General features: G+C 51.8%; 45 protein-coding genes (1 of these 45 running past the window's edge). 16 read left to right on the forward strand and 29 right to left on the reverse strand.

Annotated features, from left to right (window positions below; all coding sequences use genetic code 11):
- The coding region (locus QUF18_RS17745) for an Ig-like domain-containing protein (protein ID WP_289388603.1) at positions 1-8,082 on the forward strand (8,082 nt) is incomplete at its 5' end.
- Between the two features lie 181 nt (positions 8,083-8,263).
- Here QUF18_RS17745 and QUF18_RS17750 read toward each other — a convergent pair.
- Entirely contained in the window at positions 8,264-9,274 is a 1,011-nt protein-coding gene (locus tag QUF18_RS17750) for an alpha/beta fold hydrolase (RefSeq protein WP_289388604.1), read from the reverse strand.
- Positions 9,271-10,479, reverse strand: a complete 1,209-nt coding sequence (locus tag QUF18_RS17755; RefSeq protein WP_289388605.1) for an MFS transporter — start codon at positions 10,477-10,479, stop codon at positions 9,271-9,273. Before QUF18_RS17755 ends, QUF18_RS17750 begins: the two co-directional genes overlap by 4 nt.
- 130 nt (positions 10,480-10,609) lie before the next feature.
- Between QUF18_RS17755 and QUF18_RS17760 the strand changes: the two genes are divergently transcribed.
- Positions 10,610-11,512: a LysR family transcriptional regulator gene (locus QUF18_RS17760; RefSeq protein ID WP_289388606.1), complete on the forward strand. Its 903-nt coding sequence runs from the start codon at positions 10,610-10,612 to the stop codon at positions 11,510-11,512.
- A 71-nt stretch (positions 11,513-11,583) separates the two neighbouring features.
- On the opposite strand, the gene QUF18_RS17765 is transcribed toward QUF18_RS17760, so the two are convergent.
- The 14 genes from QUF18_RS17765 to QUF18_RS17830 form a co-directional block, all read right to left on the reverse strand.
- Complete coding sequence (locus tag QUF18_RS17765; protein WP_289388607.1) at positions 11,584-12,792, reverse strand: lactate oxidase; 1,209 nt, start codon at positions 12,790-12,792, stop codon at positions 11,584-11,586.
- 38 nt (positions 12,793-12,830) lie between these two features.
- On the reverse strand, positions 12,831-13,397 hold the full coding sequence (locus QUF18_RS17770; protein WP_289388608.1) for a YceI family protein: 567 nt from the start codon (positions 13,395-13,397) through the stop codon (positions 12,831-12,833).
- A gap of 247 nt (positions 13,398-13,644) precedes the next feature.
- Positions 13,645-14,235 (reverse strand): nucleotidyltransferase family protein, encoded by a 591-nt coding sequence (locus tag QUF18_RS17775; RefSeq protein WP_289388609.1) that lies wholly within the window; start codon positions 14,233-14,235, stop codon positions 13,645-13,647.
- Positions 14,228-15,154, reverse strand: a complete 927-nt coding sequence (locus tag QUF18_RS17780) for an XdhC family protein (protein WP_289388610.1) — start codon at positions 15,152-15,154, stop codon at positions 14,228-14,230. Before QUF18_RS17780 ends, QUF18_RS17775 begins: the two co-directional genes overlap by 8 nt.
- Positions 15,155-15,231: 77 nt before the next feature.
- The gene (locus tag QUF18_RS17785) at positions 15,232-16,494 is read right to left on the reverse strand and encodes a c-type cytochrome (RefSeq protein WP_289388611.1); all 1,263 of its coding nucleotides are present in this window, start codon (positions 16,492-16,494) and stop codon (positions 15,232-15,234) included.
- A complete protein-coding gene (locus tag QUF18_RS17790; RefSeq protein ID WP_113944143.1) occupies positions 16,491-17,030 on the reverse strand; it encodes a (2Fe-2S)-binding protein in 540 nt (179 codons plus the stop codon). Before QUF18_RS17790 ends, QUF18_RS17785 begins: the two co-directional genes overlap by 4 nt.
- Positions 17,027-19,783: a xanthine dehydrogenase family protein molybdopterin-binding subunit gene (locus QUF18_RS17795; protein ID WP_289388612.1), complete on the reverse strand. Its 2,757-nt coding sequence runs from the start codon at positions 19,781-19,783 to the stop codon at positions 17,027-17,029. Before QUF18_RS17795 ends, QUF18_RS17790 begins: the two co-directional genes overlap by 4 nt.
- A gap of 577 nt (positions 19,784-20,360) precedes the next feature.
- On the reverse strand, positions 20,361-20,684 hold the full coding sequence (locus QUF18_RS17800; protein ID WP_289388613.1) for a GNAT family N-acetyltransferase: 324 nt from the start codon (positions 20,682-20,684) through the stop codon (positions 20,361-20,363).
- Positions 20,685-20,731: 47 nt separating this feature from the next.
- Entirely contained in the window at positions 20,732-21,382 is a 651-nt protein-coding gene (locus tag QUF18_RS17805; RefSeq protein WP_289388614.1) for an NADPH-dependent F420 reductase, read from the reverse strand.
- Positions 21,383-21,503: 121 nt separating this feature from the next.
- Positions 21,504-22,541: an LLM class flavin-dependent oxidoreductase gene (locus QUF18_RS17810; RefSeq protein ID WP_289388615.1), complete on the reverse strand. Its 1,038-nt coding sequence runs from the start codon at positions 22,539-22,541 to the stop codon at positions 21,504-21,506.
- A gap of 75 nt (positions 22,542-22,616) precedes the next feature.
- Positions 22,617-23,291 carry an FMN reductase gene (locus QUF18_RS17815; protein ID WP_289388616.1) on the reverse strand — a complete coding sequence of 225 codons (675 nt, stop codon included), beginning with the start codon at positions 23,289-23,291 and terminating at the stop codon, positions 22,617-22,619.
- A 63-nt stretch (positions 23,292-23,354) separates the two neighbouring features.
- Positions 23,355-24,482 carry an LLM class flavin-dependent oxidoreductase gene (locus tag QUF18_RS17820; RefSeq protein WP_289388618.1) on the reverse strand — a complete coding sequence of 376 codons (1,128 nt, stop codon included), beginning with the start codon at positions 24,480-24,482 and terminating at the stop codon, positions 23,355-23,357.
- A 133-nt stretch (positions 24,483-24,615) separates the two neighbouring features.
- A complete protein-coding gene (locus QUF18_RS17825; RefSeq protein WP_289388668.1) occupies positions 24,616-27,027 on the reverse strand; it encodes a PIG-L family deacetylase in 2,412 nt (803 codons plus the stop codon).
- A 41-nt stretch (positions 27,028-27,068) separates the two neighbouring features.
- Positions 27,069-28,283, reverse strand: a complete 1,215-nt coding sequence (locus tag QUF18_RS17830) for an ROK family protein (protein ID WP_289388621.1) — start codon at positions 28,281-28,283, stop codon at positions 27,069-27,071.
- 297 nt (positions 28,284-28,580) lie between these two features.
- Between QUF18_RS17830 and QUF18_RS17835 the strand changes: the two genes are divergently transcribed.
- The 6 genes from QUF18_RS17835 to QUF18_RS17860 all read left to right on the forward strand — a co-directional run bounded on the left by QUF18_RS17835 (position 28,581) and on the right by QUF18_RS17860 (position 35,299).
- On the forward strand, positions 28,581-29,828 hold the full coding sequence (locus tag QUF18_RS17835; protein WP_289388622.1) for a sugar ABC transporter substrate-binding protein: 1,248 nt from the start codon (positions 28,581-28,583) through the stop codon (positions 29,826-29,828).
- A 199-nt stretch (positions 29,829-30,027) separates the two neighbouring features.
- The gene (locus QUF18_RS17840; protein ID WP_289388623.1) at positions 30,028-30,951 is read left to right on the forward strand and encodes a carbohydrate ABC transporter permease; all 924 of its coding nucleotides are present in this window, start codon (positions 30,028-30,030) and stop codon (positions 30,949-30,951) included.
- Entirely contained in the window at positions 30,948-31,799 is an 852-nt protein-coding gene (locus QUF18_RS17845; protein ID WP_289388624.1) for a carbohydrate ABC transporter permease, read from the forward strand. Before QUF18_RS17840 ends, QUF18_RS17845 begins: the two co-directional genes overlap by 4 nt.
- Positions 31,800-31,824: 25 nt before the next feature.
- A complete protein-coding gene (argH, locus tag QUF18_RS17850) occupies positions 31,825-33,339 on the forward strand; it encodes an argininosuccinate lyase (protein ID WP_289388626.1) in 1,515 nt (504 codons plus the stop codon).
- Positions 33,339-34,400 carry an ABC transporter ATP-binding protein gene (locus QUF18_RS17855; RefSeq protein WP_289388627.1) on the forward strand — a complete coding sequence of 354 codons (1,062 nt, stop codon included), beginning with the start codon at positions 33,339-33,341 and terminating at the stop codon, positions 34,398-34,400. Before argH ends, QUF18_RS17855 begins: the two co-directional genes overlap by 1 nt.
- Positions 34,397-35,299 carry a carbohydrate kinase family protein gene (locus tag QUF18_RS17860; RefSeq protein WP_289388628.1) on the forward strand — a complete coding sequence of 301 codons (903 nt, stop codon included), beginning with the start codon at positions 34,397-34,399 and terminating at the stop codon, positions 35,297-35,299. Before QUF18_RS17855 ends, QUF18_RS17860 begins: the two co-directional genes overlap by 4 nt.
- Positions 35,300-35,392: 93 nt before the next feature.
- Here QUF18_RS17860 and QUF18_RS17865 read toward each other — a convergent pair whose 3' ends face one another.
- Positions 35,393-36,151, reverse strand: a complete 759-nt coding sequence (locus QUF18_RS17865) for a gamma-glutamyl-gamma-aminobutyrate hydrolase family protein (RefSeq protein WP_289388630.1) — start codon at positions 36,149-36,151, stop codon at positions 35,393-35,395.
- Between the two features lie 377 nt (positions 36,152-36,528).
- Here QUF18_RS17865 and QUF18_RS17870 point away from each other — a divergent pair, with 377 nt between their 5' ends.
- Positions 36,529-36,783, forward strand: coding sequence for a YjhX family toxin (locus QUF18_RS17870; protein ID WP_289388632.1), 255 nt, complete (start codon positions 36,529-36,531; stop codon positions 36,781-36,783).
- A gap of 39 nt (positions 36,784-36,822) precedes the next feature.
- Here QUF18_RS17870 and QUF18_RS17875 read toward each other — a convergent pair whose 3' ends face one another.
- From QUF18_RS17875 to lysA, 6 genes are all read right to left on the reverse strand, one after another.
- Entirely contained in the window at positions 36,823-37,512 is a 690-nt protein-coding gene (locus tag QUF18_RS17875; RefSeq protein ID WP_289388633.1) for an amino acid ABC transporter permease, read from the reverse strand.
- A 1-nt stretch (position 37,513) separates the two neighbouring features.
- Positions 37,514-38,212, reverse strand: coding sequence for an amino acid ABC transporter permease (locus tag QUF18_RS17880; RefSeq protein ID WP_289388634.1), 699 nt, complete (start codon positions 38,210-38,212; stop codon positions 37,514-37,516).
- Positions 38,213-38,352: 140 nt separating this feature from the next.
- Positions 38,353-39,162 (reverse strand): ABC transporter substrate-binding protein, encoded by an 810-nt coding sequence (locus tag QUF18_RS17885; protein ID WP_289388635.1) that lies wholly within the window; start codon positions 39,160-39,162, stop codon positions 38,353-38,355.
- Between the two features lie 96 nt (positions 39,163-39,258).
- Entirely contained in the window at positions 39,259-40,005 is a 747-nt protein-coding gene (locus tag QUF18_RS17890; protein ID WP_289388636.1) for an amino acid ABC transporter ATP-binding protein, read from the reverse strand.
- Positions 40,006-40,174: 169 nt separating this feature from the next.
- A complete protein-coding gene (gene dapF / locus QUF18_RS17895; RefSeq protein ID WP_289388637.1) occupies positions 40,175-41,062 on the reverse strand; it encodes a diaminopimelate epimerase in 888 nt (295 codons plus the stop codon).
- A gap of 189 nt (positions 41,063-41,251) precedes the next feature.
- A complete protein-coding gene (gene lysA, locus QUF18_RS17900) occupies positions 41,252-42,544 on the reverse strand; it encodes a diaminopimelate decarboxylase (RefSeq protein ID WP_289388638.1) in 1,293 nt (430 codons plus the stop codon).
- A 256-nt stretch (positions 42,545-42,800) separates the two neighbouring features.
- Here lysA and QUF18_RS17905 point away from each other — a divergent pair, with 256 nt between their 5' ends.
- Together QUF18_RS17905 and QUF18_RS17910 are read left to right on the forward strand one after the other, a co-directional pair.
- Complete coding sequence (locus QUF18_RS17905) at positions 42,801-43,724, forward strand: LysR substrate-binding domain-containing protein (protein WP_289388639.1); 924 nt, start codon at positions 42,801-42,803, stop codon at positions 43,722-43,724.
- Positions 43,725-43,921: 197 nt separating this feature from the next.
- Entirely contained in the window at positions 43,922-45,082 is a 1,161-nt protein-coding gene (locus QUF18_RS17910) for an aminotransferase (RefSeq protein ID WP_289388640.1), read from the forward strand.
- Between the two features lie 3 nt (positions 45,083-45,085).
- Here QUF18_RS17910 and QUF18_RS17915 read toward each other — a convergent pair whose 3' ends face one another.
- Positions 45,086-45,691 carry a CDP-alcohol phosphatidyltransferase family protein gene (locus QUF18_RS17915; RefSeq protein WP_289388642.1) on the reverse strand — a complete coding sequence of 202 codons (606 nt, stop codon included), beginning with the start codon at positions 45,689-45,691 and terminating at the stop codon, positions 45,086-45,088.
- Positions 45,692-45,803: 112 nt separating this feature from the next.
- Here QUF18_RS17915 and QUF18_RS17920 point away from each other — a divergent pair, with 112 nt between their 5' ends.
- From QUF18_RS17920 to QUF18_RS17935, 4 genes are all read left to right on the forward strand, one after another.
- Positions 45,804-47,579, forward strand: coding sequence for a bifunctional alpha/beta hydrolase/class I SAM-dependent methyltransferase (locus QUF18_RS17920; protein WP_289388643.1), 1,776 nt, complete (start codon positions 45,804-45,806; stop codon positions 47,577-47,579).
- Positions 47,579-48,871 carry a phosphatase PAP2/dual specificity phosphatase family protein gene (locus tag QUF18_RS17925; protein ID WP_289388645.1) on the forward strand — a complete coding sequence of 431 codons (1,293 nt, stop codon included), beginning with the start codon at positions 47,579-47,581 and terminating at the stop codon, positions 48,869-48,871. Before QUF18_RS17920 ends, QUF18_RS17925 begins: the two co-directional genes overlap by 1 nt.
- Before the next feature lie 100 nt (positions 48,872-48,971).
- On the forward strand, positions 48,972-49,625 hold the full coding sequence (locus QUF18_RS17930; protein WP_289388647.1) for a lysophospholipid acyltransferase family protein: 654 nt from the start codon (positions 48,972-48,974) through the stop codon (positions 49,623-49,625).
- 1 nt (position 49,626) lies between these two features.
- The gene (locus QUF18_RS17935; protein WP_289388648.1) at positions 49,627-50,559 is read left to right on the forward strand and encodes a phosphatidate cytidylyltransferase; all 933 of its coding nucleotides are present in this window, start codon (positions 49,627-49,629) and stop codon (positions 50,557-50,559) included.
- Between the two features lie 53 nt (positions 50,560-50,612).
- Here QUF18_RS17935 and QUF18_RS17940 read toward each other — a convergent pair whose 3' ends face one another.
- From QUF18_RS17940 to QUF18_RS17955, 4 genes are all read right to left on the reverse strand, one after another.
- Positions 50,613-51,437 (reverse strand): AraC family transcriptional regulator, encoded by an 825-nt coding sequence (locus tag QUF18_RS17940; protein ID WP_289388649.1) that lies wholly within the window; start codon positions 51,435-51,437, stop codon positions 50,613-50,615.
- A gap of 10 nt (positions 51,438-51,447) precedes the next feature.
- Positions 51,448-51,855 (reverse strand): hypothetical protein, encoded by a 408-nt coding sequence (locus QUF18_RS17945; RefSeq protein ID WP_289388650.1) that lies wholly within the window; start codon positions 51,853-51,855, stop codon positions 51,448-51,450.
- Positions 51,856-52,036: 181 nt separating this feature from the next.
- Positions 52,037-53,665, reverse strand: a complete 1,629-nt coding sequence (locus tag QUF18_RS17950; protein WP_289388669.1) for an MFS transporter — start codon at positions 53,663-53,665, stop codon at positions 52,037-52,039.
- A 245-nt stretch (positions 53,666-53,910) separates the two neighbouring features.
- A complete protein-coding gene (locus QUF18_RS17955) occupies positions 53,911-56,094 on the reverse strand; it encodes a TonB-dependent receptor domain-containing protein (protein WP_289388651.1) in 2,184 nt (727 codons plus the stop codon).
- Between the two features lie 199 nt (positions 56,095-56,293).
- Here QUF18_RS17955 and QUF18_RS17960 point away from each other — a divergent pair, with 199 nt between their 5' ends.
- On the forward strand, positions 56,294-57,403 hold the full coding sequence (locus QUF18_RS17960) for a GNAT family protein (protein ID WP_289388652.1): 1,110 nt from the start codon (positions 56,294-56,296) through the stop codon (positions 57,401-57,403).
- 87 nt (positions 57,404-57,490) lie between these two features.
- Here QUF18_RS17960 and nadE read toward each other — a convergent pair whose 3' ends face one another.
- Positions 57,491-57,671: the 3' end of an NAD(+) synthase gene (gene nadE / locus QUF18_RS17965; protein ID WP_289388653.1), read on the reverse strand. The gene runs 812 nt beyond the window's last position; 181 of the gene's 993 nt are visible here — the last part of the coding sequence; its start codon lies off the right edge, out of view; the stop codon is at positions 57,491-57,493.

Genomic DNA, 57,671 nt, shown 5'->3' on the forward strand with positions numbered 1-57,671 from the left:
CGCCTCAATGGGAATGGTGCGGAGCCAAACGGCTTTATCCGTATCTATTCCGGCGGCAAGCTGCTGGGTCAGGTACAGGCGGATGCTTCCGGCAACTGGGCCTTTGACGTTCCGACCCTGTCGGAAGGCAAACACGCATTCATTGCCACCACCGTTGATGCGGCCGGTAATGAGGGCTCCAGCTCTGAACCATTTACACTGACGGTTGATACCACAGCCCCAAGCAGCACGGATGCGGCGATTACATCCGTTCTCGATGCAGCAGAACCGATTGTCGGTGAAGTGACCAATGGCGGCATCACCAATGATCCGCGCCCTGTGATCTCCGGTACAGCCGCAGATGACATCAAACTGGTGCGTATCTATGACGGTACAACTCTGCTTGGTGAAGTTGAAGTCACAGACGGCAAGTGGTCCTTCGCACCGGACAGCGATCTGGCCAACGGTGCCCATTCATTCCGCGTTAAAGCGGTGGATGCGGCCGGCAATGAAGGCGCCTATTCAACCACATGGCGTATCAATGTTGACACATTGGCACCAAACGCGCCGTCGATCACATCGGTCTATGATGATGTTGGCGCTGTTCAGGGCAATGTTGCTGACGGCAAGTCCACAGACGATCTGCGCCCGACCATCTCCGGTGGCGGTGCAGAAGCCGGTTCCACTGTCAAAGTCTATGACAACGGTGTGCTGCTAGGTGAGACCAAAGCCAATGCCAATGGCACATGGAGCTTCACACCAGCGGCAGATCTGGCAACAGGTGCGCACAGCTTTACAGTGACGGCAACCGATACAGCGGGTAACGAAAGTGCCCAGTCCGGCAGCTGGCGGGTTACCATTGATCTGTCTGTGCCAAAAACACCGACGATCGATCAGATCTGGGATGATGCCCAGCCGGGTATCGGCGCCGTACCAAAAGGCGGCACCACCAATGATACCACCCCGACCCTGTCGGGTACGGCAGCACCGGGAACCATCCTCAAGATCTTCGTCAATGGCGAATATGTTGGTGAGACCACCGTACAGGCCACAGGTCAGTGGAACTATACCGGCTTTGTCAATGACGGCAGCCATACCTTCACGGTGCAGTCGGTCAATGAGGTTGGTACATCAAGTGCGATGTCCGATCCGTTCACGATCATCGTCTCGACCGCTGTGCCTGGCACACCGTCAATCACAGAAGTGATTGATGATGTCGGCTCCATCACCGGAACTGTCGGCAACGGCAAGCCAACCGATGATACCCGTCCTGAGATCAAGGGTAAGGCCGATGCCAATGCCAAGGTCAATATCTATGACAGTGGTACAATCATTGGACAGGCAACAGCTGATGCTGACGGCAACTGGAAATTCACACCTTCGACCGATCTGACAGAGGGTAATCACTCCTTCACCGCCAAGATCGTTGACGGTGCAGGCGTTGAGGGTCAGCCTTCAGCACCATACACCATCGTTGTTGATACCACCCCACCGGATGCCCCGCGCTTTACGATTGGCTATGACGGTGTTGGCCCTGTGATTGGTGAATTCGGAGACGGCGCGATTATCAATGATAATCGTCCGAAGCTATCGGGTGCCGGTGCTGAACCAAATACGAAAGTCGGCATCTACCAAAACGGTACTCTGGTTGCCACTGTCACCGCTGATGCCGGTGGCCAGTGGAGCTGGAAAGCTACAGACGCACTTGCTGACGGTACTTATACATTCACGGCAAAAACAACCGATATCGCAGGCAATGTGAGTGCGGTTTCCGAAGCCTTCACCATCACTGTGGATACGGTTGCACCGAATGCACCGAAGATCGACAGCATTACGGATGCTCAGGAACCGATTACCGGCAACGTCTCGAAAGACGGCTTTACCAATGACACCACACCAACTCTGAAGGGTTCGGGTGCGGAGGCCAACAGTATTGTCCGTATCTATGACGGTGCGACAATGATCGGTGAGGTCAATGCCGATGCGTCCGGTAACTGGAGTTATGTGCCTGTTAATCCGTTGAGCAATGGTCCTCACACCTTCACCGTTGTGAGTGTGGACGGTGCTGGCAACGTCTCCGCCAAGTCTGAAGCCTATAAGATCACTGTTGATACACTGGCTCCATCATCACCTTCTATCACCAACGTCTTGGACGATGTCGGTGCAGTTCTGGGTACGGTTGCCAACGGCAAAACCACTGATGATACCAAGCCACGCCTCTCCGGCTCCGGCGCGGAAAGCGGTTCCATTGTTAAAATCTACGACAATGGTACTTATATCGGTGAAACCATTGCGAATGCCAATGGCACATGGGCGTTCACACCGACCACAGATCTTAAAGAAGGTGCGCATAGCTTTACCGTGACAGCCACAGATAAGGCCGGCAACGAGAGCGGTGAATCCATCGCATGGGCTATCACTGTTGATCTGACACCACCGGTTAAACCGGAAATCACAGCCGTCTATGACGATGTGGCTCCGGGCATCGGGAATGTTCCGAATGGCACGCCGACCAATGACCCAACACCAACTTTGAACGGTAAGGGTGAAGTCGGTTCGACGATCCGCATCTATGAAGGAACAGTGCTGCTCGGTGAAACCACTGTGCGTGCGAATGGTACATGGTCATTTACCACGCCGTTGCAGGAAGACGGTTTGCGGGTCTTCACTGTGACCTCTGTGGATGAGGCAGGCAATGTGTCTGTGCCTTCCGACAGCTGGTCTGTAGTGATCTCGACCATTCCGCCGGAAATCCCGAAAATTGAAAACCTGTTCAATAACAATGGCTCCGAGAATGTCAGCGTTCCGAATACGAGTGTGACCAATGATCAGGATCCGTTGCTGACCGGTACGTCACAGCCAAACCTTGTCATTCGTATTTATGACAATGGTGCGCTTGTCGGCTCCACAACGGCGGGTGCTGATGGTAAGTGGTCGTTCAACTTCAAGGATGCCAATGTCAAGCTGAGCGAAGGCTATCACAGCCTGTCGGCAGCGGCCGTGAATGAACTGGGCTTTGAAGGTTCACAATCATTCCCGCGCATCGTGACGATCGACATCACACCTCCGCCTCCGCCGGTCATTGTCAGCGCAGCTGACGATGTGGGTACCATTATCAATCCGACCATGCCGAGCGGCTCTCTGACCGATGATACCTTGCCGTCGTTCCGTGGAACTACGGACGCGTATCATGTCATCAAGCTTTATCGTGACGGCGGTATTCTGGTTGGACAGGCCACCGCTGATGGTAGCGGTAACTGGCAAATTCAGCTGACAGAACCGCTCGACAGCAAAACGCATAATTTCTATGCGACTGCGACTGACCCTGCAGGCAACGTCAGCACCAGCAATTCGAGCATCTTTACGCTGACAGTGGATGCGATTGCACCGGATGCGCCGGTTATCACCCGTATTGTGGACAATGTTCCGGATCATACCGGCAATATTGACAAGGGCGGACTGACCAACGATCCGGCACCGCGTGTTGAAGGTACGAGCGAGGCAAATGCTACGATCAAAATCTATGCAGGTGGTTTGCTGGTCGGTACGGTCCGAGCCAATTCCAGCGGCGCATGGTCTCTGAAACTGCCGGAAGGTCTGCCGGATGGCAGCCATACGATTACCGCGACAGCAACGGATGCTGCCGGTAATACAGGTCCGGCATCGGAAGGCTATACAATTGTAGTCGACACGATTGCACCGAACGTACCAACAATCACCGGTGTGATTGATGATGTTCCGGGCAATGTTGGTGAGTTTGGTAATCGTGCAACGATTAACGACAATCTGCCGGAACTCGTCGGTCGTGGTGAAAAAGGCACCACAATCACTATCTACAACGGAAGCACTTATCTGGGTACGACTGTTGTCGGCGATGACGGAAAATGGAGTTTCCAGGTCACCCGCACACTGGGCGATGGTACGCATAAATTTACTGCAACAGCAACCGACCCTGCCGGTAACACCACAGTTGCGTCCAGCGTCTTCGAGGTTACCATTGATACGGTTGCGCCGAATGCGCCGACATTTGACACTGCTCGTGACAATGTGACCAACGCAGATTTGGCCAGCGGCGGTTACACCCGTGACACACGCCCAACCCTGAAAGGTAAGGCTGAACCAAACAGCACGATTGAGATTGTAGATGCCGTTTATGGTGTTGTCGGCACAGTCAAAACGGATACGTCCGGTAACTGGCAGTTCCGCGTACCGGTATTGCCGGATGGTGTGTATAATTTCAAAGCCAAAGCCACAGACGAAGCCGGTAATACCAGCGTCTCATCTTCGGGCTCCGGCTATCGCATCACGGTTGATACTGTTCCGCCGGTCAAGCCAACGATTGACGATGTTGCGGATGCAGTACCAGGCGGTATTGTCGGTACCATTCCGAGCAATGGTCTGACCAATGACGCCCGTCCGATGTTGAAAGGAACGGCGGAAGCCGGTACGACACTGACCTTCTATGGTGGCAGCAACGGTACAACCGTGCTTGGCACAATGGTGGTGCCAGCAAGCGGCAACTGGACATGGACTGTGCCAAATGCCCTGTCCAACGGCACTAACCAGCTGGTCGTCAAGTCGACAGACCTTGCAGGCAACGCAACTTCCTCAACCCCATGGGTTATTCTCGTGGATACAGTTGCGCCGAATGCGCCTTCAGTCACCACCGTCTACGATGCGACAGAACCGGCTGTTGGTAATATCTCCAATGGTGGCTACACCAATGAGACCAAACCGCTCTTCTCCGGCACGGCTGAAGCCAACAGCACGCTGACGGTGATGATGAATGGTCAGGAGGTGACCAAACTCACAGTTGGTGCTGACGGTAAATGGACATGGAAGCCGGATACTGCTCTGGTCGACGGTAAATACGACTTCACCTTCAAGGCGACGGATGCTGCGGGCAATACCAGCTCGAACAGCTCAACCTTCACCATGAATGTGGATACTGTTGCACCAACAAAACCGCTGATCACTTCGATCTATGATAGTACATCACCGGTAACAGGAGAACTGACGAATGGTGGCTATACCAATGATCCGAAGGCGCGCCTGACGATTACCGGTGAGCCGAATGCGACTGTGATCATTTATGATAATGGTCTGCAGGTAGGCACAGTCACGCTCAATTCAAGCGGGACAGCCACATGGACACCATCGGCGAATATTCCGGAAGGTAAACACACCTATACGGTGAAGCAGGTTGATCGTGCCGGTCTCGAGAGTGAAATCTCGGAACCATGGGATATCACTGTTATTCTCAACCCACCACCGGCACCAAAAATTACTCAAGTTGTTGACAATGTTGACATGTTCACTGGCCCGATAGCGAATGGTGGCCTGACCAATGATAAACGGCCTGTTGTATCTGGTGAGGGGGTTCCTGGCACAACTATTAATCTTTACACGTCGTACAATAACACCTTCCTTGGCAGCGCGGTTGTCGATGCAAACGGTAAGTGGACGATTACACCAACAAAAGATATTTCATATTACAGCGAAGTGGTTCAGCTGACTGCGAAAGCAACTGACCTTGCCGGTAATATCAGCCCGACATCAGCATCATGGCAGTTGTCTGTAGAGTCCAGTTCGCCAAATACAGGATCCATAATTCTCAGCCCGAACCCCTATTTTGATGATGCCACAGACTCATTGATTATTGAAGGTAACATCCCTGCAGGACAGCTCGGGGTTAAACTTGCGGTTTTCCGTAATGGCGTTCAGTTATCTGTGCAGGTTTTGGAGATCGAAGGTAAGTATAAAATTGTAATCCCTCGGGATCCTAACGGAGGATGGAGCGAGTATAAAATCTCGTTCTTTAACGAGGCCGGGAATATTGCTCCTGTTTATAATAGATATTACTACAACAGTATCAATGTGAACGGTGTGTCAAAATCGTTCCCTACTGACATGTACTCACTATTCCATTTCAACTCGGACAAGGGCTTAACTGCACCGAAATTGACCTATCTGATTGATGGTGTCGGCGCAGTGCAGGGAATGGATTTTAACAACGCCGTTACTGATGCGAAAACACTAACATTAGCCGGTCTTGCAAAATTTGTGCCTGGGGGAGTAAATACCATCACTATCTATCAGGATGGTGTTGTTATTGGAACAACAACAATAGGCACTGATGGCAAATGGCAATTGGTTGTGAATAATATTCCAGAAGGCCCTCACGTTTTCACTGCCACACTCACTGCAGGCGGAAAAACAAGCGCAGCTTCTGAGGCATTCAATGTCACAATTGACACGACACCGCCAGAAGCGCCAATTATTGATCAAGTGGTTGCTGATGAGGGTATTTATGCCGGTGTGATCGCGAAAAATGGCTTCACCAATGACAAAACATTGGAACTGAAAGGAACGACTGAGCCTTTTGCGACTGTCCGTATCTACAATGGTTCGACGCAGATTGGACAGGCCAAAGCTGACGCAAACGGTAACTGGACCTACACAACCGGTAACTTACCTGACGGTACGCATACATTCCGTACACTTGGTATTGACCAAGCCGGCAATATGGCAACACTGGATCTGACAAAACCGGGTTATGTCGTGACTGTCGATACAGCGCCACCTGCACCGCCTATTATCAATACGGCTACTGATGCGGTTGGCCCTTATAAAGGTGATATACCGAATAATAGTATTACCGATGACAAACAGCCAACCTTGAACGGTAAAGCAGAACCACTCAGCACGGTGCGAATCATGGCGCCGGATGGCAAAACCATTCTTGGTACTGCCGCCACCGATGCAAGTGGTAACTGGTCGTTTAAGCTTCCGACAGCTCTGGCGGATGGTAAATATACCTTCACGGCCATTGCAGTTGACCGTGCCGGTAACATTGGCAATGCCTCCACCGGTTTTGCCATTGAGATCGATACAACGCCACCTGTCGCACCGGTGATCAGCCGTGTGCAGGATACTGTGCCGCCGAAAGTCGGTGATCTCAACAGCGGTGATGCGACGAACGATACCCGTCCGTCCTTCTCCGGTACGGCTGAAGCCAATGGCAAGGTAAAGGTCTATCTCAATGGTGTTGAAATCGGCAGTGCCGACGTCAATGCTTCCGGGGCATGGACCTTCCGTCCGGCAGCAGACAAAGCCTTTGCTGAGGGAACCTATAACCTGACCTTTAAGGCGATGGATAAAGCGGGCAATCTCAGCACAACGGAAACAACCTTTAAAGTGGTTGTAGACGTTACACCGCCTGCCAAGCCGGAACTGGATCAGATCATTGACGCTGTTGGTGCTGAAACTGGTCCGGTCAGCAATAATGGTACAACAGATGACTCTCGCCCAACCTTTAAGGGTAAAGGTGAAGCGGGTGGTCTGGTGACCATTATGGATAATGGCAAGGTTCTGGGAACAACCACTGTCGGCGCCGATGGTACCTGGACCTTCAGACCAGACGCTGCCATGACCGCAGAGGCACACACGATTACCATCACAGTAGCTGATGCTGCCGGTAACGTGAGTGCGGCTTCTGACCCATGGAAGATCACTGTTGTCCGGCCAGCCGGTGGTGAGGTTAATCCGGACGGTGACGGTATGGATGCCTTCAGTGCAGGAGCAGATGCCGGTGATGCGCACAGCTTCGCAGCCCGCTCTGTCACGGATGAACCGCAGACAGAAGAACAGCATGAAACCGAAACTCATGTCGCTCCGATGTCTCTGGATATGTCTGGTGTTCTTGCAGAGCTCGACGTGCAGGATGGTCAGGGCTTCGACGATAGTAATTATGCTGCCAATGATTATGACGACCAGTCTATCTTGGCTGGCCTGATTAATCTGGCGGATGCAAGTTCGGATATGTCCGCTCAGGCTGAACAGTCTGATGACATGCCTGAGGAACTTGCCGGTCTTGATATGACTGCTCTTGCCAATGAGGTCTTTGAGCAGCCGGATCAGACAGAGGCAGAAGAGATTGATCTCTCTGCACTACCGGAAGCGCCTGCCGAGCCTGTTGCATCCTCTGCTGATGTAACTCCGGCAAGCGAAGTTCCGACCGTGGCGGGCGATGTTTACACACCGCCAAGCACAGCTGATCTTGAGCTGGAACGTCTGCTCCAGCAATCCGCAGCCCAGTTCTGATCTGACCGGATTTGAGCAAAATAATAAGGCGCCTCTGAAAAGAGGCGCCTTATGCATTTCAACAGCGGAAAACAGAGCATAATTCCTTAAACTTGGATCAGTTTAAGGAATTATGCTCTAATTTGAAAGTGTTAGAGCGACCTTTGTGTGCCAAGTCTGGCACACGGCGCTCTAATCGCACTCATCGCGCCAGCAGCTCCGTAATCGCCTGCTCGATGATTTGCGTATCCGCATCATTCAGCCCCTCACCGGCCACATGCCCCCAATGGGATTGCAGTACACGCAATTCCGCCCGCGGAATTTTTGCCGCTTCCGCAGCAGCATCTTCTACGGTGAAGTACAGATCCGTCGAAGACGGCATAATGATCGTATCTGCCTGAATGGCCGCCAGTGCTTTGTCCAGATCGCCCTGATATGTTGCATTAGCGCTGATATCGGCATGGCGTCCTGTCCAAAGCTGCGCAATCAGATTATTGGCATCACGTTTTAAGAACCAGCCTTCCCAAAAGTCGATGAGAAAATCCTCTAATGACGAATAGCCGAGTGCTGTTTCATCCAGACGCTCTCTGAAAAAGCTTTGCGAGAAACCCCATGCCGCATAGATACGGGCTGCAACCCGCAAACCCTGATGTGGCGGCTGCGTGTAAAAACCTTGTTTAAACGCCACATCCAGCTCAATCGCCGCCCGCACACTGTCGAAAAACAAGCTGAAATGACGAGATGTCCGCGCTGCACTCTGAAACGTAAATAAGCGTTCCACTTTATTGGGAAAAGCCGCAGCCCATTCAAACGCCTGCGCCCCGCCGAGTGACCAGCCAATGGCCAGCCGGATTTTCCCGATACCAAACTTTTCCGTCAACAGGCGAGATTGCTGCTGCACATTGTCATGCAGTGTAACTTGCGGAAAACGGCTGCCATTATTCGGCGCTGCACTATTGCTTGGCGAGCTGGACAAGCCGTTACCAAACGCATCAGGGATGATGATGAAGTATTTTTCAGGGTCTAGCGCTCTTCCCGCACCGATCAGCCATGCCGCATCCTCATGTGTGCCAGCAAAAGAGGTCGGATAGAGGATCACATTGTCTTTCGCGGCATTGAGGGCGCCATAGGTTTTATAGGCCAGTCTTGCCTGCCGGATACAGCGTTTTGACTGGAGCTGAATATCGCCGAGTTCAAAAACATCATAGGTCATGGCTTCACCTGTCCATGCCGAGCGGGTCTCATGAACACTGTAAGTAAGAGCGCGATTGCTGGTAATACTGAAGCAATCAGCAAGGTTGTATGCAGCCCGAAACCATCAACAACACGGCCTCCGGCAAAAGAACCAAGCGCAATGCCGATGTTGAAAACAGCAACAAAGAGCGAGGTGACGATTTCAATCGCGTTCGGTGCGGATTTCATCATCCACGTCTGCAAGGAAACAGAAACACCACCATAGGCAATCCCCCATAGCACCAGCATAATTGCACCGCTGATCTGATTGCCGCCAATGATGGCAAAACCGGCAATGGTGACAGCCAGCCCCACAGCTATAGCAAGCAATGTTTGGGTCGTTTTGCGTCCCGCAACCATGCCTGCAAGAAAATTACCGCTAATCCCTGCAATGCCGTAACCAAACAATAACAGCCCGATCCATTCAGAGCCAAAGCCGGACAGGTTTTGCAGTAAAGGATGCACGAAGGTATAGGCCATGAAATGACCGGCCACGAGCAGCAGGGTCAGAGCCAAACCCAGCTGTACCGGACGCCTGCCAAGCTGTGCGGTAAATTGCTGCCATCTCACGGAGGCATCGACCGGCAAAGCAGGCAAAGCAATCAGCTGTGTGAGTAAAACAATAAGACTAAACAATGCCATACCGGCAAACGCGATACGCCATCCGGCTAATTCACCGGCCAATGCGCCAAGCGGCACACCAAGAACGGATGCAACGGCAACCCCGCCGAAAATAAGTGCCGTTGCGGGTGCAACGGATTGTTCCGGTACCAATCGGCCAGCAAGCCCGCCAGCCACCGACCAGATACCCCCCATACAAAAACCAACAATCACGCGGGCGAACAACAGCCACTCAAAACTGGGTGCCAGTGCGGATATTGCATTGGCGCACATCAGCAAGATCATCAGGCCGCTGAGAATAATACGCCGGTCGATACGTCCCGCTGCCAGCACGACAATGGGTGCAAACAAAGCCGCGAGAATAGCCGGAACGGAAATCGTCAGCCCTGCGATACCGACCGAAATTTCATAAGCTTGTGCGATCGGTGTCATCAGTCCGACAGGCAGCATTTCGGTTGTGACAACCGCAAATGTCGACAGCGCAACTGCATAAACCGCTGGCCAGTTTCCCTTATCTGCCCTGCTGTCAGCTATCCGTTTTGATTGTTTGATCGCTTGTTCCACAACCCGTCCTTTCTTCAGAAATGCATTTTGCAATGCGGGTTGCATGCTTTACTGTATCTGGAAATAAGATAAACATAGCCACCGTGGAAACACTGGCGACAAATCGTGTTCAATGTGACGGATAATCATCATGATCAACCACTTCGGAGATCTGCTGGCTTTTGTAAAAGTCGCAGACAGCCAAAGCTTTACCCAAACGGCGGAACGGCTTGGTATGTCCCGTTCAGCCGTTGGAAAATGCATTGCGCGATTGGAGGAAAATCTGGCAACGCGTCTGGTGCATCGCACCACCCGTTCTGTGCGCCTGACCGAAGAAGGTAAATTATTTTACGATCATGCCATGCGCATTCTATGCGAGGTGGATGATGCGGAAGCCGCATTAGCGCAGCGCAATCAAACACCTAAGGGTCGTTTGCGTATTGATCTGCCCATCGCTTTCGGACGCTTGCACATCCTGCCTTTACTACAGAATTATCTCGCTCAATGGCCGGATCTGGAGGCCGACGTATCCTTTTCCGATCACTACCGCGATCTGGTAGCCGATGGCATTGATATAGCAATACGGATCGGCGGGCCGGCCGATAGCGGCCTGATCCGGCAGGTTCTGGCACCGCATCGTTTCATCACCTGCGCATCGCCTGCCTATCTGAAACAACACGACATGCCCACAACACCGGATGATCTTGCCAGGCATCAGACGATTATATTCACACATGCCAACAGCCCTGTTCCCTGGCAGTTCTGCATCGGAGATGTTGAGCGTCAGATAGATGTTCAGGGTAGTTTAAGACTGGGGAATACAGAAGCTATCCGCGATGCCGCCTTAGCCGGTACGGGACTGGTACAGCTCGGAGCGTTTCTTGTCGGTGAAGATATAAAACAGGGCAAACTTACAGCCGTTCTTGAAAATTACAGCCGCGAAGAGCCGCCCATCTGCGCCGTCTATCCGACACGGCGTCATGTTTCTCCGAAAGTGCGGATGTTTATCGAACATATCCGCAAACAATGGGCAAACCACTTGCCATGGAGCTAAGTACATCTTGATGCGCCACTAAAAAACGACCGGAGCTACCGGTCGTTTTCTTTCATTACCTGAGCGAAAAATTATTCGAAATCTTTATCGCTATAGAGCTTTGTTTTCTTCACAGCTTCGATGTTTTTCGCACCACCAAGCATCATATTGATAGTCAGTTCTTTATTCAGCTGCTGGATAACAGAGTTCACACCCTCCGCACCGCCAAGATTAAGACCATAGAGGATCGGGCGGCCGACAGCGACCACATCCGCACCGCTTGCCAGCACCTTAAAGACATGCGAGCCGCGACGCACACCACTATCAAAAACAATCGGAACACGCTTGTTGACGACCTTGGCAATTGACGGCAACACATCAAAGGATGCAGGGCCACTATCAAGCTGACGGCCACCGTGATTGGAAACCCAGATGCTGTCCGCACCGGCTTTAATCACCACATCAGCATCTTCCGGCGACTGGATACCCTTCACGATCACAGGCAGACCGGTCATATCTTTCACGTATTTAATATCAGATGGCGTGAAAGCCTGTTTAGCCTGCGCATAGATTTCGCTGATGCCTGCGCCCTTACCGGTTTTCGAACCGTCATCATTCTGCTTGGCAAACAGTTCCAGATTGGCAAAACCTAACGGAAACTGGAAATCATTCTTGATGTCATCTTCACGATAACCACCGACAGGAGAGTCAACCGTCAGAATAATTGCCTTGGCGCCGCTGTCTTTGGCACGCTTCAGGGTAAACTCATTGAACGCTTCATTCTTGCTCATATAGAGCTGGAAGAAGAACGGATTACCGTCAGAAACTGCAGCCACTTCTTCAATGGTTTTATTCCCATAGGTGCTCAGCGAGAAGATTGAACCTGCTTTTGCCATGCCTTTGGCGGTTGCGATTTCACCATCCTGATGTGCCAGCCCCTGCGCTGCCATAGGTGCCTGAATGACCGGCGTTTTCAGATCAATACCAAGATAGCTGGTCGTCAAATCAATATTGGACAGTTCGATGCCCTGCATAACGCGTGGCATAATATACTTCTTATCGAACACCGAGGTGTTGGAGCGCAGATTCTGCTCGTTTTCCGCACCGCCACGGATATAGCCGAAAGCGCCTTTATCCATATTGGCTTTAACCTGACCTTCCAGCTCGTTCAGATTGGTGATCTTAACGGGGCCTTCTGCGGTACTGGCTTTATAATCTGCCGCATGTGCAACACCGAGCGACAAAGCAAGCGCAATTGCACTCAGTGATACTACAGATTTTTTGCTCATAAATTTAGTCATAATACTAACTCCCGGCTTCGCGCCGATTAGCTATCAGCTTACTGCTTGACAGCTTCTGCATGAATTTTCAGAGTAACCATTTTTTCCATCCCTTCTTTGACAAGGAAATCGACGCCCCATTGGGTGCGGTCGATCGTGACTTCAAAATCACCGCCACACACTTCGGCATTGAACATCGGGTTCTGATAGCAGCTGAATTTTGTTGCTTTGAGCTGTACCGGATGGGTCTGACCTTTGATTGTCAGGTTACCGTCAACGGAAACGAGTTTGTTATCAGCCACATTCCATTTGGTTGAGGCGAAATCAATCGTCGGATATTTTGCGGCATCCAGCAAATCTGTGCTTTTCAAATGCGCATCAAAACCTTCGATACCTGTATTCAGAGTATCAACAGGAATAGAGACTTTGACAGAACCGGTCTGCGTTTCCGGTGAATAGCTGATATCGCCTTTAATGCCGTAGAAACCGCCACTATTTGTAGAGGTGTTAAAATGGTCAATATAGAACATTGCTTTTGTATGATCAGAATCAAGCTTGTAATCAGCTGCCTGAACCGCTGTTGCTGAAAGAAGTGAAGCGAGCAGAGGCAATATAATTTTCTTCATTGAAGAATTCCTATTCTGGGTATGCTTAACAGCATCAAGATGTTTTCTGCATGCAACAGAATTATCTTTTGGTTAGATACGAACAACACAAGAGACTGGAGGAATCTGTGCTGTTGTTATGACCAGAGAATAAGACAGGTTCCCGCTATCGGGTAGATCGGATTTTAATAAGCTCTGTTCCAAAAACAGGACAATTAAGTGAATTTAAAAAGAAAAAAGCAGTAGCGAAGGGCTAGGCGCACCAAAATCAGGCAGAGAACGCGTTAAAAAGCTTCCGGATAGTCTCAAAATCATTCACAGTATCAATATCTGCGAAGGCAGGAGCAGGCTGCTCCACAAAATCCGCCTGTGGCAGGAGGCTACGCGCCCCGCCCTCACCGGCAAGCGGCAAAGCCCTCAGATATTCTGTACGACATAAGGCAGGCGGGCCGCGATAGTCGCCGGAAGCAGATGCGATGACCGGCGCGGCACAAAACTGAGCCGATTGCAGTAATTGCTCAATATGCAAGCGCGGCACCAACGGCATATCCGCAAGGCAAATCAAAACCCATTCCTGGCTGATTGCGCGCAAGCCCCTATGCAAGGAACCGAGCATACCGGTCTCCACATCTTCTGTCAGCGCCAGTGTAAAACCGGCATCCGCATAGCCTTGCGTCCATGGCGCATAATCGCGGCAGGTGACAATGCGTTGCGCCCACGGAAAACCATCCACAACCTGCAAAATATGATGTGCAACAGGCTTCCCGCCTAGCATGGCGCTCAGTTTGTCGCCATCGGCATAACGTGAACCGGCACCAGCGCCCAGCACCAGAACAGCAGTGGCAGATGCATCAGGCATGAACCGCACTCCGCGCAGTATCTGCTTTCAATTTGCAGGACATAATCTCTGCCAGCACAGAAACGGCCAGTGAGCGCGCATCCCGCACAGGGCCAAACAGGCCAACCGGCGCTGAAAGACGCGCAATCTGTGCTTCAGTGAAACCGTCTTGCAGAAGCTGGCTACGTCGCGCCTCATGCGTGCGTCTGCTGCCGAGGCAACCAATATAAAAAGCAGCGCTGTTCAGCGCCTGCTTCAATAAGGGCAGTTCTTTATCGAGATCATGCTGAAGAAACACCACAGCCGTTGCCTCATCAATATCCGCAGGCAATGCATCGCGCATGGTCTCGATATTCAGTGCAGAAGCCGCCCGTTGCAGGACTTCACTTTCCAAACCCCGCCCTAGCAGCACAATGCGTAAAACAGGTGGCAGCACGACAGCAAAGACACCAGCCTGCCAGCCGGTTTTCAGCGCTTCAGAACAGCTCAGCATCTGTTTTTCGGGATGATATGTCAGCGCAATTGTGCGGCGTTGAGCATGGGCTTTAAGCGCAGCATCCAGTGCATCAGCATTTTTCAGCACATGAACAACCAGTGCAATGCCACCGCCACAAGGCAAAACCACGTCAAAATAGGACGATCCTTTGCCGAGCTTCACTGTTCTGTCGCGGTTTTCTGCCAGCGCCTGCACAGCCTCATGCGCAACAACACCCTCAACACAGCCGCCGGAAACCATGCCGCAATAACCGCCTGTCGCCGTTACGGCCATCATCGAGCCTAATGCACGGGACGAGCCGCCATTGATTTCAACCAGCGTGACCAATGCGCAAGCCTCCCCCTGCCGGAGCGTATCATGGGCAAAGCGCAGGACATCAAGTGTCTGATCTGTATGAAATAAGCGATGCACATCGACTGTTTCAGGCGCGATATCATCGGTCATCGGGAATGTGCCTTATTCAAATTATCTCAAAAACATACCGGCGGATTTTCACCCGCCGGTATCGGTAGCACGCAGAATTAACTACCTGCTTTTTCAATATCTTTCACTGTGATATTGGCAGGCTGACCGCCCCATTCGGCACGCATGTAATTGACCAGATCAGCAATCTGCTCATTGGTCAGCGCACCTTTAAAGCCAGGCATCGCCTGCATCACTTCGCCATTGGCAAGACGCTGCTCGGCAATACCATCCTGAATGACATGGATCAGATTGCTCGGATCCGCCAGCATTGCACTGGTATTGGTGGTCATTGCCGGTGCAATATGCGGCTTACCTTCACCATCCACGCCATGACAACCAGCACAGACAGCCATATAGGCATCACGGCCACTCTGACGTACAGCCGCATCAATCGCCACCGGCGTTTGCTGTGGTGCTTCCGGCAGTTTATCACCGGTCAGATAGGTCTGAATTGCTGCAATATCCTCATCCGTCATATATTGGGACGAATGCAGCAACACCGGATACATTTCCAGTGTCATTGTGCCCTGAGGCGACATACCGGTCTTGAGGAATTTGCGCATATCCTCAGCCGTCCAGCCACGCGATGCCAGCGCTTCAGGCTTCAGACTTGGTGCGGTGATCTTGCCGAGAATGCCGCCCTCATAGGCTGAAGCCATCTGCAAACCGCCAATCGCATTACGCGGCGTATGACATTCCTGACAATGGCCGAGAACATCCGTCAGATAAGCACCATTCGCCACCTGTGCAGATGCATTGGCAGGCATTTGCAGTTTCGGATTGACCAAATTCCAGTAAGACAATGCCCAGCGCTGATTAAACGGGAATGGCAGCCCCACTTCCGGATTAGCGCGTTTGACCGGTTGCTGCTCCATCAAATAGGCATAAATCGCATCAGAATCTTCCGGACGGATTGTATGATACGACACATAAGGCATGGCCGGATAAAGCCATTTGCCGTCAGCGCGAACACCATCCGCTACCGCATGATAAAATTCAGCCGATGTATAATTACCGATACCAGTTTCTTTATCCGGTGTAATATTGGTGCCATAGAGCACACCAAACGGCGTATCAATCGCCAGACCACCCGCATAAGGCGCACCATCCGGCGATTGGTGACAGGCCGCGCAATCGGCTACAGCCGCGAGGTATTTACCGCGCGTAACCAGCTTGGTTTTTTCCTCGCCGGTCGCAGCCAGACGCTGCGCGGATGCTTTATCATCATAGGCTGATTTAACAGGCCAGAACGGTACAGAAGCTGCAACGACAGCACCCAAAACACCAAGCCTGAGAATCCATTTTACTGCTGGTTTCATTTAACAAGCCCCGGCGTATTCATGACAACATCATGCACCGCACTGTAATAACGCACATAACCGGTGCAGCGGCAGATATGGTCATTGAGTGAATCTTCAATCACCTGCTTCACATCTTCTTTTGCCACTGGCTCTTTCTGCAAACGCTCGACCAGTACAGTCGCTGCATTCACAAAACCCGGTGCGCAATAAGAGCACTGGAAGGAGAAATGGTCGAGGAAAGCTTCCTGAATGGCAGAGAGCTTTAACTGTCCGTCTTCACCTTTGGTGGCGTGGCCTTCAATGGTACGGATAGAGCGGCCATTGAAATAATGAGCACCGGTAATACAGGTGCGCATTTCACGGCTGGTGCCATCCGCCTCATCGATAATCACGGTACAAGCGCGGCAAAGTCCCTGTCCGCAGCCAAAACGGCTGCCGGTCAGGTCTGCATATTCGTGCAGAAAATCCACCATCGACAATTCTTCAGGAACCGTCATCGGCCCTACCTGCTGGCCGTTGATGTTCAATGTAATTTCGCGTGTCGGGATACTCATGACAATGCCTCTTTAATCTTTTCTTCCGTCAGCGGGAGTTCGCGCAGATATTTGCCAACGGCATGCGCTACCGCATTGGCAACCGCAGGAATGGTCGGAATCTGTACGACCTCCGCAATGCCTTTCGGATGATCTTCCTGTGCTGTAACCGGCAGGATATTTGCCGTCTGCTCCCAGACAGCCACATCTTTACCGCGTGGCAGACGATAGCGGTTGAAATTCCAGTCGCCGCTGCCCGGACCATCTTCATAAAGCGGCATGCCTTCATACAGCGCATGACCGATCGACATACCGATACCGCCCTGCAACTGACCGGACACAAATTCCGGTACCAGTACACGACCGCAATCAAGCGATGAATGATGCGACAGGATTTTCACCTCACCGGTGCCGCGATTGACGCTCACTTCAATCAGTGCCGATGCCGGTGCAAAACGTGACCAGCTGGCATTATCAACCTGCGGGTCCATATAATGCACATTGCTGCGCTCAATGCGCTGCCATTGCTCAGAACCGGTTTGGATAGCCAGACCATCAATCGGACGACGGGTGGTTTCGCCAAGAATATCGTAATCGGCTTCACCCCAGCCCCAGCGATCAAAGGCATGAACCATTGCGCCGGTAATGCCCTTAAGCTCATGCGCTTTGGCCGCCAGTTCTGCGAGGCTCAGTGAACGACCATCGGAAAGGACAAATTTCTCGTCTTTCCATGATGCACCGGCAGCAACTTCAACGCTCACATTCCACAGAGCCGCAGCCGCAGGAATGATACCGCGTTCATAAATGAGACGACCGGCTTCATGTGTGCCATGGGTAAAGTAGAATGCACTGTTCGTTGCACTCGATGCCGAAGCCATTGCCGGTGTCCAACGTGAATCCGGTGACATCTCATCCTGATGGGCTTTATCCATCACAAACGGGCTGAGTGTGGCAAACATTTCCAGCGGCGACCAGTTAAGGGCAGCACTTTCAATCTCGTCAGCAGGTTTACCCAACCAACGGGAGCACATCAAAGCCTGTGTGCTGACCGCACCAGTGCCGATTTCTACCGCAATATGATGCAACCGGATTTTGCCTTCCGGTGTCAGTGTAATCGCCGCTGCAACAGCTTCATTGGAGTTACCAAAGCCTTTTTTGGCAATCGCATAGCCAACACCGTATTTCAGCGCAGGGTTTTCTGCTTCGAACTCGGCTTTACGCTTCGTGCGGTTTGCCCAGACCGGATGCGCACGGTCAGCTTCGATCATCTCGCGCATACGGCACAAGCTCAGCGGGAATGCACCGGCAGAACTGCGTTCACCGTCCTGCAGAGCATTGATCAGACGCAGCTCCATAACGTCCACGCCGAGCTCTTCAGCCAGTTCTTCAACCAGCATTTCCGTGCCGATCTGTGCTTCCAGCGAACCGAAACCACGAACAGAACCGGACATTGGTGCGCGGGAAGACTGCGCAACAGCGGCAATATCATTCTTAGGGAAGTAATAAATCCCCTGCGCAGCACCGGCAGCAACCTGTGTCACTGGTGTAGTATAATTCTGACGGCCACCGCCATCCAACTCCAGATCAGCCACCAGAGACTGCATTTTCAGCGTCTTACGGTTGATACCGAGACGATATTTCATACGGATCGGGTGACGCTTGATTGCAGTCTGGAAATGTTCTTCACGATCAAGCGCCAAGCGCACAGGGCGACCTTCCGCAAAGAGTGCAGCTACGATACCGTAATACGGGAACGGGCTATGTTCTTTGGTGCCGTAGCCAACCGTATAGGCCGGATGGCCCTTCATCTCACGCACATCAAATGTGCTTTTCTTGAGCATCGCCGCAGTGCCGGTCATCACCTCATGCGGGCTCTGGCTCGCCATGATGACTTCCAGCTTACCAGATTTTGCATCATACCAGCAGTTGCAATTGTCAGGCTCAAGCGCTGCCGCATCAATGAACGGCGAATAATATTCGCGCTCAATCACATGCCAGTCTTCCGGCGGTGTATTCAGCTCTGCGCGAATGCCTTCGGCATAGGCCATGCCGCGTTCCATCACTGCACCGGCAGCATCTGCTTTCGGCCAGTTGACATCATTCTTGTCATAACTTGCGAGAACATAACCATCATCGACCGGATTAAACAGGTCTTTTTCGGCTTTCGCGCCGCCTTCACCCTCTACACGCACGAATCGGAAATTGGCGAGGGGTCCCTGCTCTACCGGCGCAGTCGTTTCACCATAGCGGATGATTTCATCACGCTTGGTTTTATAAATGCGCTTGGCAACGGAGAAACGGGCAAAATCACGATAAATCAGGATTGCCAGCGGGTGACCGAGAAACAGCGGCACTTCCCCTTTAGGCAACAACATTTTCTGGCCATAAGTATACGGATCATAGAAGTCGAGACCAGCTTTAACCGTATCTTCGGCTGTAACCAGATAATCCGGCTGCAAATCCTCACCCAGCAAGGACAAATCCAGATCCAGAAACGGCGCATCCGCGCGCATCGACCAGACGACAAAAGCATGTGCCTGCTCCTTCGGCCAGTCCGGCATATCCTTAGCACGGATATCACGGGCGAAAACCTTGGAACCTGTTACCTTAGCCACGCCGTCAATCCGGCGCTTCAACTGCGTTGTACCTTGCGGGAGCGGCAAGTCGAGAATTTTGTTTTCAAACAATGCCGCGCGTGCTGCGCGGATCGGAAGAATAGTGACCGCTATTCCGGACGCTGTAAACTTGAGAAAGTCCCTGCGTGTCGGTGTCATATGAGTACTCCCAGAGTTACCGGAGCGCATTTCAAAAACAAGGTAATATTTACCGGTTAAAATGCGCATTTATTCTGATTGTCAGGACATTGCCCTGATATTGACTACAAGTAAGCCATCAAACGAACTGATCTTTTATAAAGACACGACGAAATCAGGTTTGTAATTGACTGAAACTACTCAAAAATATGCAGTATATAATATCCAAAATTATGACACGGATAGAATAAATCAATATCGGGACATATTTTCTTACGGATATAGGTTTGGTATATTGCCATTCATCTTAATCCATTCTGCGTTTCAGGAAAATACCATCGACGAAAACGAGTAAAATCTGCGCAACTCCGACCAATATTCAGCTAATAGAATAGGGCTAACACATTTTAGAACAGTTTCAAGATCACGAAAATGAGAACCATTAACATATTGATTTTCAATATTTTTTTATAAAAAAATAACCTTATATTTTGCAAAATATAAGGCCATTTCTGACATTCGAATCTCAAATCAATAAAAAAGCAGGCACTTAAAAGCGCCTGCTCAATATACTTGATTAAAACTATCATGTATTATTTTAAACAGCAGGTTCTTCGCCCGGTGCCAAGGTCATAACATCAGCCCAATCCGGATGGCGGCGATATTGCGCCCGCACATAAGGACAAAGCGGCAGGATACGAAAAGCGTTTTTACGCGCATCTTCAACCATATAGGTCACCAATGACAGCCCCGCGCCTGTGCTGCGCATGCTATCTGGTACACCGGTATGATCGGCACTGATAACCCCGTGAGCACGGCGCGTAAACGTAATTTCCGCTTCACCCTCGATACCATCTGCACGCGCAACATAACGCCCGTGACGGGCATCAATTTCCTCAATGCTAATTTTAAGATCAGTCATTCAGATGTCTCCTTATGCATTTACCTCAACCAGTAACCTTATAAAAATCAGACTGCTTGTTTCAGGGCAAACAATTCAACCATATCATCGCGGGTCAAGGATGCGCCAAAGACCGGCGTTCCGGTAGTGAATAACCGGCTCGATGCCAATGGCCCTGCATCCACAGGATCAAAACCGATCCGGTCGATAAATTGCGCGACACTCTGCCGTGCACCCATGTCATTACCGGCAATCGCCAATGCCCGTCGTTCAGAATCTCCTTTCGGGCGAGCCTCTTCATCAATCTCATGATAGCCCATGTGATTGAAACTACGCACCAGCCGCGACTGTGACAAGAAGTTCTGCACCACTTCACTGCTTGAAGTTTCAGTTTCAAACTCAGCAATCGTACCGTCTGTCGGCGCCCAGTAATTCATCGCATCAATAACAATTTTACTCGCCAGTAGTTCCGGTTGTAATTCGCGATATTTGGATAAAGGCAGCGCGAGGATCATGATATCACTTTCCGCAATCACCTCCTGTGCACTTGCAGCCATTGCACCCGGCACCATAATTTCAAGCAACAGAGCTATCTCTGCCGGTGCTTTGGATGTCGCAATTTTTACTGCATAACCCGCCGCAATTGCGCGACGGGCTATAGCGGTGCCGACACGGCCGGCACCCAGAATACCAATTGTTTTCACTTCGGTGATTTGCATCTCAGCAATCTCCTGCTACTTGAAAGCGTATCCCGAAAAGTGGGAACCCGTTTTCGGATAAGATACGCGCAGAAACAAATGGATGGAGTATTTTCAACAATTCGGTTCAAACCGAAAATACTCAATCCACGCCAAGTTCCGCATCAACCAGAGGCTTCACTTTGGTTCCCAGCAATTCAATCGAACGCAGAAAATCCTTATGCGGCATCTGCCCCACATCCATCTGGAAAAACTGGCGCATATGACCGAGCTGTTTTTGCAGTGTGATAATCCGCTCCGCAATTTCCTCCGGCTCACCGGCAAAGATTGCGCCACCTCCGCTGGCTTCACTGTCATAATGCGAACGTGGCGGTGGTGCGAAACCGCGGATTTTACCCAACTGTTCCGTCACCGCATGCCAGTGCGTCCAAAAGAAATCTTTGGCCTGCTTAGCATTTTCACCAATATAGCCTGGCACGGCGACCGAGACTTTCAGCTTTTCCGGTGTAATTTCAGCCTGTGCGCCTGCACGGCGATACAACTCAGCCAGAGGCGCGAAACGCGCAGCCTGCCCGCCGATAATCGCATAGGAAATCGGCAATCCGAGAATACCGGCGCGTAACGATGAATGCGGATTACCGCCGGTTGCCAGCCAGATTGGCAGCGAGCCACGATCAGGACGCGGCACAACCAGCGCTTCATTCAGAGATGGGCGGAATTTACCCTGCCATGTCACGCTTTCGCTCTCATTAATCTGCAACAGCAAGTCAAGCTTCTCGGCATAAAGCTCATCGTAATCATTCAGACTTTGACCAAAGAGCGGAAAAGACTCTGTTGATGAACCACGACCGGCAGTGATTTCCGCACGACCATTCGACACTGCATCAAGTGTTGCAAATTGCTGATAAACACGCACCGGATCGTCTGTACTCAACACTGTTACCGCACTGCCCAGCTTGATGTTTTTTGTGCTGGCAGCTGCAGCACCGAGAATAACGGTTGCAGCAGAGGCTGGCATTTCCCGCGTATGGTGTTCACCAATCCCGAAATAATCCAGACCGACTTCATCGGCCAATTGAATGGCTTCCAGCAAATTGCGTGTTGCATCTGCGGTTGAGCCTAACTCACCGGTCTGCGTATTTTTCTGTACGTCGCCGAAACTATAAACGCCAAGTTCCATGATACTGGCTCCTTTCAGTGCAGGTTCTTTCACGCCGCACTTTTAAATTCTTAAATAGGTGGCAATCTCTGTGCATCAACCGGCAGAACCAGTACGCCCCTTGAGCAATTGCGCGAAAGGCGTAACGGACTGGCTGAGCTGCACACCGGAATCCCGTTTGCGCTGATCATTGATATTCGGCACAAAACCACCGACACCGGATTTTTCAGCCACCACAAGAGCTGCAAACTCGGTGGCTGCACGCTGAACACGTGACGTGAGATCGTGTCCGGCTTCACTGCTGCCAAAATCTTCTGTTGCAGCAAAAACGCCGGTTGGAACCACAGTTGCCCGCAGGTAAGAAAACAGTGGCCTTAAGGCATGGTCCAGCACCAGAGAATGTCTGGCGCTTCCGGCTGTTGCCGCAATAATCACCGGCATACCGTTCAATGCATTGGTGTCCAGACTATCGAACAGCATTTTGAACAACCCGCTATAGCTGGCTGTAAAAACCGGTGTCACGGCAATCAACCCATCGGCAGCAGAAATCTTCTCCTTCACCTCAGAGAGGCGCGGGGTCGGAATGCCGCCGGTTGCCATGGTTGTTGCCAGTTCCACAGCCAGTTCACGCAGTTCGATTACCTCAATCTGCGCGTCTTCACCACGCGCACCGATTTGTGCGGCTGTTGCCTGCGCAATCTGATCGGCCAGCATACGGGTTGATGATGGCTGCGACAGACCTGCAGTCAAAACAAGAATATGACGTGTCATGAATATCTCCTTTGCCAAGCGGACTTGGATCAAGGGCGGAGAGTTCCCCGCCCTTTACGCAATTCAGGCTGGCTGCTCTGCGCTCTCGACCGGAATAACCTTACGGTGTTTACCATCCGGCCCCTGTGCCCGCAGGTTTGCGTGACTTGGCGGATCACTCGGAATATGCGACGGGCGACGCGCTTCAAACTCTTTGCGTAGCACCGGTACCACTTCCGTGCCTAACAATTCAATCTGCTCCAGCACCACCTCTTCCGGCAGACCGGCGTGATCGACGAGGAACAACTGGCGCTGATAATGACCGGCATAATCAGCAAAGCTCAGTGTTTTCTCGATCACCTGCTCCGGCGAACCAACAGTCAGCGGGGTCATTTCCATAAAGTCTTCCATTGACGGTCCGTGACCATATACAGGCGCATTATTGAAATATGGCCGGAAATCACGAATGGCATCCTGACTGTTTTTGCGCATGAAAATATGTCCGCCGAGACCGACAATCGCCTGATCCGCACTGCCGTGACCGTAATGTTCAAAGCGTGAGCGATACAGATTAATCATCTGCTGGGTATGCTCCTTGTTCCAGAAGATATGGTTCGCGAAGAAACCATCCCCATAGAACGCAGCCTGTTCCGCAATTTCTGTACTGCGAATGGAACCGTGCCATACGAATGGCGGCGTATCATCCAGCGGTGCCGGTGCCAGTGTAAAACCACGCAGAGGCGTACGGAACTGACCTTGCCAGTCCACGGTCTTTTCACGCCACAAACGGCGCAGCAGATGGTAATTCTCAATCGCCAGCGGAATACCCTCACGGATATCCTTGCCGAACCACGGATAAACCGGTCCTGTATTGCCACGTCCCATCATCAGATCAACACGACCATCAGCCAGATGCTGCAGGATCGAAAAATCCTCAGCAATCTTCACCGGATCATTGGTGGTGATCAGGGTTGTCGAGGTTGTCAGCTGAATTTTGCTGGTTTTGGCAGCAATCCAGCCAAGCATGGTCGTCGGTGAAGACGGCACAAAAGGCGGATTATGATGTTCGCCGGTAGCAAAAACGTCGAGACCGACTTCTTCCGCCTTCAGAGCATATTTCATCATCGACTTCAGCCGCTGATGTTCGCTCGGGGTTTTGCCGGTTGTCGGATCAGTTGTTACGTCACCGACGGTAAAAATTCCAAATTGCATGAGTACACCTGTCCGTTAATTGTCTGTTGTGAGATTCTCAACAACAACTTCGTTGACAGAAACATAATCATAGAATGGTTTTATTGTAGTCACCGGATTTGCACTAGACTGTCCTAAATATCAGACCAATGCTTTATTTAGCTTCCCCGCTCACCAGATTGGCCATCAGGCGGAATGCGCCTGCAACAAGCTTGTCCATCTGGTGATGCAACACAAGACTGGTATGCGTGTGCCGTCCTTTACCGATACGGGCAGAAAGCAAAGCTCCTGTTAAAGGCTGTTCATTGGCATCATGCATGGATAACAGCGGTTGATAGGCTTCATCCCATTGGGAAGCAAAATACAATCCGCGCTCTTTATTCCAGCCTTCCCAATCCTGAGCCGTGATCCGGTTCGGCCAATTGAGCAATTTATGTTCCGGCTCCAGCACAGTCACTGGCGCTGCGGGATCGGTCACCCGCCAGCGCAAAGACGGCGAGCCAATCTTTATATGCCGTGGCGGAGTAGCAGCGGATTTCCAGCCATCCATCGGGCGGTGATAAAGCGTCACCAGATGCCCGCCGTTTTCGACATAGTCATGCAGACGCGCTGTTGCCGCTGCCAGATCTGGCCTTAAACCGAAGGCAAAAATTCCGACAACAATGGTGGTGAAGTGCTGCAAGTCACCGGCCAGATGTTTCAGCTCCAGCTCAGTTACATCAAGCCCCATACGGCTCAGCCACAGGCCCACACGATCAGCCCCGCCGCCGATATAACCAATCCGCGCGCCTCGCGGCCGCTTCAGATCCAGCGCCAGAATATTGAGCACTTCCGGCTCGCGATAGATCACCTGCCCGATATGCGGATAGATGATCGGGGTCAGCCGCACAGCATCGCGACCGGCAATTTGCGCTTTCAACTGAAACAACCCTGCCGCCGGTTTTTCCGGTGCCTGAAGTTTTGCCGTGCCTTCATCCTGCACGACTGACCAACCACCATCGCTGATAAACCGCACAGGTTGCTGATCCCCGCTCACTGTCACATGCACCGGCCACTGCATTTGTGCAGCCTGATCCAGCGGCACAACCACCGCTTCCGGTTCGATTCGCACAGACTGGGCAGGCACCAGCGCAAAGTGTTCAGCGAGATCGAAATCTGCCTGAGCCTGATAGCCGGAGAATCGTGCCGTCACACGCACATAAAAATCACCATTACCGCCGAGCGCAGACCAAAATGGCCGGTAGAGCGGACTGAAAGCCGCATCTGCACCTGCCTTGACATCAAATGTTTGCCCTGAGGCGGACGGAACACCCATATAGGCCGTACAATGCTCCGGTAAAACCGGCTCAGCCTTTGCCTGATAGTGTGAACTCTGTTGTGAAAAACCAACCTTCAGCAAGGCCTCGCTGGCCGGTGATAAAACAGGCGGTATCAGTTCAGCCCCGTCAAAAATCGCTACGGCTTCAATCAGAGCATAATCAATTTCTGCTTTTTTGCGCTTTAAGCGATGCGCATGTCTTTCCAGAAACTCAACCGCTGAACTTGCAAGAACATCATCAATCTTTTGCGCAGCTGTCACCAAATGAGTAATAATTGCTTCCCTTGCAGGGTAAGCATCAAGAGCTGCATCAATAGCTTTTTGAGCATTCTGCAAAGCCTGCGCTATAGCGGCAGGCAAATCTGCTTCCGCAGCCAGATCACTTAAATTGACAGGCAGGTTCTCAAAAATGGAATTCTCTTCGCCTGCCTGTGCAGCCAGTAACAAATGCAGCGGCCATTCGGTTTTTGGCTGCTCCCTCCAATACCCCATCCCCTGAGATGCATGATAATAGCGCGACCATTCACCGATCCGGTCATAATCCGCACCCGTTGCAGGTTCACGCCCTTCAGCCCGCACAGTCAATGTTGTTTCCGGCGGCGGCACCTCATCATCATAGGTATCACCGCCCCCCGACCACGCAGGAAGATAATATTTTGCAACCTGCCAAGTTTTAAGCCCTTGCGCGAAATGCTCAGGAAAAGCCTGACTATCAGCAGCCAGCGTAATCGCTCGTTCCGCCGCCCGCGTCATCGCACGGTGATGACCGTGCTGCCCCGGAACATCCAGAAAAGTCGGAATAACAATATCAGGCCGCTCACTGCGATAAGCACGCACCAGACGCTCGACAATATGCTCCTCGCCCCAACGATCAAAAGTACGGTCACCGTCTTTGGAGAAGCCGAAATCATGCACCGCATCATCAGGCCCGTGACCAAGCCAGACAATGTCGCAGTCCAGTTCCCGTGCAGCTTCTTCCATTTCCCGCGAGCGCATCAGCCCCAGTGCACCACCGCGCTCCGGCCCCAAAGCATTCTGTCCGCCCTCGCCACGGGTAGAACAGCCAACAATCACCCGCATACCGGCACCGAACCGGAAGAAGGCCAGTAATCCGCTTTGTTCATCATCGGGATGCGCGCCGGTATTCATCATTGTCACAACCGAGCGTAACCGGCTTAATGCATGATGCAGACGGATCAGAGCCGGTGCTGATTTTTGCTTTTCTATTCTTTGACGGTCAGTTAGCATGGCAGTCAGCACGGTTCCTCCTCCCCTGCCTTCGCAGGTGATCAATCAGTCAGTGTATCCAGTTTCGGTGTCATTGCCTCAAACAAAGGCAGAGCGGCTGCGCCCAGCGCCGCTGTGTATTGGCCAGTCGCGCCGCGCACCACCCGCGGCAAAGCACGGCTGCGGCGACTGGCGACAGATATCGGCAATTGCCCCATACGGGCAATTAATCCGTCGATAAGTGCATCGGGCAGCATGCCGCTCAGAATAACGGTTTCCGGATCGAGAATATTTTCAATCATGGCAATCATCGGCGCGAGGTAGAGTGCAGCCTCATCCATCCACTCGATCAGAACCGGATGACGACTATCGTGCAACATCTGAAGGTCATCGAAATCCGTATGCATAACACCGGCTAAAACCAGCTTCTCACGCAGAACATGCAAGGAAGCATAGCGCTCCAGACAACCGCTTTGTCCGCAAGCACAGGCTTTGCCATTCGGCGCTACTACAATATGCCCGATTTCACCGGCATTGCCGAAAGCACCGCGAAACGGCACGCCATCCTGTATCAGCCCCAGACCAACACCGGCACCAAAATAGATCATCGCGAAAGACGAAATCGCATGGCCTGCACCGAACAAGCGCTCGCCAACGGCTGCAGCATTGGCATCATTTTCAACGGTAACGGTCTCACCGCAGGCTTCACTTAAAAGCGCTGCCGCATCCACATCTGACCAGCCGGGCAAAGTGGTCGGGCCAACAGAGGTCATGCCCTCAATATCAAACGGCCCCGGCATCACCACGCCGACACCCAACAGCGGTGCGGAAAACTTTGCTTTGACCGTATCCACCTCTATGCGCAGTAAATTGGATAGCGCAGCGGGGCTGGTATCCTGCACCGGCATGGTATGGCGGGAGCGGGGTTGCCCCGTCAGATCAAGCACGGTTGTCACCATATGATCCGATGCCATTTCGACGCCCATCGTCACCGCACCATCAGGATTAACCGCGAATTGTTTTGGCGGCTGACCACGTCTGGATTTGAGTCGTCCGGTCTCCATCAACAGGTTTTCGCAGACCAGTTCATCGACAATATTGGCAATCGCCTGAGCGGTCAGATGGGTCAGACGCGCAAGTTGCATACGCCCCAAAGAGCCATGCTGGCGCACACTATCCAACACCACGCGACGGTTATGATCGCGGATTCGCTCGGGGTTTTTGCCCAAAGTAATCAGTTGTGTGCCTGATTCTGTGCGTGTCGGCTGTTCGCCCATGCTGTTTTATCCTGCCCGTCTCAAAAAATGATAAGCTAGAGCTTTCATAACCGCAATATATTAACTCAAGTAAATTATCTTATTGACAAAACCCCACAAAATAGTGACCGTAAACAACAGATCTGCGGAGGAAAACGCAGCCGGAACTGCAACGGCTTTCAGACGAACGATAAACTCTGAAAGCCAAGGAGAACGGCATGCCCCAAAAAACCGGCACCGGTTTTGGATAAAGGTATGGATCATCAATGTTTTTTGCCTGACACCGGTAAAAGCCGGAGGCCTTAAGGGGAGGTTCACATGCGTAAATTGATATTGGCAGGTTTGGTTGCAGGTTTCAGCACCATGGCGTTTAACGCCGCACAGGCTGTTGAAATTGAATATTGGCAATATGTTTTTGAGTCCCGCGTTAAAGCGATGGATAAGCTGATCGAGAATTTCGAGAAAGCCAATCCGGACATCAAGGTCAAGCACACCACATTCCCTTATGATGACTATCAGACCCGCGTGATTGCGGCCAAAATGGCCGGCAACAGCCCTGATGTGATGCAACTTTTCTACGGCTGGCTCGACAAGTTCGTTGCCGGTGGCATTTTGCAGCCGCTGCCAACCGATACATTCCCGCATGATAAGATCGAGAGCGATTTCTTCCCGATCTCCAGCGCGATGAAGCGCGGCGATGATTATTATGGCCTGCCGACCGCTGTGCGTTCGCTGGCACTGTTCTACAACAAGAAGCTCTTTGAAGAAGCCGGTCTTGATCCGAAAAACCCGCCTAAAACACTGGATGAACTGGTTGCTGCTGCGGAAAAAACCGCAAAACGCGATGCAAACGGCAATCTGACCATTGCTGGTATCACTATGGATATGGCCGGTCAGGATCATCATTGGTGGCGTGAAGTTCTGATCCGTCAATATGGTGGCGTGCCTTACACTGACAATGACCGCAAAGTCGCTTATGATTCCGAAGCCGGTGAAAAGGCGCTGAAATTCTACACCGATCTGCAGACGGAAAAGAAAGTCGGCGAGCCGAAATTCATGGATGAAGGTCAGGCTGCTTTCCGCGCAGGCATGGCTGCTATGACTGTGGACGGTACATTCCGTCTTGGCGCATTCCGCACCATTAAAGACTTTGAATGGGGCGTCACCGAACTGCCTGCCAATGCCGACGGTGTGCGTTCAAACTATGCCAGCTACTTTGCTAACGGTATCGGCGCCAATGCTAAGGGCGAAAAGCTCGAAGCCGCCAAAAAATTCCTGAACTATATTTCCTCGCCGGAAGCGATGGAAATCTGGCTCAAGGAAGTTGGCGAACTGCCTGCCCGCCGCGCCGTTGCCCAGACCGAAGCTAATCTGTCTGACCCGATCTACGGCCCGTTCCTGAAAGGTCTGGATTATGCTCATACCACCATGTTTGTGGATGAGGCCGCCCAGCGCCAGACAGCTATGGATATGGTGAACCGCGTCATTCTGGAAAAACAGCCTGTGAAAGAGTCGCTGGCTGAAGCTGCCAAGGCTGAACAGACCATTATCGACGACGCTCAGTAAAATCTGATTATCCGCTGTACTACAATTCAATAGCAGTACAGCGGATTTTTGTTTCATCGCTAAGTCATGAAACTGCGGATGGCCGCCGCATAAAGCCGGAACCGGCTACGGCCTTTGATATTTGTTGATGCATATTTCCGGACAGAGCTGCAAATCAGTTTTGCCGGATATGCTCCCGTACCATAAGGTATTTCGCACCATGACTGTGACGGCTGCCCGCTCCGGTGAACCTTTCTGGAACCGCCTGCCCATGCGCACAAGGCGGCTCGTCTGGATATGGAGCTTTCTTGCCCTGCCAATTCTGTTTTATACGGTCATCCGCTTTTACCCCACGGTTGAAGCCTTCTGGCTGTCGCTAACCAATTGGGATCTGATGAAGCCGCCGAAATTTATCGGCCTTGCAAATTATCAGAAGCTCTTTGCCGATCCGCAGTTCTGGAAAATCTTCAAAAACACCTTCACCTATCTGATAATCGGCACACCGGTCAGCCTGTTTCTGGCTTTTGTGATTGCCTATTATCTCGATCGGGTGCGCTTCATGCACGGGCTGATCCGCGGATTGTATTTCCTGCCGTTTCTCACGACTGCTGCTGCAATGGGTTGGGTCTGGCGCTGGTTCTATCAGCCCGCGCCCATCGGCGTTATCAATAATATGCTCAGCAGCCTCGGCCTGCCACAGCAGACATTTCTGCGGTCTGTCGATCAGGCGCTCTATTCGATTATGGCGACATCCATCTGGGCGGGTCTTGGCTTCCAGATCATCATTTTCATGGCTGGTCTGCGCGCTATTCCCAACACCTATTATGAAGCCGCACGCATTGACGGCTTGGGTGACTGGGCGATCTTACGCAAAATCACCATACCATTGCTGAAACCGACAACCGTGTTTTTGGTCGTCTTCTCGTCTATCGGCTTCCTGCGCATTTTCGATCAGGTCTATAACATGACCACCTATGATCCGGGCGGCCCGCTTGGCTCCACCAAACCATTGGTGATGATGATCTATCAAACCGCCTTCTCGTCTTATGCCATGGGCTATGCCGCCGCACAGACTGTTGTGCTGTTCTCCATTCTGCTGGTTGTCTCACTGTTGCAACTGTGGGTTTTGAGGGAAAAGAAATGACCGCTGAAACCAAAACACCGGCACTCCCGTTTGCAAATATCCGGCCAGGCCGTGTCCTCACATGGACGCTGCTGTTTATCGGCGGCATCATCATGGTCACGCCGCTGGCCTATATGTTCTCGACCTCGTTCAAAACCGCCAGCCAAGTCTATGATCTGCGCCTGATACCGGCTGAACCGACAGTACAGAACTATGTGACCATTCTGGCGGATGGCCGCTTCCTGCGCTGGTTCTTCAACTCGATGTTCGTCGCAATTGTCGTCACATTATCCAATGTGTTTTTCGACAGTCTGGTCGGCTACACGCTGGCAAAGTTCCGGTTCCGTGGCCGTCATTTCATCTTCCTCGCCATTCTCTCAACCCTGATGATCCCGACCGAAATGCTGGTGATCCCATGGTATTTGATGTCGAGCAAACTCGGCTGGCTCGACAGCTATTGGGGCATCATGTTCCCGGGTATGATGACAGCGTTTGGTACCTTCCTGATGAAACAATTCTTTGAAGGCGTGCCAAATGACTTCCTCGAAGCTGCCCGTGTCGATGGTCTGAATGAATTCCAGATCTGGTGGAAAGTGGCTATGCCATTGGTCACTCCGGCATTGTCGGCTCTGGCAATTTTCACCTTCCTCGGCAACTGGACTGCCTTCTTCTGGCCGCTGATCGTCACCACCAGCAAGGAACTCTACACATTGCCTGTCGGGCTATCGAGTTTTGCGGTCGAGCAATCGATCCAGTGGGAAATGATTATGACCGGCGCCGCTATCGCCACCTTGCCAACCCTGCTCGTGTTCCTCGTGTTGCAGCGCTATATCGTGCGCGGCGTCATGCTGGCCGGACTTAAAGGGTAAGCCCCAAGGGATAAGGATTATTATAATGTCTGCAAACGATCCGCGCCTTGCCGATAAAAGCGTTTTCCCTGATCCGGTCTACAAAGAGACCGTGCTGAAACCGCTTTTTGACGGTGCTAAAACCCACCATGTAGAAAGCGTCCGCCGTATTGACCGCGCACATCTGGTTATGCTGACGGAAACCGGCATTCTCGACGAAAAACAGGCATCCGCAATCGCCGGTGCGCTGGAACAGATCGACCGTGATATTGATCCGGCATCGCTCACCTATACCGGTGAAGTCGAGGACTTCTTCTTCCTGATCGAGAAGGAATTGAAGTCCCGCCTCGGCGCAGATATTGCCGGTCGCCTGCACACCGCGCGTTCACGCAACGATATCGACCATACGCTGTTCAAACTCGGCCTCAAAGAGCATATTGATGTGCTGCTGGCCAAGTCCCGTCATCTGCTCAACGCCATGATCGAAACCGCAGACCGCGAACAGGCGACGCTGATCGTTGCCTATACACATGGTCAGCCTGCACAGCCTTCAACTTTCGGGCACTATCTGTCCGCAGCGATTGAAGTGCTGATCCGCGATATGCAGCGTTTTGCAACAGCGCGTGAAATCGTCAACCTGTCACCTATGGGCGCGGCAGCCATCACCACCTCAGGTTTTCCCATCGACCGCGCACGCGTAGCCGACCTGTTGGGCTTTGCCGCGCCTTTACGCAATTCTTACAGCTGTATCGCTGCATCGGATTACATCACCTCAACCTATTCCGCGATTGAGCTAATGTTTATCCATCTCGGCCGTCTCATTCAGGACTTTCAGTTCTGGACGAGCTTCGAGGTCGGTCAGATTTATGTGCCGAATGCCTTTGTGCAGATCTCCTCGATCATGCCGCAGAAACGCAATCCGGTGCCGATTGAGCATATGCGCCATCTGGCAAGCCAGACTATGGGTCGTGCCCGCACGGTGCTGGATGTGATCCATAATACGCCTTTCACCGATATGAATGACAGTGAAGGCGAAACGCAACAAATGGGTTATGAGGCCTTTGCTTCTGCCGGTCGTGTGCTTGATCTGCTGGCCGCCTTTGTGCAGGCCATCCGCATTGATCCCGCACGTGTTGCCGATAATATACGCCGCTCCTGCATCACTATTACCGAGCTGGCGGACTCGCTGGTGCGTATTGAAGACCTGTCCTTCCGTCAGGCGCATGAGATCGCTGCAACAGTGGCCAAAGCTGTTGTCGCGAAAGGTGGCGGTCTGGCACAAGACGGCTATGAGCCGTTTCTCGAAGCCTTCAAACATGCGGCAGGCAGAGACCCGTCTTTCAACCGCACAAAGTTTGAAGAGCTGGTTTCGCCGGAGCATTTTATCGCCGTGCGGGATCGTTTCGGCGGCCCTGCCCCTGAGCCAATGGCACAGGCACTGACAGCCTACCGCGATCAGGCCAATGCTTTTGCAAGCCTTGCAGACACACAAGCCGCAACTGAGGCCAAAGCCGCGCGCGCGCTCAATGATAAATTTCAGGCCTTAGTGGAGAAACGCTGATGGCAACAATCGAACTGAACAAGCTGGTCAAACGTTACGGCAAGGTTGAAGCCGTGCGCGGTATTGACCTGCAAATTGCCGATGGCGAATTCGTTGTATTTGTCGGCCCTTCCGGCTGCGGAAAATCCACGACGCTACGCATGATTGCCGGTCTGGAAGATATTTCCGGCGGCGAGCTGAAAATCGGCAATGAGGTCGTCAATGAGCGCGACCCGAAACAGCGCAATATCGCAATGGTGTTCCAGAATTATGCAATCTATCCGCATATGACTGTGCGCCAGAATATCGGCTTCGGCCTCTACACCTCCAAAACCTCCAATGCGGATAAGAATGCCCGCATTGAAGAAACTGCAAAAATTCTCGGCCTTGAGCCATATCTGGATCGCCGCCCTGCCGCACTTTCCGGCGGTCAGCGTCAGCGTGTTGCCATTGGCCGCGCGATGGTGCGCAATCCTTCTGCATTCCTGTTTGATGAGCCTCTGTCCAATCTTGACGCGCAATTACGCGCCCAGATGCGCATTGAGATCAAACGTTTGCATCAGCGCCTTAAAACCACAACCGTTTATGTGACCCACGATCAGGTCGAAGCCATGACCATGGCAGACCGTATTGTAGTGATGCGCGACGGACATATTCTGCAGACCGGCACGCCAACCGAGCTTTATGAAAAGCCGGTGGATGTCTTCACCGCCCGCTTTATCGGCAGTCCGTCGATGAATTTAGTATCGGGGAATTTGATTGCTGTGCACAATAACGGCAATAAGGTCGAATTGTCAGCGGAAGGCAATATTCTGGTCGGCATCCGTCCGCATGATCTCGTTGTTGTCACCAATGGTTCTGACAACGCAGCGGCTGGTGTTGAACTGACGGGGATTGTCACCGCAGCGGAACCGCTCGGGCCTGAAACGCTGGTGCATATTGATGTGCAAGGTACTTCTGTCATTGCAACAGCATCGGGCAAATTCATACCGGCTATCGGCAGCACACTAACCGCACGCGCAGGTACGGGCAGCCTCTATCTGTTTGACAAGACAACAGAGAAAAGTCTGGGTCGTTTATGAGTTTGAATGATGCTCAGCGTCCGGCTGTCCTCAGCATCGGGCGGATTTATTGTGATCTGATTTTTACCGGTCTGGCAGCTTTGCCGGAACCGGGACGTGAAGTCTTTGCTGATGATATGAAAATGGCTGCCGGTGGTGGTGCCTATATCACCGCCGCGCATCTGGCGCATACCGGTCGCGCAACGGCACTTGTTGCACGGCTCGGGCTGGATGCACTATCGGCAGGTCTGGCACCGGAGCTGGAAGCAACTGGCATTGATCTGCAATTTCTCGAGCGTTCAAAAGATGCGGGGCCGCAGGTGACTGTTGCCAGCGTGATCGGCAATGATCGTGCCTTCCTGTCGCGCCGTGCAGGCACAGCACTTCCTGCCACGCTTGACGCGGCCCTCAACTGGGCACAGGCAGGCCATCTGCATATTGCGGAATATGCAACACTGCATGAAATTCCCGATCTTGTGCGCCGTGCCAAGACACAAGGTCTGACGGTATCGCTCGATCCGAGCTGGGATGAAACCCTGATCTATGATCCGGCACTTCTCAAAGCTTGCGCGGGAGTTGATATTTTCCTGCCCAATAAAGAAGAAGCACTGGCCATTACCGGCTTTGAAGACCCGCAAACCGCTCTCGATAAGCTCGTGGAAACCTTTCCTGTCACAGTGCTGAAAGGTGGCGCAGAAGGTGCATGGTTGCGCTCAAAAGAGCATAACCTCCATGCCAAAGCCGAGAATGTACCGGTTATTGATACCACAGGCGCAGGTGATGCGTTTAATGCCGGTTTCATTAATGCATGGCTATCAGGTGCAGATGCACAAGCCGCTCTCAATGCCGGTATTCAGGCCGGCAGTCTCACTGTGCAAGCGGCTGGCGGCACATCAATCCTCTTGAAAAACAAGAGTTAAAGCGCCCGCATCAAAAGGCAAAGATACGTCGAAACAGTAAACGCCCCGTATGACACACATACGGGGCGTTTATTTTAACAGAGCAAACTATAATCACCGATTATGATAGGCTTCGGCGGCAGCACAGAAAGCTGTTAGCAGATGCACATCGCCTTCCATCTGCTTATATTCCGGATGCCACTGCACGCCGATAGCAAAGCTCTTACCGGTATGCTCAATCGCTTCGATCACGCCGTCTTCAGCCGTTGCTGTCACACGCATCGGTGCTTTAACCGTGCGCACGGACTGGTGATGCGAGCTGTTCACATGCTGAGCGGTTGTGCCAACCAGTTTGGCAAGCAGGCTGTCTTGTTCAATCGCGATACTGTGTCCTGCACGTTCCTTGCCATCGGCGTTCTCTGTATCTTTGGAAACCGAATGTTCCATTGCACCCAAGACTTCATCCGGAATATGTTGCACCAGCGTACCACCAGCGATAACAGCCAATAGCTGATGCCCGCCGCAAATCCCCAGCACCGGCATGTCACGCTCAAGTGCACCGCGCAGAACAGCAGCCTCAAATTTTGTCCGCGCTGGTTTCAGACGAATGGTATCGGTGCGGGCTTCCTCGCCAAACATGGCAGGCGGCACATCAAAGGCACCGCCGGTTACAACCAGCCCGTCAATCATATTCAGATAGTTCTCTGCCAATTCTGCCAGATGCGGCAGAGCAATCGGCACAGCTCCCGCCTCTTCAAGGCAGGACAAATAATTCTGACGGATGGCATACCAAGGGGAATCCGAAAAGCCACCGCCTTCCTCACTGTCGAGTGTCACACCGATGATCGGACGAAAGAGTTTATGCTGTGTCATTGTGCTGTGCTTTTGCTCTGAAACAATAAATATTAGGGCTGAATGAATAGGGTCTCTCGTTGAAAAACAAGCGCTATTATCATCTGGGATGATGCAATTTTTCGATCACTATTTGCCTGCTTACAGCAGATAACATCCTTGTTTTTACCACATTGCATGCGTATATCTTTAAGAGTTGTTCAAAGGAGATTTATGCGCAGCATTCTTTATCGTTGATCCTCTGCTGAGGCAGAGCGGCCTGTAACAAAACAGGCACCAACGGCTTGCGCCAAAATTTATCTCCTTTTCAGGACAATTCCCATGACTATCCAAAGCATGCTGCCACGCAGACGTGGCTGCTACACGCTGTTTTTCCGTTTCAAACGACGGAGACAGCCATGAATATTTCCCGTTTTGAACGCCGCATCCTCGACATGCTTGCCAAAGGCGGCAGGATTGAACCGGAGAAAGATGACAAGGGCAAAATCATTGATGTCGATTTCATCTCCCGCGAAGGCTGGTTTCTTGATGGTACGGACTTGCAGACCTTCAAAAGACTACGCACCAAAAAGCTGATTGCTTCATTTAACGGCAGCGCTTACCGCATTTCTAAACACGGCATTGCGAGCCTGCAAATAGCCCGCAATGCATAAGCTAAAAGCGCAGCATCTTCCGATGCTGCGCTTTTGTTTTTAGTCTAACGACAGGCGCTGCGAGCCGCTGATCTTGTTCTCCGCCCATTTTGAAAATTTGAGGATCGGGTAACAATAGATAAAGTAGACCAGTGCAATCAGCCCGTAGATGAACAATACATCACGCGGGAAGCGCAGCATCGACACCTCTCCTTGGCGGGTCAGTTCTGCTATACCGATCACCGAGAGAATGGCGGTGCTTTTGATGATAATCACGTAGACGCTGCTCATCGGCGCGATTGTCAGCTTCAGTGCCTGAGGCAAAATCACATGCCACAATTTCTGCAACTGGCTCATGCCGACCGCTGTTGCGGCTTCCCACTGGCCACGCGGCACCGCATCAATCGCGCTGCTGACAATCTCCGACACATAGCAGGATGTATAAAGCGACAGCGCTACGAAAGCGGCAGTGCTGGAATCCCAGCTCAGCCATTCAATACCGGTATTCGGCAGCACGAAGTAAAACACATAGAGCTGCACCAAAAACGGAGTGCCACGCAAGATATGCACATAACCGCCAAAGATTTGCGTCAATATGGGAATACGATAACTGCGGATAATACCAATGACCGTGCCGATCAGCGAGCCCGCGATAATTGCGACCAATGAGACTGTGAAAGTCTCTTTAAACCCCTGCCAGAGAAACGGCATCACCGAGACTGTAAGCTTCCAATAATATTCAAACATCATTTTAGCCTTTCGCCGCCCAGGCAGGACCTGCCAGCTTTTTCTTCACATGATGTGAGAGGAACAGCATTACACAATAGATGGCGAGATATCCGGCAGCGATTGTCAGAAAGCTCTCATTCGGGCGCACACGCTCGCTATTGAGCAGCAAACCGGCACTGGTAAATTCAAAGACAGTAATCAGTGACAGCAGCGAGGTATCTTTAATCAGCACCGCCGTTTGTCCCAGCACCGGCGGGATCACATTGGCGAAAGCCTGCGGCAGCACAATATGGATCAAACGCTGCCCGTAACTCATCCCGACAGCTTTGGCAGCTTCAACTTGACCACGCGGAACAGAACCGATGCCGGTACGAATGATCTCGGACATATAGGGTGTGCAGTTAATCACCAATGCCGCAATGCCAAGCCACATCTCCGGCCATTTGGCGGTGAAAGGCAGCAAGACCGGCAGACCGAAATAAACCAGATAAATCTGCACCAGCAGTGGCGTTGAGCGGATGAATGTCACATAGGCCTGAATCAAGTTCCGCAGCACTTTCCACTGCGTGAACATAATAATCGCCATGATCGTGCCAAGCACAAAAGACAGCACAAAACTCACGCCCGTTGCAATCAGCGTATTGCCCAAACCTTCGGCAAAACGATCCAGATATTGCGCAACAATGCGGTAATTAAAATAGTCGAGAATAAATGATGACATTATGCGATCCCGAATATTTTGCGGTCACATCTGTTCAGTGCAGTGCCGCAAAATAGTTTCAAGTCATGCTGAAAACATAAACCGTGTCTCAGACAAAAACTCTCCGCCTGCAAATTCAGCAGGCAGAGAATATTGCATTGTTATTTATGGTCTTTTTCCCAGTCAGTGGTATTCCACCAATAATTGACCATCTGATCGAGACGCTTGTCAGAGGTAATCAGCTCCACATAATTGTCGAGCCAGAGTTTCAAATGCACTTCGTCCGGACGCACGGCAAAAGCCAGCGGGTTCTTGACGATAATACCGTCCAGAATTTTCAGATTGCCGAATTCATTAACGAAATTGGTGACATTACCAAGATCGGAAACTGTTGCATCAATACGACCGGCAGAGAGCGCCTGCGCAACCGCAGCGGTCCCGCCGGTAAACTCTTTCAGGGTTGCTTTCGGCATAAATTTCTTGATGGCTTCACTATAGGAACTGGCCTGTGTGGAGCCGATATTCAGACCTTCCTGATTGAGGTCCTCCCATTTAGCCAGCGGTGAATCATTCTTCACCACCGCAACGGTTTCCTCGTAGAACATCGGACGGGAGAACAGCAACTGCGCTGCGCGCTGCGGGGTCGGCGTCATATCCGCGGCAATCATATCCACTTTGCCTGCCAGCAATGCCGGAATAAGCCCCTTCCAGTCATAATCCTGAAACACAACTTTAACGCCGAGGTCTTCACCCATCATACGGGCAAGTTCCACAGCCAGACCAGTCTGTTTGCCGTCTTTATTGATAAAGCTAACCGGCGCACCCTGTGTCTGCACAGCCACACGCAGCTCACCGCGCTTCAGAATTTCTTCCATGGCGCCTGCTTTGGCAGTGTTTGCAGTACCCGCAGACAAAGCTGCAACGCCTGCCAGCATTCCGATGGATAATGCAATTTTCTTCAAAAACTTCATAATGTTCTCCTCGTTATTATATGAATTTACCCTTGTTTATCAGGCATTTATTTCCGGTGTATTCCAACAGGCATCCCCCATGCCTGTATCTCTTTTTTACAGAACCTGTTCGAGAAAATGCCGTGTGCGTTGATGCTCGGGCTTTGAAAACAACACATCTGGCGTGCCGGTCTCGACAATCTGCCCCTCATCCATGAAAATCACACGGTCGGCCACTTCACGGGCGAAACCCATTTCATGGGTTACCACAACCATAGTCATGCCGGATTTTGCCAGCTCTTTCATCAGATCGAGAATACCGCCAACCATTTCAGGATCGAGCGCTGATGTTGCTTCATCAAACAACATGACTTTCGGGTTCATCGCCAGCGCACGGGCAATTGCCACACGCTGCTGCTGGCCACCGGAAAGCTGGCTCGGATAGTGGCCTGCTCGCTCGGCAATGCCAACACGCGCCAGCATATCCTGTGCAATTTTTACAGCTTCCGCTTTGGAGCGTTTCAGCACCACGGTCTGCGGCAGAACCACATTTTCCAATGCGGTTTTATGCTGAAACAGATTGAAATGCTGAAACACCATGCCAATCTCAGAGCGGGCATGATTGAGATCGGTTTTAGGATCAGAGATCGTCAGATTATTGACGCTGATTGTTCCGCTATCAATTGCTTCCAATGCATTGAGCGTCCGCAGCAAAGTGCTTTTTCCGGAACCCGACGGGCCGATAATGACCAGAACCTCGCCTTTTTCTACAGAGAAAGACACATCACCGAGCGCACGATGCGCTTTGCCATTGCCGGTCGCAGGATAGGTTTTGCTAACATGCTCAACGGATATAAAAGTCATTATTCCCCCCCTCTCAAGCAGTTTCAAGAAAAATGGATACCGCCTTCGCGGGGAAATCAATTCACCGAATTGATTTCTAATCCCGCTTCGATCCGTCCGAAACTGCGTAATAATCAGACCTTAACGCTGTCTCTTGCGGACAGTTCTCGTTAAAACTTATAAAATTGCTCTATCTTCCGTCTGGCAAAAATCCGTAAAATGCGACAGCGACATCCCCCGTCAGAATGATCCTATCATCCGCACATAATGCAACCTGTAAAGCCCCGCCCGGCATGAACACACGGAAATTTTTCTGATTTGTCCGCCCGCTGCGCACAGCCGCAACAGCTGCTGCACAGGCACCGCTGCCACAGGCTTGCGTGAGAATCCCCGGGCGTTCATAAACGACCAGTTTCAACTGTGTTTCATTCTCGTCAGTTGACAGAAGCTGTGCCACCCCAATATTCGCCTGCTCTGGCAAATAGGTGCTGTTTTGCACAATAGCGGCCTCACGAGGCACATCCACCGCATCATAATCCGGCACAAAATAGACCAGATGCGGATTGCCCATATTCACGGCAAAAGGCTCAGATAACAGGCCATGATTGAGACTGCCCGCATGGCTTTTCAGCGGCCCCGCCAAAGGAATAGCCTGCCAGTCAGTGACAGCAGGTTCCAGATACAGGCTGACGCGTGGTGTGCCATTTTCAGTATCTGCCATACGGGCTTCAATCCGCCCGCCAAGTGTCTCTAAAATAACGGAAGTTTTGCGCGCTTCCTGCATCCACAGGAAAGCCGCACAACGCGTGGCATTAAAACAGGTCTGCGCTTCAGCACCATCTACATTATAGATGCGCATTCGCACATCGGCACCGGCATTTTGTGGCACTTCCAGCACCAGAAGCTGATCGCCGCCGACACCACGGTGCCGGTCGCAAATTTGCGTAATATATGCCGCTTGCGGCCGGAAAACTTTCGTCCGTCCGTCAACCAGCACAAAATCATTGCCCAGCCCGTGGGTTTTGATGAAAAAAGTTCCGGCGGCATCTCCCTGCACCGCTTCGGAATATGGCCCCATATGTCCCCCTCCCTTCGGGTTATCTTAATGACAACCTCAGGAAACGGCCTCCCAACCGTTCCCTTGATTTAAGAGCGCGACCTTAAAGATCGCGCGCTTGCTATTCCTCTGGCGCGATCAAAGATCACGCACATCATCTGCTTTCTGGCGCGATCAAAGATCACGCACATCCTGTGTTCTCTGGCGCGATCAAAGATCGCGCTCAAGCATCAATGCATCTTCAACCGTCCACTGACGGCGTACCAGCTTGAATGTATCGCCCTGAACCAGCACTTCCTGAATAAGCGGACGCGCATTGTAGGTGGATGACATTGTTGCACCATAGGCACCGGCCACGCCGAGCATCACCAGATCGCCACGCTCCAGCGCTGGCAAGCGGTCAAATTCACCAAATGTATCCGAGCTTTCACAAACAGGACCAACCAGATTAACCGGCAGGGTCTCTGCATCTGCTGCCGGTTCGCGCACCGGCCAGACCGGATGCACGGCATCATAAAGTGCCGGACGCATCAGATCATTCATCGCTGCATCAACGATGGAGAATTTGGCATTGCCCTGATTTTTGCCATAGAGCACTTTGGTCACCAGCGCACCGGCTTCCGCAATGATGAAGCGACCCGGTTCCATGGTCAGTTCGCAATCAATATCGCCGAGCGTTTCACGCAATGTCTGAGCATAGGCATCAACATCCATACCGGCGGAACCGTCATAGGACACACCGAGACCACCACCAAGATCGAGACGGGAAATTGTCAGGCCTTTGGCGCGGATTGCTTTCGTCAGCTGTGCCAGACGCTCAAAAGTCTGACGGAACGGCGTAACATCGGTAATCTGCGAACCGATATGAACGGCAATGCCAACCACATTGATTTCTTTGCGCGCAGAAGCCACTGCATAGGTGTTCAGCGCATCAGCATAGGCAATACCGAATTTATTCTTGCTGGTGCCGGTGGTGATCTTCGGATGAGTCAGTGCATCCACATCAGGATTGATGCGCAGCACAACAGTCGCTACTTTTTTCAGCTTGAGTGCAACGCGGGAAATCGCATCCAGTTCTTCAATGGATTCAATGTTCAGCTGATGCACACCGGCTGTCAAAGCCGCAGCAATTTCCTCATCGGTTTTACCAACGCCTGAGAACACGATTTTATTTGCAGGCGAACCGGCTGCCAGTGCACGGTGCATTTCACCGCCCGACACGATATCCATGCCGCAGCCTTCTTCAACCAGAAGAGACAGCAGTGACAAGTTATTATTGGCTTTTACCGCATAGCAGACCTGTACATTCAGACCATCCAGCGCCGCACGCAATTGCGCCACACGTTCACGTACCGCAGTGGCAGAATAAACATAAAACGGCGTTCCATATTTTTCCGCAATCGCAGAAACAGCAACATTTTCAACAGTTAAAACACCATTTTTATAACCGAAATGCGCGACATGCGGACGTGAGAACTCAGTGGTCATTCTACCCTCAAACATTCAAAGCGGAATCCTGCTGGCAAACCGCTCTATCATTACTAGAGCGCATTCCGAAAAATGTGGACGGTTTTCGGGGTAAAATGCGCGTAAAAACAAAAAATAGAGCGGTTTCAACGATTCAACATTAACTGAAACCGCTCTATTGCCAAACTAGCAGACGCCTTCCTGCGGTCAAATTCATAATAATTCCTTTATTATTCATTTTCGATATGCTTTATATCTGCGAATAAGCCGTCATTCTAAAAGGGGAAAATTCATGCGTCTGACCCATCGCCAGCTGGAAATTTTTCAATCGCTGATGCAGACGCTGAATGTCACCGAAACGGCTGATCATCTCGGTTCCTCCCAGCCGACCATCAGCCGTGAGCTGAAAGATCTCGAAGCGACGCTCGGTTTCACACTATTCCACCGCGATAACCGCCGCCTGAAGCCGACACAACAGGCGGCAGCGCTCAATGTGATTGTGCAGCGCTCATTTGTGAGTATTGAAGAAATCGCGCGCACCGCACGCGCTATTCGCGGCGATAATTTACAGCGTGTGTCCGTTGCCTGTCTGCCTGCCTATGCCCATGCGATTATTCCGCAGGCTACCAAATTGTTTCTCAATCAACATCCGCAGGCCTCCGTTAAAATTCACTCGCTGGAAGAAAGCGCGCTGACCCGCGACCTGCTCAGCAAGTTTTTTGATGTCGGTATGGTTGAGGGCAATATTAATCTCAGTGCCTCGGCCACACGGGAAATCTACACCGGCGATCTGTTATGCATTATGCCTGCGGGCCATCCGCTGGCAGACTATGACATGCTCGATATTGAACAATTCTCCGGCCATAATTTCATTTATTATGCCGATGAAGATTACTACCGCCGTCAGGTTGATCAATGGTTTAATAATGCTGGTATCAACCGCAAGCTGACGATCGAGGCAACGACTGCCTCCTCCATCAGCTCGCTGGTGGCCGCAGGCATCGGCATCTCGGTGATTAATCCGCTCAGCGCATTGGCCTTTGAGGGCGAAAACCTGCTGATCCGGCCAATCCGTCATTCCATTCCCTATAATGTCAATGTCTGGCAACCGGAAGATCTGCGTCGCGGCGCATTGGGGGCTGAATTCGTGCAATCCATCGTCAGCGCCGTAGACGAGCATGTGGTAAAGCTCAAAAACCGCAATCTCTGCGCCTGACGTTTCAGCGTTGAAATAATATTCTCAGGAAACCACATCTGAGAGAAAACAAAGCCGGACAGTTCTGTTTTTCCTGCTGTTGTCTGCTTTCCTGTTTAAAAACAGAACTCTATAGTGCGGAAAACTAACTTTGATTAGCATCGGAATCGTCCGAAAAACGAAAACACTTTTCGGTCCGATGCTCTAAGGGGATTATCATGGTCAATCCGGTTTTCGCATCATCCGGCATATCTGTCTTTGAAATCATGTCGCGACTGGCCGCAGAAACCGGTGCCATTAATCTCGGTCAGGGGTTTCCCGAAGGGCTGGAACCGCAGGAACTGATTGCAGCTGCAACCGATGCTCTGCATAGTGGTTCGCATCAATATCCGCCGATGCTCGGTCTTCCCGCCCTGCGTCAGGCCGTGGCTGGTAATGCCCGCCGGTTCTTCAATATTGAGGCCGATTGGGAAACAGAAGTACTTGTCACTTCCGGCGCGACCGAAGCGCTGGCCGCCAGTTTCTTTGCACTGATTAACTCCGGCGATGAAGTGATTGTACTGGAACCGGCCTATGATTCCTACAGTCCGGTGATCCGCCGTGCTGGTGGTGTGGTTGTGCCGGTGCGCCTGTCACCACCCCATTGGGAATTACCCTTACAGGCACTGAGCGATGCAATCACCCCGCGCACGCGCCTGATTGTCGTCAATAATCCGATGAACCCGATCGGCAAGGTTTTTTCCCGCGAGGAACTGAGTTTCATCGCGGAGCTGGCTCTAAAACATAATCTCACCATCATCGCCGATGAAGTTTATGAGCATCTGACTTTCGATGACAATCAGCATATCTCCCTGTTTTCACTGCCGGAAATTCGCAACCGTGTTGTGCGGATCGGATCGGCAGGTAAGAGCTTTTCACTCACCGGCTGGAAGGTTGGCTATATCACCGCCGATGCGCAATTGTTGAAAGTGATCTCCCGCGTCCATCAATATATGACCTTCACCACACCACCGGCATTGCAAGCCGCCGTAGCGGTTGGCCTCAACCTGCCGGACAATTATTTCACCGGTCTGCGTGATGAACTAACCAAACGCCGCGATTATCTCGATGCCGGTCTGCGTGAAGCCGGTTTTAGCATGGCCACCGCTCCTGCTACATATTTCGCAGTCGCTGATATCAACGATCTCGACAAGGATGGTGATGATCTGGCCTTTAGCCAGCGTCTCACCCGCGAGGCTGGAGTCACACCGGTGCCGGTTTCGTCTTTCTATTCAGAGCGCAATATCACCAGCCATGTGCGTTTTTGCTTCGCCAAAAAGCTCGACACGCTGGAGACCGCTATTAACCGGCTGCGAGACTGGCGCAAGAAACAGGGCTGAAACTCAGCTCTTTGCGGCCTCTGCTAAGCCTCTGCGAATACGGTTGAAAATCGTCCACAATAACAACACGATAAGCAGCGGCTGCAACCAGATCATCCATTGTGGCAGGAAACCATCAACGGCCAGCCAGCCACCCAAAATGCCGAACAGCAGCGCTCGGTCACTCTTGCCCATCGGCCCGTCATAACGTCTTGACGCGCCGACACTTAAGCCCAGCAATCCGACAAATTCCGTGAGCAAGGCCAGCACAATAATCAGCCCCATCCAATGCGGTTGAAATGGCGCAATCCAGAGAAACGGCATAAATAGTGCCGTATCAGAAACCAGATCGCCAAGCTCGTTGAGATAAGCGCCCAAGGCGCTTTGCTGGTTAAATTCCCGCGCCAGCATCCCGTCGATGGCATTCATCGCCATGCGGACAAACAGCCATATGGGAACAAGCCAAAACCATGCTTTATTATCAGCGATCACTAACCAGACACCGACCAGTACAGAGATCAGCATTGCTGTAACCGTTACCTGATTGGCAGTGATCCCGCATTGCGCCAACCGGCGGGTCAGCGGGCGCAATAAATCCTGAAAGCGGCTCTTAAGCTGATAAACAGACACGATATCTCTCACTGCAAAATCATTTTTCTTAAACATCGTTTAGTCTAAATGACTTACAATAAATAGCGGGACAATACGCATATTCATTCCACGCTCTATGAAAGACAGGCCTATGACTTCGGTAAAACGCGATTGCACTGAGCGGCATTTTATCAGCCATGACCGGCAGGAAATCTTTTTTCGTCACTGGCCTGCTTTGAGTGAAAAGCCCGAAGGCGCTATCATTCTGCTGCATCGCGGGCACGAACATAGCGGCCGTGTAGCGCATATTGTTGATGAGCTGGGGCTGGATAATTACAGCTTTTACGCATGGGACGCTCGCGGTCATGGTCTCACCCAAGGGCAGCGCGGTTATTCGCCATCCTTTGCCACAACTGTACGCGATCTGGATTGCTTTGCCCGTCATATTACCGAGACAGACGGTTTCGCTTTACAGGATATGGCGCTGATTGCACAAAGTGTGGGCGCGGTTATCGGTGCCACATGGGTGCATGATTATGCACCGCCGATCCGCGCCATGGTACTGGCTGCACCGGCTTTTGACGTTAAACTCTATGTACCGCTGGCCAAAGAAGGCATCTGGCTCTGGCAGAAGCTCAAAGGCACATTCTTCGTCAACTCCTATGTCAAAGCCCGTTTTCTGACCCATGACAAAGAGCGGATTGAATCCTTTGAAAATGACCCGCTGATTACCCGCCCGATTGCTTCCAATATTCTGCTGGAACTCTATGAGAATGCTGTACGCATTGTCCGCGATGCCCGTGCAATCACCACACCGACACAGGTGCTGATTTCCGGTCGTGACTGGGTGGTGCGCGATACACCGCAACACCGTTTTTACGAAAATCTCGCAGGCCCTGTTAAAGAGCGTCATGTGCTCAAGGGCTTCTATCACGACACATTAGGCGAGCGTGACCGTGCCTTGGTTTTTGCAAAAATCCGGCCTTTCATTGAGCAGCAATTTGCCAAAGCACCGCAACAAAGCGCGCTGCTCAATGCCCATATTCAGGGCTATACCCGTGATGAGGCAGACCGTCTGGCTACCCCTCTGTCCATTACCAGTCCGCGCGGCTTCTATTGGGGTATGACCCGTGCTTCTATCCGTATCGGCGCGCTGTTCTCGGAAGGGTTGAAAACCGGCATCCGCACCGGTTTCGATTCCGGCTCCACTCTTGATTATGTCTACCGTAATGAGGTGAAGGGCTTAGGCCCCGGTGGCCGCTATACTGACAAGACCTTCCTCAACGCCATTGGCTGGCGCGGCATCCGCCAACGTAAACTTCATCTGGAAGAACTGATCCGGCAGGCTGTTACCCGTTTGCAGGATGACGGCAAACCGGCACGCATTCTCGACATTGCTGCCGGTCACGGACGCTATGTGCTGGATGCACTCACCACCAAAGATGATGAAATTGCCTCAGTGCGCTTGCAGGATTATTCTCCGATCAATGTGCTGGCTGGTCGTCAGTTAATCGCAGAGCGTAATCTCACAGGTAAAGCCGAGTTCCATGAAGGTGATGCTTTCGACGGACAGGCACTTGCGGCACTCGGCAAAGATACAGAAACAGCGCCCAATCTGGCAATTGTCTCCGGCCTGTATGAATTATTTGCCGATAATGATCAAATCGCAAAATCGCTGCAAGGACTGGCACAAGCCGTGCCGAGCGGTGGCTATCTGATCTACACTAATCAACCTTGGCATCCGCAGCTGGAAATGATCGCCCGTGCGCTCACGTCTCACCGTGGCGGACAGGCATGGGTGATGCGCCGCCGCACGCAAAATGAGATGGATCAGCTGGTCGAGGCCGCAGGTTTCCGCAAGATTGAACAGCGTATCGACCAGTGGGGCATTTTCACCGTGTCTCTGGCGCAACGTATTGAGCAATAATGCAGCTTCAGTCGCAAGTGCATAAAACAGATCCGGCATTGATCCGGCGGGGCATATACTTGCTGCTGCTTCTCGCCCCGCTGTTTTATGCGACTTACGGACTGGCGAACTGGCTGGCATCGCAGCGCGTTGCAGTGCCGGAGATTGTCTTTGATTGGGAAAAGCAAATCCCGTTCTGGGGTTGGACTATCATCCCCTATTGGTCGCTCAATCTGTTTTATGCTGTCGCAGTTTTGGCCGCTACCGGCAAACAAGCACAAGACCGGCTGGTCGGCCGCTATCTCACGGCGCAATGCATTGCCTTTGTCTGTTTCATCGCTTTTCCGCTGACCATCACATGGCAGAAGCCTGTAACAACCGGCCTTTCCGGCTGGTTATTCGCCATGCTCGGCAATTTCGACCAGCCATATAATCAGGCGCCTTCCCTGCATATCGCCTTGACAATTATCATCTGGGATCATCTGCGCGGCAGAATGCCAGTGTTTTGGCGCATGATCTGGCATGGTTGGTGTTTGTTGATTGCTCTGTCCGTTCTCACCACATGGCAGCATCATTTCATTGATGTTCCGGCCGGTGCTTTGCTCGGATTGTTCGCTTTGTGGCTGTTTCCCCGTGAAGGTGTTGTCCCATGGCAGGATTATCGTATCACCCGCGACCGCAAAGCCTTGCAGCTTGCCGCTATTTACGGCGGCGCAGGTTTGCTGCTCTTTGCCCTCACATTGAACGGACAACATCCGACGATCCTGCTGCTGCTTTGGCCTGCCTTGGCTTTGCTGTTACTTGGTTTGGCCTATAGCGGTGGCGGTACAAAATTCTTTCAGAAACGCCGTGACGGTTCTGTGAGCCTTGCGTCTTTCTGGCTGTTCTTACCGCTACGTGTATTTTTCAGACTCAATCGTATCGTATGGACATGGCGCGAACCGCCTGCGGTCAGGATCACTGAAGACCTCTATCTCGGACGTTTCCCGAAACACTCAGAAACACAGAACTATGCTTGCATCATTGATATGACGGCAGAATGTATTGCACCGTGCAACAGCAGAGCCCATTGGCAGGCTTTTCCTCTCATGGATCTCGCCAAGCCGGATTTTGCCACTCTACACGCTGCCACAAATGCCATTCATGATGCACCACGCCCGACATTGATCTGTTGCGCATTGGGCTATCAGCGCAGTGCCAATCTCATTGCCCGCTGGCTGGTTGAAAGCGGTCAAGTCACGGATCGTCAAAAAGCGGAAGAACTGATCCGTCAAACCGGCAGACCGGTGCGCCTTTATGCAGACCATCAGTAAAATACCGGATTGTCCCCAAACCAAGAAATGATTGCGGAAACAGCTTTTATTCTGTTACTTGCAATAATTATTGGGTAGCAAATAAAAACGACAATCATTCATGGCTGATCCGGACACACATTCACTATTACAGATTTTCTCCGGTATGGTGCTGGCCTTTTTCTCCCGTGCCATTACCGGTGTCCGGCCGATTTGGAGCGGCACTGTCCCCTCACGTAAACAGCGTATTTATTTTGCCAATCACACCAGCCACGGCGATTTCATTCTGCTGTCCTCATCGCTGCCAATGGGCGAGCGGGCGCGAACCCGTGCCGTTGCCGGTGCGGATTATTGGAACGGCAATCCTTTGCGCCGGTTTATTGCCACGCGGCTGCTCGGCACTGTGCTGGTGGAACGCAACTGGATCGAACGCAGTGAAGACCCGTTACTGGTGATGTTACGTGCAATCGACAGCGGCCAATCGCTGATCTTTTTCCCTGAAGGTACCCGCAACATGACGGAAGAACCGCTGCTGCGTTTTCGCGCCGGTCTTTATCATCTCGCCAAAGCGCGGCCGGATGTGGAGTTGGTGCCTTGCTGGATTGAGAATATGTCCCGTGTCTTACCAAAAGGTACATTTTTGCCGGTGCCATTATTATGCCGTGTGATTTTCGGCACCCCGCTGCAATTGCAACCGGACGAAGAGCGCAAGGCTTTTTTACACCGCGCTCAATCCGCATTGCTAACCCTCAGCCCGCAACCTCAGGGAGAATGAAGTGAGCGAAGAAACCAATCTTCTCCTGATCGGGCTTATCGCATTATTATCTGTGGCAAGTCTTGCAGCCGCATTGATCAGCTGGCGCAGTCCCAAACCACTTCCCTCCACACTCAGCAATATCAATGCGCGTATCCGTGCCTGGTGGATCATGATCGCCGCGATCACCATTGCTTTTCTGTTTGGTAAAGCCGGTGTGGTTATTCTGTTTGGTGTGGTCTCATTCGCAGCACTTCGGGAATATGTGACCCTCACCCATACGCATCGCAGCGATCACTGGCTGCTGCTTGGTGCCTTTCTGATTGTCATTCCGGTGCAATATTATCTGGTCTGGGTGGAATGGTACGGGCTCTATTCCATTTTTATTCCCGTTTATGTGTTTCTCGCCATGTCGGTGCTGACAGCGCTTTGGGGTAATACCAGCCGGTTTCTCGAGCGTATTTCCGAGCAGCAATGGGGCATCATGCTCTCGGTCTATTGCATCAGCCATGTGCCTGCGCTGGCCACATTGCATATTGAGGGTTTTGAAGGCCGACAAATGCTGCTGATCGCTTTTCTGATAGCTGTGGTGCAAGGCTGCGATGTGCTGCAATTCATCTTCGGAAAATTATTTGGCAAACACCGTATCTCACCTAAGGTCTCACCATCCAAAACATGGGAAGGTCTGATCGGTGGCGTGGCCAGCGCCTCTCTGCTCGGCGCAGCGCTGTCTTGGCTCACACCCTTCTCGCCGCTACAGGCAGGCGGTCTTGCAGCCATTGCCTGTATTATGGGCTTCTTCGGGGGTCTGGTCGCTTCCGCGATCAAGCGCGATCGTGGCGTTAAAGACTGGGGGCATATGATTGAAGGCCATGGCGGCATGATGGATCGTGCTGACAGTCTGGTTTTTGCAGCACCGGTGTTCTTTCATCTGATCCGTTATTTCTGGACATAACATTAAAAATCAGGGCATTTCCAATATTTAACGCTATTGGAAATGCCCTCACTTTATTGCAAAACCGCTCCGCGAAATAAGTTCCAGGAAGCACGGCGCTCAGCCAGAAAGCGCCCCGGCGGTGTGCCGACAGCTTTACGGAACATTGTCACAAATGCACCTGCGCTTTCATAACCCAGATCAAATGCAACTGATTGAATAGACCGCCCCTGTGTGAGCAATTGCACACCGGTAATCACATGCAGCTGTCTGCGCCAGCGCCCGACACTCATACCGGTCTCATGGCTGAACAAGCGGCTCAGGCTGCGTTCACTCATGCCGATACGATGCGCCCACACCTCCAGCGTTGCGTGGCTCGCAGGATCATCCAGCAACATATCCGTCAGTTTACGCAAACGATTATCCGCCGGTATCGGCAAGTGCAACTGTTCCAGTGGCGCAGCTACCAGCTCGTCCAGCAGCACACGGATCAGTCTGCCTTCAGCACCGTCTTCATCGTAATATTCATCAAAACCAGCAGCCTTCTCCAGCAGGCTTTGTAACAAAGGCGAGACGGAAACACTGCAACAAACATCCGGCAAACCATTCATAATATCCGGCTCGACAAACAGGCCAAAACCACGCACTTCTCCGGTACTTCTGGCCTTATGCGGCAGAGCACCCGGTATCCAGACCGCACATTGCGGCGGCACAACCCAGACACCACTATCCGTTTCAACCGTCACCACGCCGCTGGCACTGAATAAAAGCTGCGCTTTACGATGGGAGTGACGCGGGAACTCCCAGCCATCCACTACCATCGACAATCCCATCACAACGACCGGACGATTAATCTGATCCGGTAATGCATAATCAGGAAAACTCGTTGTAAAAAACATGAAACCACCGTTACTCTGATGACTGCTCCAGCAGCATATGTGCCTGCTGAACCGCCTCGTCATTGCTCTGCATGACAATCATCGGATGCCCCCAGAACTTGCCGTAAATCACTGAGAAAGCTTTTGCAGCCAGCCGCTTTACCGAGCTTGGCTCCACATAATACATCGCCTTCACATAATCGCGTAAATCGGCTTTGTGCTGCTTCATCCACAAAGAGACAACGCGACGGTCGGCAACGCTATCACCCGGATCCTTGTCGAAATCCGCACCACCTGCGAGAAACACAAATGCTTGTTTGCGCTGCAAACATTGCTCAAAAATCTGCAATGTCTCTTCAATTGTCTGATTGCCTTCACCAGAATAATCCATCCGCACCAGCGGAAAATCCTGAATATCAATCTGCATACTCTGCCTCATAAATTATACGCCTGTGATTGGCGCTAAAACATGAGTTATTTTGTACAGTTTTAACATGCTGGCGTCATTCTGTCATGAGGCCATAGAATATTTCATTCCGGCCACATAAATGCGCCTGAAATACAAAACGTCGGTCTGCATCAAACAGACCAGCGTTTAAAGATTTTCTATGAAAAGAAAATCAGGTGATTTCAATATGCGGTTTCAATGGCATATCATCATGCAAGGGTACGGTCTGGCGCTCGATCATGCGATGGACACGCGGCTTTTCCGGCCCTTTATGCAGTGACAGCAATTTCTCTGATACGGCAGCATCCGCATAGGTGCGGCGCTGATTATGGCGCACATATTCCACCCATGTCGGCACATGATAGGTTTCTGTCCAGATATCGGGATTTTCCAGATCGCGCAGCAATGCCCATTGTTTTGCACCATCGCGGATGCGGATGCGCCGACGGGCAGCCATTGCTTCCAGAAAGGCATGCACATTCGGCTGCTCAATATGATAATCCACCATCACCATAATCGGGCCACTGCGCGGACGAATGTCCAGACGCAGCTCCGGCTCGGCAAATGAGTTGAGCGGATCAAGATTGAGCTTGTCAAATTCCGGTAGCTTAAAGACCAGCCCGACCAGCGCACCGCCAACCAGCGTGAAAGCTGCAACACTCAGTGCTGTTTCAGGGCCATAGCCATCTGCCACGGTGCCCCATAGCCAGCTGCCAGCCGCCATGCCACCAAATGTAGCGGTCTGATAAAGTGCCAATGCGCGTCCCACCACCCAACGCGGCGTGGACAATTGCACGGTAACATTGAACAGCGACAAGGCCAGCACCCATGAAGCACCGGCAGGCAACAGCAACAAGCAGCTTAAAATAACCGAGTGGCTATAGGACAGCAGATAAACACTGATACCAAAGGCAATAAATGCACCACGGACGATCGTTTCATTGGCAAATTTCTCGCGCAGCTCACCGGAAGTGAAAGCACCGGCAATCGCACCAAGGCCAAAAGCGCCAAGCATAATACCATAGGTCAGCGCAGTCCCCTGCACCAAATCACGGGCGACCAGCGGCAGCAGTGCCAGCACAACTATCGCCGACAGACCGAACAGGAAGCCGCGAAACATCACCTTAATCAGGTTTGGCGACATTGAAACATAGCGCAATCCGGCAGAAACGGCACGACCGAATGTCTCACGCGGTAGTGTAGATTTTACAACCTGCGGCTTCCAGCGCAGCAATGCAATAATCAGCGGAATATAGCTGACAGCATTGATAATAAACGCAAAAGCCGCACCGGCAACAGCCACGATAAAACCACCAATGGCGGGGCCGATACTGCGCATGGCATTGAAGCTCATGCTGTTGAGTGCCACCGCCCCCGGCAAATCGGAGCGCGGTACAATATCGCCCATCGAGGCTTGCCATGACGGGTTGTGCAGAGCGCCGCCACAACCGATCAGAAAGGTGAAGCTCAGCAACAGCCATGGTGTGAGCCAGCCCATATAGCCGAAAATCGCCAGCATCAGTGATACCAGCAGCATCATGAACTGTGCAATCAGCATGATACGGCGGCGATCAAAATTATCGGCCAGCGCACCGGCAAACAGAGAAAAGAACATCACCGGCAAAGTGGTGGAAGCCTGCACCAGCGCCACCATATTGGAGGATTGCGCAATGGTGGTCATCATCCAGCCTGCGCCCACCGTCTGGATCAGCCCGCCCAAGTTAGATGCAAGCGTTGCGGTCCATAAAGAACGAAAAGCTTTATGTTTAAACGGGGCTAAAGGCGATACACTTTGCGACACCGCAGTATTTCCTATCCGAAGCAGAAGCTCCATCATGCATGGTTCGGTATAACTTCATTGAAAAATTTAAACAGCCTGTAAAATCAATGTGCAAGCCGCAAACATCCCCTCACTGTCTAACATAGGCAACATTGAAAAAAGGCGTACTGGTTATTTTGACGCAACCGCAATTTTTTTCTTTGTAATAATAAAAAACTGCCGGATTGCTCCGGCAGGTTTGAGCTTCAAACAGAGGTCAACAATCTTCAGAATTTAGCGCTTGCACCAAAAATAAAGCTGCGGCCTTTGCCTGAATATTCATTTTCGCCCAACGGCCCTGAAACAGCCACGCGGTAATTTTTATTCGCTACATTCTCAACCGAGAAAAACAGTTCTGCATTTTCTTTCAGCTTATAAGAACCGTAAAGATCGTAGAGTATATAGCTCGGCAATTCGAATTTCTGACCAAAATCCGTACCAAAATAGGCATAGCTGCTTTTGCCGAAATAGCGTGCCTGCGCGCCCAAGGTGAGCGTCTCATCAAACAAACGAATACCTGTATCAAGCGTGCCATACTGATCGGGTATCATGAAAGCATCGCCGTTGCCTGCACCGGCGCCTTCGCCGATCGGCTGATCTGTTTTGGCACGGGTATAAGAAACATTGGTGTAGAAGAAGCCGAGATCGTAACTGCCCTCAATTTCCCAGCCATACATTTTGGTCTTGCCCTGTCGGTTGATCCACATCGCAGTCGGGCCACGGTTCGGCACATCCACAAAGTCATTAACGACAAAGTTTTCGATGTTATTGTGGAAGAAGCCAGTCTTCAGACGGAATTTATCGCCGCTGCGTAACAAGCCGTCTTCAGTCAGGTTCACCCCGACATCCCAGCCTTTGCTATATTCCGGTTCAAGATTGAGATTATTGGCAATGCCGCTGCCCAATCCTGCACCAATCGGGATCAGTGAGAAGAACATTTCCTGCACAGTCGGCGGACGGAAAGTATGGGCATAGGTCGCATAAAGCTCCATGCCCTGATAAGGTTGCGCCGTCACAGACACTTTCGGCAGCCATTTACCGCTGCTGCGCTCGATATCCTTGTTACCGCAGACAGGCCCGCCTGCAGGGCAATCACCCGTACCCGCCGCATAGGCTGGTTGGAAACCTTCAACATTCCAATGGTCGTAGCGCAAACCACCTGTGAATGTGAACATGTTCCACGACAGGGTCGCATCGGTGAAGCCACTGGTTTTCTTTAATGTTCCGGGAGGATTAGCGCCGCGATAATTATTGATCAGATATTCGTCACTGCTCAGGGAGCCGCCATAAAACAGGCTGAGCTGTACATCCTCGGCCAGCATGGTTTTGCTGGTATTGGAAATATCAAAACCATAGCCGCGATCATCTGTCTTACGGCCGCGATAGCTCCCGCCGGTTGCCGCATAGTCCATATTGGTGCGGTTGTAATAGGCATTCACCTTCAGATCGATCCAGTCATTATCGTCCGGCGTATAGGCATAATTGGCCGTATAGGATGCATTTTTCAGATCCTGCTCGTAATTCGCATAGACGAAGCGGTTTTCATACCAGCGGGCACCAAGTTTAAGATTATGCTCAGAGGATGGCGCAAATTCCAGTTTGAGCAATCCGCCACCCGGACGATTGGTGGCATCGCGCCCGCCATCCACATAAACACCATCGCCGTTTTTAAATGTGCCGTAGGATGTGCGGGCAAAGGCACCAAGCATACTGACATTACTGGACGGATCGCTATTGAGATTAGCGCGCACCGCTCCCGCCAGCATACCGGAGCCGCCAAAACCATTGGTTCCGGCTTTCCAGCGTGTCAGCACGCCGACATCATGGCCGGGCAAAACAATATCGTCAAAGTCAAGCGTGCGGAAATTTGCGGCACCGCTTAGTGTGCCCATACCGGCAGCGCCACCGACGGCCCCTTTACGCACATCAATACCGCCGAGCAATTCCGGCTGCACATAAAGCAATGTTCCGCCTGACGAAGCATGCCCTGCCACGTTGCGGAATGTCTGCGGCACACCATCAATCATCGCGTTAACGCGGCCAAAACCGCTCATTCCGCGAATATTCACCTCAATACCGGGCTGGCTACTTTGCTGACGGGTAAATACCCCCGGTGTCGAGCGCAGTGCAGCCTGTGCGTCTCCGCCAAATCGCTCCTGCAATGCATCCCCACTCACAGAACTGACCGGTGCAGGTGTGCGGTAAACCCCGTCACCTTGTGCAAAAGCACCATTCAATCCACCACTGATCGTAATGGTCTGTAATTGTGTGGCAGCTTCGGTTTGCGCGGCAGTTTTATCTTTAACCGCTTTTTGCTCTTGCGCCTGAGCAAGCGTAATCAAGGAAAAACCGGAAAGACTTAATATTGTACCGGCGAGAGATGCTTGCAGACAGCGCCTGACAACAGACATAATACCCCCTTTGGCAGGCGGACAGCATCCGTCCTGCCATGACATTCATGACAAGTTTTGATAGACAGAAATTTAACGAAAGAGTTTCACTCTTATATCTGGCAATATTAAACTTGATAAAAAGAATCAAGTTTTAGTTGATCACGATTTTGAGTTAACAGAACTGAACATATTTCAGCAAAAGCGGGGACTATTTTGCATGAGTAAAATCAGGTTTTTGACAAATGCGGACATGCCGGATGTGATCCGTCTGTTTCAAAAGATTTTTCAAAAGAGCAGTAAGCAGCCCTCTCCCGCCCTCAAAGCCTATCTGCAGCACCTCTATATCGGCCTTGCCGGTGAGACAGCCCCTGCCTCCAAGGTTCTGCTAAATGAGCAAGGAGCAATTTGCGGGTTTATCGGCGTTCATTATTTTGACTATTTGCACGGAACACAATTACTCAAAGCAGCAATGGTCGGCTCACTGATGGTCGACAATCATGAGCAGGACCCGCTGGGTGGTGCAAAACTGATGCGCAGCCTGCTGGATGATAATTATGATCTGATCCTTACCGAAACGGCGAGCGAAACCACTGCCGCTATGTGGAAAAAACTCAATGCTGTTCAGTTCACCAATTACAGTCTCGACTGGTTACGGATTATCAGCCCGCTTAAATTTGCAGTTGAGACAGCCGGTTCAAAACTGGGACTGCTGAAACTCTTTCTCCCTGTCGCGGGTTTTATTGACCAGCGCAAGCGCAATGCCATGCCGCATAATAGTTTGCGGTGGTCTGGCACACCGCAAAACTGGACTGCCGGTCAGACGTTGCAGTGTCAGCAAATTGATATGGCAGAATTCACTGCGCTTTATCATCAGTTCAGTGCAGATTTTGCCAGCCGCCCGCAATGGCAGGAACAGCAATTCACTGCACGATTACAGGATGCTTTGCAAAAGCCGGATTACGGCCAGCCTTTTATGGTGAAAGCAGCAACCAAAACCGGCAAGACTGTCGGGCTGTTTCTCTATCACTTGCGGAATGGCGGCACAGCACGGGTATTGGAGCTTCTCAGTCATCCGAAGGCTGCCAGCCAAACCATTGATGCGCTGATCCATCATGCGGCACAAAACGGGGCTGTGGCCATTCGCGGACGCACCCAACCGCTGATGATGGAAGCCATGCTCGGCAAGCGCATTGCCTTCACCCATCTCGCGTCTACCATGGTCTGGGCGAAAGATCCTGCTATGCTGGCAAATTTCGAAACAGGTCGCGCACAGCTCAACGGCATTGCCGGAGAGCATTGGAGCTGCCTCAGCGGTCATCCGCTTTAAAGCATTTCCAGTAAAAGCGTGAAGCGGTTTTACGCAGGATAATGCGTAAAAAACAATATAAAAAACCGCCTTAAAGGCGGTTTTTTATTATTTTAGAAAATCTGTCACCGGTTCAACCAGCAGCGGCGGTTCGTGCAACGCCTTGGTGGTTTTGCGCTTGGCAGTAATATCCGCCCAGACATGCTGCACCTGTGCTTCATTCAGATTGGTGGCTTTAGCGGTTTCTGCGACGCCAATATTATGGTTCAGCGCATAGAGGCACAAATCC

This window comes from Pseudochrobactrum kiredjianiae (assembly GCF_030362795.1).
Taxonomy (GTDB): Bacteria; Pseudomonadota; Alphaproteobacteria; order Rhizobiales; family Rhizobiaceae; genus Pseudochrobactrum; species Pseudochrobactrum kiredjianiae.

What these genes read in the sequence shown, in the direction of transcription:
- QUF18_RS17955 (WP_289388651.1), bottom strand. Translation starts at nt 56,094, where the DNA reads ATGTCTGTTGTCAGGCGCTGTCTGCAAGCATCTCTCGCCGGTACAATA.
- QUF18_RS17940 (WP_289388649.1), bottom strand. Translation starts at nt 51,437, where the DNA reads ATGTTTTTTACAACGAGTTTTCCTGATTATGCATTACCGGATCAGATT.
- QUF18_RS17760 (WP_289388606.1), top strand. Translation starts at nt 10,610, where the DNA reads ATGATCAACCACTTCGGAGATCTGCTGGCTTTTGTAAAAGTCGCAGAC.
- QUF18_RS17880 (WP_289388634.1), bottom strand. Translation starts at nt 38,212, where the DNA reads ATGTCATCATTTATTCTCGACTATTTTAATTACCGCATTGTTGCGCAA.
- QUF18_RS17865 (WP_289388630.1), bottom strand. Translation starts at nt 36,151, where the DNA reads ATGACACAGCATAAACTCTTTCGTCCGATCATCGGTGTGACACTCGAC.
- QUF18_RS17945 (WP_289388650.1), bottom strand. Translation starts at nt 51,855, where the DNA reads ATGAGGCAGAGTATGCAGATTGATATTCAGGATTTTCCGCTGGTGCGG.
- QUF18_RS17785 (WP_289388611.1), bottom strand. Translation starts at nt 16,494, where the DNA reads ATGAAACCAGCAGTAAAATGGATTCTCAGGCTTGGTGTTTTGGGTGCT.
- QUF18_RS17860 (WP_289388628.1), top strand. Translation starts at nt 34,397, where the DNA reads ATGAGTTTGAATGATGCTCAGCGTCCGGCTGTCCTCAGCATCGGGCGG.
- QUF18_RS17750 (WP_289388604.1), bottom strand. Translation starts at nt 9,274, where the DNA reads ATGACCTATGATGTTTTTGAACTCGGCGATATTCAGCTCCAGTCAAAA.
- QUF18_RS17780 (WP_289388610.1), bottom strand. Translation starts at nt 15,154, where the DNA reads ATGACCGATGATATCGCGCCTGAAACAGTCGATGTGCATCGCTTATTT.
- dapF (WP_289388637.1), bottom strand. Translation starts at nt 41,062, where the DNA reads ATGGGGCCATATTCCGAAGCGGTGCAGGGAGATGCCGCCGGAACTTTT.
- QUF18_RS17890 (WP_289388636.1), bottom strand. Translation starts at nt 40,005, where the DNA reads ATGACTTTTATATCCGTTGAGCATGTTAGCAAAACCTATCCTGCGACC.
- QUF18_RS17910 (WP_289388640.1), top strand. Translation starts at nt 43,922, where the DNA reads ATGGTCAATCCGGTTTTCGCATCATCCGGCATATCTGTCTTTGAAATC.
- lysA (WP_289388638.1), bottom strand. Translation starts at nt 42,544, where the DNA reads ATGTTTGAGGGTAGAATGACCACTGAGTTCTCACGTCCGCATGTCGCG.
- QUF18_RS17815 (WP_289388616.1), bottom strand. Translation starts at nt 23,291, where the DNA reads ATGACACGTCATATTCTTGTTTTGACTGCAGGTCTGTCGCAGCCATCA.
- QUF18_RS17790 (WP_113944143.1), bottom strand. Translation starts at nt 17,030, where the DNA reads ATGAGTATCCCGACACGCGAAATTACATTGAACATCAACGGCCAGCAG.
- QUF18_RS17920 (WP_289388643.1), top strand. Translation starts at nt 45,804, where the DNA reads ATGACTTCGGTAAAACGCGATTGCACTGAGCGGCATTTTATCAGCCAT.
- QUF18_RS17805 (WP_289388614.1), bottom strand. Translation starts at nt 21,382, where the DNA reads ATGCAAATCACCGAAGTGAAAACAATTGGTATTCTGGGTGCCGGCCGT.
- argH (WP_289388626.1), top strand. Translation starts at nt 31,825, where the DNA reads ATGTCTGCAAACGATCCGCGCCTTGCCGATAAAAGCGTTTTCCCTGAT.
- QUF18_RS17845 (WP_289388624.1), top strand. Translation starts at nt 30,948, where the DNA reads ATGACCGCTGAAACCAAAACACCGGCACTCCCGTTTGCAAATATCCGG.
- QUF18_RS17825 (WP_289388668.1), bottom strand. Translation starts at nt 27,027, where the DNA reads ATGCTAACTGACCGTCAAAGAATAGAAAAGCAAAAATCAGCACCGGCT.
- QUF18_RS17795 (WP_289388612.1), bottom strand. Translation starts at nt 19,783, where the DNA reads ATGACACCGACACGCAGGGACTTTCTCAAGTTTACAGCGTCCGGAATA.
- QUF18_RS17775 (WP_289388609.1), bottom strand. Translation starts at nt 14,235, where the DNA reads ATGCCTGATGCATCTGCCACTGCTGTTCTGGTGCTGGGCGCTGGTGCC.
- QUF18_RS17765 (WP_289388607.1), bottom strand. Translation starts at nt 12,792, where the DNA reads ATGACTAAATTTATGAGCAAAAAATCTGTAGTATCACTGAGTGCAATT.
- QUF18_RS17905 (WP_289388639.1), top strand. Translation starts at nt 42,801, where the DNA reads ATGCGTCTGACCCATCGCCAGCTGGAAATTTTTCAATCGCTGATGCAG.
- QUF18_RS17840 (WP_289388623.1), top strand. Translation starts at nt 30,028, where the DNA reads ATGACTGTGACGGCTGCCCGCTCCGGTGAACCTTTCTGGAACCGCCTG.
- QUF18_RS17855 (WP_289388627.1), top strand. Translation starts at nt 33,339, where the DNA reads ATGGCAACAATCGAACTGAACAAGCTGGTCAAACGTTACGGCAAGGTT.
- QUF18_RS17820 (WP_289388618.1), bottom strand. Translation starts at nt 24,482, where the DNA reads ATGCAATTTGGAATTTTTACCGTCGGTGACGTAACAACTGATCCGACA.
- QUF18_RS17960 (WP_289388652.1), top strand. Translation starts at nt 56,294, where the DNA reads ATGAGTAAAATCAGGTTTTTGACAAATGCGGACATGCCGGATGTGATC.
- QUF18_RS17830 (WP_289388621.1), bottom strand. Translation starts at nt 28,283, where the DNA reads ATGGGCGAACAGCCGACACGCACAGAATCAGGCACACAACTGATTACT.
- QUF18_RS17810 (WP_289388615.1), bottom strand. Translation starts at nt 22,541, where the DNA reads ATGGAACTTGGCGTTTATAGTTTCGGCGACGTACAGAAAAATACGCAG.
- QUF18_RS17770 (WP_289388608.1), bottom strand. Translation starts at nt 13,397, where the DNA reads ATGAAGAAAATTATATTGCCTCTGCTCGCTTCACTTCTTTCAGCAACA.
- QUF18_RS17800 (WP_289388613.1), bottom strand. Translation starts at nt 20,684, where the DNA reads ATGACTGATCTTAAAATTAGCATTGAGGAAATTGATGCCCGTCACGGG.
- QUF18_RS17925 (WP_289388645.1), top strand. Translation starts at nt 47,579, where the DNA reads ATGCAGCTTCAGTCGCAAGTGCATAAAACAGATCCGGCATTGATCCGG.
- QUF18_RS17875 (WP_289388633.1), bottom strand. Translation starts at nt 37,512, where the DNA reads ATGATGTTTGAATATTATTGGAAGCTTACAGTCTCGGTGATGCCGTTT.
- QUF18_RS17835 (WP_289388622.1), top strand. Translation starts at nt 28,581, where the DNA reads ATGCGTAAATTGATATTGGCAGGTTTGGTTGCAGGTTTCAGCACCATG.
- QUF18_RS17870 (WP_289388632.1), top strand. Translation starts at nt 36,529, where the DNA reads ATGAATATTTCCCGTTTTGAACGCCGCATCCTCGACATGCTTGCCAAA.
- QUF18_RS17930 (WP_289388647.1), top strand. Translation starts at nt 48,972, where the DNA reads ATGGCTGATCCGGACACACATTCACTATTACAGATTTTCTCCGGTATG.
- QUF18_RS17885 (WP_289388635.1), bottom strand. Translation starts at nt 39,162, where the DNA reads ATGAAGTTTTTGAAGAAAATTGCATTATCCATCGGAATGCTGGCAGGC.